Genomic DNA, 56,933 nt, shown 5'->3' with positions numbered 1-56,933 from the left:
TGGCGCGACCGAGCATGTTGAGCGTGACGTTCTCGAGCTTGATGCCGAGATCTTCCGAGATCGCCTGGCCGCCGGTCAGGATCGCGATGTCCTGCAGCATGGCCTTGCGGCGATCGCCGAAGCCCGGAGCCTTGACGGCCGCGACCTTCAGGCCGCCACGGAGGCGGTTCACGACCAGGGTCGCAAGCGCTTCACCTTCGACGTCTTCGGCGACGATCACCAGCGGCTTGCCGGTCTGCACCACGGCCTCGAGCAGCGGCAGCAGCTCGTTCAGCGAGGAGAGCTTCTTCTCGTTGATGAGGATGTAGGCATCGTCCATCTCGACGCGCATCTTGTCGGCGTTGGTGACGAAGTAGGGCGAGATGTAGCCGCGGTCGAACTGCATGCCCTCGACGACGTCGAGCTCGGTCTCGAGCGACTTGGCTTCCTCGACGGTGATGACACCCTCGTTGCCGACCTTCTTCATCGCGTCGGAGAGGAACTTGCCGATTTCGGCATCGCCGTTCGCCGAGATGGTGCCGACCTGGGCGATCTCGTCGTTCGAGGTGACCTTCTTGGAGTTCTTGACGAGGTCCGCAACGACGGCTTCGACCGCGAGGTCGATACCGCGCTTGAGGTCCATCGGGTTCATGCCGGCGGCAACCGACTTGGCGCCTTCGCGCACGATCGCCTGGGCCAGCACAGTGGCGGTGGTGGTGCCGTCGCCAGCCGCGTCAGCGGACTTGGAGGCGACTTCGCGCACCATCTGCGCGCCCATGTTCTCGAACTTGTCCTCGAGCTCGATCTCCTTGGCGACGGTGACGCCGTCCTTGGTGATGCGGGGAGCGCCGAACGACTTGTCGAGCACGACGTTGCGGCCCTTCGGACCGAGCGTGACCTTCACCGCGTTGGCGAGGATGTCGACGCCGCGCAGCATCTTGTCGCGCGCTTCAACCGAGAATTTGACTTCTTTGGCTGCCATGTGGATTTTTCCTTGAGGTATTTGATTGGAGGGAGAGAGGGGCTCTTAGGCCGCCTTCTTCTTGGAAGCGGGGACGTCCATGACGCCCATGATGTCGCTTTCCTTCATGATCAGCAGATCGACGTTGTCGATCTTGACCTCGGTACCGGACCACTTGCCGAACAGCACGCGGTCGCCGACCTTCAGGTCGATCGGGATCAGCTTGCCGGCTTCGTCGCGGCCACCCGGGCCGACGGCGACGACCTCGCCCTGCGAAGGCTTTTCCTTGGCAGTGTCGGGAATGATGATGCCGCCAGCGGTCTTCTCTTCTGCGTCGATGCGCTTGACCACGACGCGGTCGTGAAGCGGACGGAAGTTCATGCAGTCCTCCTAAGCAATTGCTCGGGTTGATGATTTCAGATTGTTAGCAGTCGCCGCCGGCGAGTGCCAGGCGGGCACTCCTGAGATAAGACAGGATTTTTGCGGGAGCAAGGGCTTCTAGCAGAAAAATAAGCACTCGATAGCGCCGTCTGCCAGAATGTCTTTACCATCGTTAACCGGATTTAGGGACCGTATTAGCACGGTGCCGCATCTGCTGCTAACGCATTGAATTTCAACAACTTGTTAAACTTTTGGGCTTGAGATGAGTTGTCAGTTTGCGTCACATTTCTCTCATGTGAGCGCATCAGTACCGGGTGGCTCGTAAGGCGCACACCGAACCAGGCCGCCCCTTGAATGCGCTCCTGCAAAGGAGGTTGGCATGGGCGTGCGGAGTGGGGGCGTTTCCGAGGATTTCCGGAAACAGATGCTGGGTTACGGGCTGACGACGGCACAAATTCTCTATCGGATGCCGGATCATCCCTCGCTGCTGCAGACCTACGTCTGGCAGAACTATGACATGTTTCCGAAATTCCCGGCGCTGAAGGACTTCCTGGCCTTCTGGCAGGAGAAGCTCGACGGCCCGCTCCATTCAGTCACCGTCGCGCATTCCAAGCTGATCAAGCCGGCCGAGCTGCGCGCCATCGACGGCGTGTTCCGGCTGCATTGAGGCAAGCAGCGCCTCGGATCTTGTAGGGTCGGCAAAGGCGCGCGCTTCGCGCCATGCCCCCGATCTTTTCCGATCGGCCACAGATGGGTGGGCACGCTCCGCCTTGCCGACGCTACGAAATCGTCGGTGGAGCTGCGGCAGAGCGAACGCGCTGTCCGCTCTATCGCTTGAGAAACAATCAGCCGCCGCTGCTGCAATAGCGCCGCCACATCGTGCGATAGGCCTCGTCCACTGCTCGCCCGTACGCGACGGGGTTGCCGGCAGCTGCGCCCCCGATCTTGTCGGGCAATTCGCGGCGCAATGTATTGAGCTCTTGAATCTCTGAGGCCCGCCGCGTTGCGATCTCGATATACGCCTCGTTGCTATCGGAGACCCAGTCCGGCAGGCCAAGCGCCGTGAGGATGGAGCCGGCAGCACGGCTGGGCAGGCTGTTGCCGAGTTTCGCGACCACCGGCACACCCATCTGCAGGGCTTCCCACGTGCTGACGCCGCCATTCTGCGGGAACGGATCGAGGCAGATATCGACGCGATTGAAAGCTGCCAGATGTTCGCTTCGCAAGGTCGCGCCGAGCAGCTCGACGCGTTCGGCCGGCACTCCGCAAGCCTCTAACCGCGTCAGCAGATTTTCGCGGACCAACTGGTCGTCCAGCGCAAGATCCTTGATCAGCAGCCGCGAGCCCGGCACCCGCTCGAGAATCCTGGACCAGACTTTCGCGGCCTCGTCCGAGATCTTGCTGATGCGGTTGAAGACGCCGAAGGTGACGAAGCCGTTCGAGATTGCCGGACTTGGCGCTCGCGCGATCCCGTCGGGCAGTGGCGTCAGTGTCACGAAGCACGGCAGGTCGACGACGGTTTCCGCAAACAGATGCCGAACGTCGTGAGGAATCGCGACGGGGTCCGAGATCAGATAATCGATCGTCGGCAGCCCGGTGCCCGTGCCGTGGCCCCAGCCATGGACCTGGATCGGCGCCGGCTTGCGCGCAAACACGCCGAGGCGGTTGCCTCTGGTGTGGCCGGACAGATCGATCAGGATGTCGATGCCGTCGGCGCGGATCTCGGCGGCGAGGCGGTCTTCGCTCCATTGCGAAGCGTCGCGCCAGCGATCGGCGATCTCCCGGAACTGGCCGGTCGTCGCATCCACCTTCGACGAGCAGGCGTAGCAGACGATCTCGAACCGGGTCCGGTCATGGTGTTGAAGAACCGGCATGAAGATCAGCGCGGCCGAATGCGCGTTGAAATCCGAAGAGACATAGCCGAGCACCAGGCGGCGATCCGGATCGCGGCTGTTGTCATGCGGTTTCGGCGCCTCTGAAGCGATTTTCGCGCCGACGCGGTCCCACCACACCTGGCGCGCCTGCTGATGCCGTTCGACGGTGGCGTCTCCTGCGAAGTCGAGCGTGAAGATCTTGTTGGAGATCGCGCTCTGCAGGTCAGGCTGGATGTCGAGGGCCCTGTCGAAACTGGCGAGGGCCTCCTCGACCCGGCCCAGTCCGGCGAGGCAGAGACCCAGCACCAAATGGGCCGGAATGGAATGAGGATCGATCGCGAGCGCCTGCTCGCAATCGTGCGATGCCTGGGCAATCTGCTGAATCTGGAGCAGCACGCCGGCCCGTGCGAGCCAGCCATTCGCGTCGTCGGGCGCGAGCGCGACGGCCCGATTGCCGTCCGCCAGGGCTTCGTCAAAGCGCTGAAGTTCCCGCAAAGCCGTGGAGCGGTTCGCGAGCGCCGCCGCATAGTCCGGCTTGATCGCCAGCGCGCGGTTCAAGCTTGCGACCGCCTCGTCATAGCTGCGCTCGCGGCAGAGCGCCCAACCCCGGCCGTTATGGGCTTCGGCAAGGTTCGGGTCGAGTGCGAGCGCCTTGTCGTAGCTATGCAGCGCCTCCTCGTGACGCTCCAGGGCCACGCTCGCGTTACCCAGATTGGAGAGGGTTACGGCGTGGTTGGGCCGCAAGGCGAGGGACTTTCGGTAGCTCGCGCAGGCCTCCTCGTGACGCCGTAAGCCGTTGAGGGCGATGCCCAGGCTCATATGAGCATCGGCAGATCGCGGATCCGCTGCGACCGCCCGGCTCAGCAGGACCTCGGCTTGATGATAGTTCTTGGCATCGGATTCCATGATGCCGAGCATGTGCAGCGCGACGATTTGGTTGGGCGCGAGCTGCAGGATTTGGCGATAAGCGGCCTGCGCCTCCGGCAAGAGCCCCATCTTGTGCAGCTGGAGTGCGTGGCCGAGCAGCGGCAACACTTCGGCTTTCTGCCGCTTCTGAAGCCGGGCATTCTGAAACGCACGCTGACCGACACTGTTGCCCATGAATCAAGTCCCCCAGAATCTCAGGGCGAGATTAATTCAGCGGGGAAACGAATACGAGATAACGGCCGCTCACCACGACAGCCTCGGACAAGCTACGATGGGTCGTCGACCGGCCAGCCTCGAGGCCTGCAATTGCTGCCGCGTCCAAGACTGGATAGTCTGCATTCGGGTCGTACCCGTCCGGCGGGGGCGGCCCGGATCAGGGAGGCAGACAATGGCCAAGCAGAAGGCATCAAGACCGGCAACGAAGACCGCGGTAAAGAAGCGGAGCGGCGCAAAGGTCGCCGCGCGCTCTCCGGCGCGCAAAGCGGTGAAAGCGAAAGTCCCCAGCGCGGCTCCGAAAAAGCCCGCGCGACCCCGGCAACGCATCGCGATCAGCCATCACCGCGAGGAAGACTTCAAGGCCGACGGCCTGCGCGCCTACGCCAAATATCGCGACCTCGGCATCGCTGCAGCGTCCCATGGTCTCGCGCAAGCGCATGTGATCCGCCTGCAAGGCCCCTGTAATCCGGCCGAGGTCTCGAAGCTGCACTTCCACGACGTCGAATTCCAGATGGTCTACGTGCTCAAGGGCTGGGTGAAGACCTACATGGACGGGCAGGGCGAGACGCTGATGAAGGAAGGCAGCGCCTGGACCCAGCCGCCGAAGATCAAGCACATGATCCTGGATTACTCCGACGACGTCGAGCTGCTGGAGGTGATCCTGCCGGCGGAGTTCAGGACGACAGAGTTGAAGGCGTAGACTCTCTCCTCGTCATTGCGAGCGGAGCGAAACAATCCAGATTATCTCCGCAGATGCATTTCTGGATTGCTTCGCTCCGCTCGCAATGACGGGGGAGGGTTTCTTCGTAGCCCGGATGGAGCGTAGCGCAATCCGGGGCCGCAGCCCGCGACGGTGCGTACTTTCCCGGACTACGCTACGCTCCATCCCGGCTACTGGCTTTTCGCGTTTGCAATGGCTTTTCGGGCGTTAATAGAACATGGTTGACATTGCACTCTCGGGCGGTCTTTTTCTGTATTATCGTCACCCGACATTTGAACTCCTTTGCACTGCGGGAGAAGCTTCTTCGGTCGACCTTTCGTTTGACGAAGCGCAAGCGCTTTTTGCGTCTATTGCATCAGCCTGTGAACGATTGGAAATTGTCCAGGTCAAACTTGACCGCTTGTCGTGGACGACAGATGCAAGACTGAATCCGAAACGCCCGGACCGCGTCATTGTAAAATTCAGCGGAGCGCTTGGCTGGGGGAATATTGGGTTGAATCGTCGCCATCTGCTTTCCGCTTGCCAGGAATTCGCAGATGCATTTGGGACGAACTGACGAGATTCAGACAGTTCGTACCTAGCTCAGCACCCCCACCACCGCCCCCATCAGACACGTCGTCAGCGTCCCCGACACGATCGACTTCAGCCCGAGCGCGTTGATCTCCTCGCGCCGCTCCGGCGCCATCACGCCCAGGCCGCCGATCATGATGCCGAGGCTGGCGAAATTGGCGAAGCCGCACATCGCATAGAGCATGATCAGGCGCGAGCGCGGATCGAGCGCGCCTTCCGGCAGCTTCGAGAAGTCGACATAGGCGATCAATTCGTTGAGCACCGTTTTGGTGCCCATCAGGCTGCCGGCCGTCACCGCCTGGTCCCACGGCAACCCCATCAGCCAGCACACCGGCGCCATCACGAGGCCGAGCAGACGCTGCAACGAGATCGCGGCGCCACCGATATGTGGCAAGAGGCCGAGCACGGCATTGACGAGATAGACCAGCGCCACCAGCACCAGCAGCATGGCAATGATGTTGATCAACAGCTCGATCCCCGCGCCGGTGCCCTTTACGATCGCATCCATCGTGCTGGACACCTCCGTCTCGGGATCCTCCAGCGCACCACCGGTGCGCCTGTCGGAGGTTTCAGGCACCATGATCAGGCTGACGAGGATCGCGGCCGGTGCGCCCAGCACGGAGGCGATCACGAAATGCGCGGCGGCGTCCGGGATGAGGGGAGCAAGGAAGGTCGCATAGAGCACCAGCACCGTGCCGGCGATGCCCGCCATGCCGCCGGTCATCACCAGGAACAACTCGCTGCGGGTCATCTGTGCGAGGTAAGGCCGCACGAACAGCGGCGCCTCGACCATGCCGAGGAAGATGTTGGCGGCGGTCGAGAGGCCCACCGCGCCACCGACACCGAGCGTGCGCTCCAGCAGCCAGGCCATGCCGCGGACAACAGGCGGCAGCACGCGCCAATAGAACAGCAGCGTCGTCAGCACGCTCATCACCAGCACGATCGGCAGCGCCTGGAACGCCAGGATGAAATCGGCGCCCGGCACCTTCAGATCGAACGGCAGGGTGCCGCCGCCGACATAGCCGAACACGAAGGCGGAGCCGGCGCGCGAGGCCGCGGAGATCGCGCCGACGGCGTCGTTGATGGCGCCGAAGGCGCGCGCGACGACCGGCAGCTTCAAGAGCACGATGGCGGTGACGAAGGTAGCGACGAGGCCGATCGCCGCCTGTCGCAGCGACACCGCGCGCCGATTCTCCGCCAGCGCGAAGGCGATCAACAGCAATGCGAAAATGCCGAGTGCCGATTGCAAGCGCAGCATGATGTCCCCAAACCCTCAATGATTATGGCCGCGGCTGCGCTGCAAAGGCAATGCCGGGGGATGGGGGACACCTCCCACTGTTGACAAGCGAGGCCGCCTCAGCCACGCGGGGGCCGTCGATATCAAAGGGGGCGGGCGGTCGAGGGTGACCCAAAAGACGATCCACGAGGCGATGCCAGAGCAGCCAATATCGGGCCAGCCGCCGGTCAGCGCCCGCGCGCTCCTCGCCCACCGCGCCTTCCTGTTCTTCCTGCTCTCGCGCAGCCTGTCGCGCTTTTCCAGCCAGATCGCGGCGGTCGCGATCGGTTGGCAGATCTACGATCTCACCGGCTCGGCCTTCGATCTCGGCATGGTCGGCCTCGTCCAGTTTTTGCCGACTGCGCTCCTGGTGTTTGTCGCCGGCCACGCCGCCGACCGCTATGAGCGCAAGCGCGTGGTCCAGCTCTGCCAGCTCGCGGAAGCGGCAACCGCGCTCTATCTCGCCACCATCACCTATTTCGGCGCCGTCGGCGAAGTTCAGATCTTCGTCGCGACCTTCGTGCTCGGCATTGCCGGCGCGTTCGAAAGCCCGACCACGGCGGCGCTGCTGCCGGCGATCGCGCCGCAGGGATCGCTGCAGCGCGCCACCGCCGTCTCCAGCGGCGCGGCGCAGGTTGCGACCATCACTGGCCCGGCGCTCGGCGGCTTCGCCTATGCGATCGCCCCGCATCTCGCCTATGCCATCATGGTGCTGTTCTGGATCTTGGGGATGATCCTGACCGGCTTCATCCGGCCGCGCCCGCAGGCCATCGCGAAGGAGGGAGCGAACTCGGACAACATCTTTGCCGGCGTTCGCTTCATCCGCAGCAATCCCGCGATCCTCGGCACCATCTCGCTCGATCTGTTCGCGGTGCTGTTCGGCGGCGTCACGGCGCTGCTGCCGATTTATGCCCGCGATATCCTGCAGACAGGGCCGACCGGGTTAGGCGTGCTGCGCGCTGCGCCCGCGGTCGGTGCATTGCTGATGACCATGGTGTTGGCGCGACACGCCATCTCCCGGCATGTGGGCCTGCGCATGTTCCAGGCCGTCATCGTGTTCGGTCTCGCCACCATCGTGTTCGCGCTGTCGTCCTGGATGTGGCTGTCGGTGCTTGCGCTCGCGATCCTTGGTGCCGCCGACACGATCAGCGTCGTGATCCGCTTCTCGCTGGTGCAGCTCGCAACGCCCGACGAGATGCGCGGCCGGGTCGGAGCGGTCAATTTCCTCTTTATCAACGCCTCGAACCAGCTCGGCCAGTTCGAAAGCGGGGTCGCCGCCGCGCTGCTCGGTGCCATGCCCGCCGCCGTGCTCGGCGGCGTCGCCACCGTCGCGGTGGCGCTGCTCTGGATGAAGCTGTTTCCAAGCCTGCGCAAGGTGGAGAGCTTGGAGTAGGGGAGACAGTCTCGTGTCCCGGACAAGCCGCAACGCATCAGCGTTGCGGCGCAGAGCCGGGACCCAGCAGGCCAAGCAACAACTCGCGGCGCTATGGGCCCCGGCTCAGCAGCGCGTCATTTCATGCCGCGCAGCGTCCGGGGCACGGCCGTGGACAGAGCATAGGTAAATCAATGAGATCCCTACTGTGCATGGGGTTGTTTTCGCAATTTTAGTTCTAGCCCCGCCCGACGAACGGCATCTTGGTTGCCATCACCGTCATCGTCAGCACGTTGGCATCGAGCGGCAGGCCGGCCATGTAGGCGACGGCATCGCCGACCGCTTTCGCGTCCATGCGCGGCTCGTGCTTGGTGGTGCCATCAGGCTGCAGCACGCCGGGGCCGTTGACCATGCGATCGGTCATCGGTGTCGCGGCATTGCCGATGTCGACTTGGCCGACAGCGATGTCATACATGCGGCCGTCGAGGTTAGAGGCCTTGGTCAGGCCGGTGATGGCGTGCTTGGTCGAGGTATAGGCTGCCGAGAACGGCCGCGGCGCATGCGCCGAGATCGAGCCGTTGTTGATGATGCGGCCGCCGCGCGGGCTCTGGTCCTTCATGATGCGGAAGGCGTGTTGGGTGCACAGGAAGGGGCCGGTGAGGTTGGTGTTCACCACCGCCTGCCACTGCTCGAGGCTGAGATCCTCGAAATTGACGGCGGGCGCGCCCATGCCAGCATTGTTGAACAGCACGTCCAGCCGGCCATAGGTCGCCTTCACCTTGTCGAACAGCGCGGCGATCGAATCCGGCTTGGTCATGTCGGCGGTGACGCAGAGGCTTTGTCCCGCGGGGCCGAGCTTTGCGGTTTCCTCGAGCATGTCGAGCCGGCGCCCGACCAGCACCACGGTGAAGCCGATGTTCATCAGCGCCAGTGATGCGGCGCGCCCGACACCGGTGCCGGCGCCCGTCACCACTGCGATCTTCTTTGCTTCACTCATCGTTTCCTGCCTTTTCTTGCTGTCAGGTTTTCGGTTCTTTTTCGTTCTTGTAGGGCGGCCGCGGAATGTTCTGATGCGCGGCGCGCAGGGCCGCCGACCAGCGCGAGCGCAGATCGTGGAAATAGGGCTCGCCCGCCTCGATGCGGTGGTTGAGATCGGCCTCGCAGGCGTCGGCGCGCACCACCAGCACGTCGATCGGCAAGCCGACGCCGAGATTGGAGCGCATGGTCGAGTCCATCGAGATCAGGCCGGTCTTCAGCGCCTCGTAGAGCTCGACGTCGTAATGCATGGCGCGGTCGAGCACCGGCTTGCCGTATTTGTGCTCGCCGATCTGCAAATAGGGCGTGTCGGTGGTGCACTCGATGAAATTGCCGGCGGTGTAGACCATGAACAGGCGCATCCGGGAGCCCTTGATCTGGCCGCCGAACAGAAAGGAGACGTCGAAGGACACATCCTCGGATCTCAGCGCCGGCCCTTCGGTCGCGTGCACCGCCCGGATCGCCCGGCCGATGCGCTGGGCGGCCTGGAACATGGTCGGCGCGTTCATCAGCGTCTCGAGTTCGCCCGTGTTGGGGTCTTCCAGGCCTTCGGTCAGCGTCGACAGTACCGACTGGCTGATGGCGAGGTTGCCCGCGCTGGCGATCGCCATGATGCGCTCGCCGGGCTTGGAGAAGATGTGCAGCTTGCGGAAGGTCGAGACGTTGTCGAGGCCAGCATTGGTGCGGGTATCGGCGATCATCACCAGACCGTCCCGAACCAGGATTCCGCAACAATAGGTCATTTCCAGTCCCCGAACGCGTTTGCGCGGAATTACTAGCCAATTTCGCCGGTCCCTCCAACCCCCGATTCCGGCCGTCATTCCGGGGCGCGACGAAGTCGCGAGCCCGGAATCCATTCATCCGCAAACTCTGCGGCCCGATGGATTCCGGGTTCGCGCTGGCGCGCGCCCCGGAATGACAACCTGAGACAGCGGCCTACTCGGCGGCATCGACCAAAAACGCCTCGTCGACCGGCACGCCGAGCGCCGTGACCAGCCGGTTGGTCTCCGCGGCCATGCCGACGATGGCGAGCATCTCGGCATATTCGGCCTCGGTCATGCCCTTGGCCCGCGCGGCCGCGGTGTGCGAGTGGATGCAATAGCTGCAGCCATGCGCGATCGACACCGCGACATAGAGCATCTCCTTGACCTTGGGATCGAGTGCGCCGGGCGCCATCACCTCCTTGATGCTCTCCCACGTCCTCCGCAGCGTCTTCGGATCATGCGCCAGCGCGCGCCAGAAGTTGTTGACGAAGTCCGATTTCCGCATCTTGCGAATATCGTCGAAGACGGCGCGCGCTTCAGGGGAGAGTTCGTTGTCCGAAAGCAGCTTGACGGTTGCCATGGGTACCTCGCGGGGGACAATCTGATCCCGCGAGTGTAGCACGGCGTTGCATTTGGGCCGTTGCGCCTAGCCCTGCCGCTGTGACTGCGATTGCCCGCCGCGGCCGGCCGGCTCGACCTTGACCGCAACCGTCAACGTCTCCGCGCCGCCGCCATAGCGGGTACCGCGCACCGGGGCCGCACCGAGATAGTCGAGCCCGATCGCGACGCGGACATGGGCGTCGGTGGCGCAGATGCTGTTGGCGGGATCGAAGCCGACCCAGCCGAGATCGGGCACGAAGGCCTCCGCCCAGGCGTGCCCGGCGTCCTGATGCGAGAGCCCGTCCGCGCGCAGGAAGTGGCCGGAGACGAAGCGCGCCGGCACGCCGCCGGCGCGGGCGCAGGCGATGAAAATGTGCGCGTAGTCCTGGCAGACCCCGCGCTTGAGCGTGAACGCCTCCGCCGCCGAGGTGCCGCTGTGGGTGGGATCCTCGTCGAACGTCATGTGATCGGCGATCTGGCCCATCAGCGTATGCAGGAAGCCGAGCGTGTCGCTCTCGGCCTCGCTGCGCAATTGGCGCGCAACCGCCATCATCGCGGGATTGACGGAGGTGAGATCGGTTGAGCGCAGGAACATGCCGGCCGGAAAGCGCTCGTCAGTCCCGCGCAGCACGCCGCCGGTGTCGTGGGTCTCGATCAGGCCCTCGGCGGTGATCTGGATGTCGCCGACCGGTCCGCAGGACAGCACATGGGTGACGTTGCCGAACGCGTCCTCGTGGGTGTCGAGCTTGGTGTCCGTGGAGACGTCGATCTGCCACTCCGCCACATATTGCCCGTCATGGCTGCCGGGCGTCATGCGCAGGATCTGGATCACGCTCGTGGCCGGCGGCTCGTAGCGATAGGTCGTGGTGTGCTGGATTCGCAGGCGCATGGTGGACCGTTGTTCTTGCGCCGTCATTCCGGGGCGGTCCGCAGGACCGAACCCGGAATCTCGAGGTTCCGGGTCTGGTCCTTTGGACCGCCCCCGGAACGACAGCAATGGGTCAGATCAAATACTGCTTCGTGATGATTTCGCCCAGCCTGGAATTGTCCGTAATGAATTCCTGAATGAATTCATGGACGCCGTGCTGGAAAATGTCGTTCATATTGCTGTGTTCCAGCCGGTTGCGGATGCCGCGGGCGTGGCGCTGGGCCGGGCCCTGGCGGCCATAGGCGACGCCGATCTGGTCGAGGTTTCGCGTGAGATTGTCGTAGCAGCTCGCAAGCGAGCGCGGCAGCGTGCCGTTGAGGATCAACAGGTCCGCGACCAGCCACGGTTTGAGCGTCTCGCGATAAACCCAGTGGTAGGCCGTCAGCGCCGACACCGAACGCAGGATCGAGCTCCATTGATAGAAGTCGAGCGGGCCGCCGACATGCTCTTCCTCGGGCAGCAGCACGTGATACTTCACGTCGAGGATGCGCGCGGTGTTGTCGGCGCGCTCCAGGTGCAGGCCGAGCCGCGAGAACCAGTAGGCGTCGTTGCGCAACATGGTCCGGTAGGCCGAGCCGTCGAAGCGGAGCGAGGTCTCCTGCACGAAGCGCAGGAATTTTGCCAGATCCTCGCGCGTCGACGTGCCCTTGCTCCAGACCTCCTGCAGCTCGATCCAGGCCGAGTTGATGGTGTCCCACATCTCGCTGGTCAGCGCGGTGCGTACCGAGCGCGAGTTCAGTCGCGCCGCCTCGATGCAGTTCCTGATCGAGGACGGGTTGTCGACCGAGAAGGAGAGATAGTCGACGACGTTGTGCTCGTTGGCTTCCTCGTATTTCTGGTAGAAGCTCGCGGCGACGCCGGCGGTCAGCAGCGCCGAGTCCCATTCGTTGGTCTTGCCGATATAGGCGGCGGGAAGCGCGGTGACGCGCAGGGTCGCATCGATGGTGCGCGCGAGATACTCGGCCCGTTCGACGTAGCGGGCGAGCCAGTAGAGGTTTTCGGCGGTGCGCGACAGCATCTGACTACTCGTCCAGGATCCAGGTGTCTTTGGTGCCGCCGCCCTGGCTGGAATTGACCACCAGGGAGCCTTCCTTCAGCGCGACGCGTGTCAGCCCGCCCGGCACGATGGTGATGCGCTTGCTGCCGGTGAGCACGAAGGGCCGCAAATCGACGTGGCGAGGCGCAAGGCCCGAGGCGGTGCAGGTCGGGCAGGTCGAGAGCGCCAGCGTCGGCTGCGCGATGAAACCCTCCGGCTCGCGCTTGAGCTTCTCGCGAAACGCCTCGATCGTCGCTTTGGTCGCGGCGGGGCCGATCAGCATACCGTAGCCGCCGGAGCCGTGAACCTCCTTGACGACGAGCTCGCTGAGATTGTCCAGCACGTAAGCGAGATCCTTCGGCTCGCGGCAGCGCCAGGTCTGCACGTTCTTCAGGATCGGCTCCTCGCCGAGATAGAATTTCACGATGTCGGGCATGTAGGAGTAGATCGCCTTGTCGTCGGCGATGCCGGTGCCGACGGCGTTGGCGAGCGTGATGTTGCCGGCCGCATAGGCCGACATCAGCCCGGGCACGCCCAGCACGGAGTCGGGGCGGAAGGTGAGGGGATCGAGGAAGTCGTCGTCGACGCGGCGATAGATCACGTCGACCCGCTTCAGCCCTTCCGTCGTCCGCATGAACACTTCGTTGTTCTTGACGATGAGGTCGCGGCCCTCGACCAGCTCGATGCCGAGCTTGTCGGCGAGGAACGAGTGCTCGTAATAGGCGGAGTTGTAGACGCCGGGGGTGAGCAGCGCGACCGTCGGCTCGCTGGAGGCGCTGAGCGGCGCGACCGAGCGGAGCGCGGCAAGCAGCTCGTCCGGATAGCGTTCGACCGGCGCCACCCTGTGGCGGGCGAACAGATCCGGAAACAGCCGCATCATGATTTCGCGGTTTTCCAGCATGTAGGACACGCCGGACGGCGTCCGCGCATTGTCCTCCAGCACGATGAAGTCGTTGGCATCGACCCGGACGATGTCGATGCCGGCGATGTGCACATAGACGTCGTGCGGCACCTGCTGGCCGTTCATCTCGGGCCGGAAGACGGGATTCTGGAAGATCAGATCGTCGGGTACGATCTCGGCGCGCAGGATGTCGCGGCCGTGATAGATGTCGCGCAGGAACATGTTGAGCGCGCGCACGCGCTGCTTCAGGCCCTTCTCCAGCAGCGCCCATTCCTTGCCCGACATGATCCGCGGGATCACGTCGAACGGGATCAGGCGCTCGGTGGACTCGGCCTCGCCATAGACCGCGAAGGTGATGCCGATCCGGCGGAACAGGAGCTCGGCTTCCTGGCGGCGATATTCGAGCGCCTCGGGAGGCGTCTCCTTGAGCCAGCGCGCCAGCTCCTGATAGGCGGGGCGAAGATCCCCACCGGGAATGTTCATTTCATCAAACGCGACTGCCATAGATCCCGACTTGTTTCCCCAGGCGTTGCGCCAATGGTCAGGCCGGAGAGGTCCTGGTGAAGACCGCAACGTCCCGTGGCCATGCGGCAAGAGTGCATGACTTCGAGGTGGTAGCAAGGGCCGGGCCAGCGCGATAAGCATGGACTGGCAGCATTTGCCGGGGATGGCCGGCGGCTTGCCTGAAAAAATGGCTGAGGACTGCTTATTTCGGCAGCAAAACCGCGTGACTTCAACGCGTTACCCCGGCAAAGTCGGCGCCACAGGTGAGGGACTTAAGGCATGAGCGAGATCGTCACGGCGGGTATTCTGGTCATTGGGGACGAAATCCTGTCCGGCCGGACCAAGGACAAGAATATCGGTTTCATCGCCGAATATCTGACCAATATCGGCATCGATCTGAAGGAGGTCCGGGTCGTCTCCGACGACGAGGCCGACATCATCGCGGCCTTGGATGCACTGCGGCATCGCTACACCTACGTCTTCACCACCGGCGGCATCGGGCCGACCCATGACGACATCACCGCCGACAGCGTCGCCAAGGCGTTCGGCGTCGGCATCGACCACCATCCGGAGGTCGTCGCCCGTTTCCGCGAGCGCTGGAGTGAGCAGGATCTCAACGAGGCCCGCCTGCGCATGGCCCGCATTCCCGACGGCGCCGAGCTGATCCAGAGCGCGACCATCCTCGCGCCCGGCTTCAAGATCGGCAATGTCATCGTCATGGCGGGCGTGCCGTCGATCATGCAGGCGATGATGGACATCGTCTCGCCCAAGCTGAAGTCGGGTGTGCGCATGCTGTCCGAATCGGTTCGCGCCAATGCGCGGGAGGGCGACATCGGCAGCCCCTTGCGGGCGATCGCCGCCGCCCATCCCGACACCATCATCGGCAGCTATCCGTTCATGGACGAGGAGCAGAAGCCCAACACCAACCTCGTGGTGCGCTCGCGCGATGCGGACAAGCTTGCAGCGGCGATGGCGGCGGTGAAGGACATGCTGGCGGGATTGAACATCACCCGCTAGCACAGACTTTGCCGGCAGACGAAGCAGGAGACGACGATGGCGGGTGAAGCACCGGAACTGAGCGCACAGGAGCGGGCGGGCAGGGCCTTTCCGGTCTCGTGGGATCAATTCCACCGGGATTGCCGGGCGCTGACCTGGCGGCTCAACGAGGTCGGTCCGTTTCATGCGGTGATCGCGATCACCCGCGGCGGCCTCGTGCCGGCGGCAATCGTGGCGCGCGAGCTCGGGGTGCGCGTGATCGATACGGTCTGTATCGCGAGCTACGATCACGACAAGCAGGGCGAGCTCCAGGTCCTCAAGGGCATTTCGGAGCAGGCCATGAAGCTTGGTGGCGGCACCGGCAAGGGCCTGTTGATCGTCGACGACCTCGTCGACACCGGCAAGACCGGCAGGCTGGTGCGCGAGATGCTGCCCGATGCGCATTTCGCCACCGTCTACGCCAAGCCGAAGGGCCGTCCGCTGGTCGACACCTTCATTACGGAAGTGTCGCAGGACACCTGGATCTTCTTCCCCTGGGACACCGCGCTGTCCTACCACCCGCCGCTGCGCGACGGCGCGGCGTGATCTTTTTTCACCTCGCCCCGCTTGCGGGGAGAGGTCGGATTGCATCGAAGATGCAATCCGGGTGAGGGGGAGCTTCCGCGAGTCCGTCTCTCATCATATCTGCGGATGCAGCCCCTCACCCCAACCCTCTCCCCGTAAGAACGGGGAGAGTGAGAAGAGCTGCACACCATGCCCCTGCAAAACCGCGTCACGCCGACCGGCGACATCGTCGCCACCCCGCATCGCGGCCTCTTCACCGGCAATCGCGGCATCATCCATGATCCCGCGACGAAGACACTGCTGAATAAGCGCTGGTCGTCGCCGGCGTGGATTACATGCCTGTGTGAATTCCGCGGCTGGCGGCGGCCCGTGATGGCGCGGCGGAGCTGGACCGAGCTGTTCTTCCTCGACGAAGCCACCGCCTTTGCCGCCGGCCATCGTCCCTGCTTCTTCTGCCGGCGCGAGGATGCCAACCGCTTTCGCGCGGCGTGGGAGACGGGGAATGGCGTGAGCAAAGCGAGTGCGAAGGCGATTGACGCCCAGCTCCACCTGGAGCGTCTGGATCATGGCCGCAAGCGCCTGCACGCGCTGCCGATGCCGATGGCAAAATTGCCCGACGGCGCGATGGTGCAGCAGGGCGAGGAGAGCCTTTTGGTGACGAAGGGACGGCTGTGGCGATGGTCGCCAGCCGGCTATGCCCGCGCCGACAACGATCTGGAGAGCCCGATGCTGCTCACGCCTCCGTCCACATTGCGGGCGCTGAGCGCCGGATATCAACCGGCACTGCATCCGACGGCTGCTCTGGACTAGCAGAGCAGCCTGCGGACCCCTGCCATTATCCCAGCTTCTCGCGCGCCAGCGCGGCGCCGGCGCCGAGCGCCATCAGTTTGGCCTCGGCGATCTCGCGCCGCATCGGCGCCATGCCGCAATTGGTGGTGGCAATGATGTTGTTCCTGGGCACGAATTTCGACACCGCGTCGATCACCTTCACGACATCCTCGGCGGTCTCAACCGTGTCGCTGGCGACGTCGATCACGCCGGCCTGCACGATCTTGTTCTTCAGGAGCGCGAGCAGGTCGAGCGGCACCTTGGAATTGCGGCACTCGATCGCGACCTGCTGGATCGGGCTGGCGTCGATCGCCGGAAAGATCTGCTCATACTGCCGCCATTGGCCGCCCAGCGTCTCCTTCCAGTCGGTGTTGGCCTTGATGCCGTAGCCGTAGCAGATGTGCACGGCGGTGGCGCAGGTCAGGCCCTGCGCGGCGCGCTCCAGCGCCTTGATGCCCCAATCGTTGACCTCGTCCATGTAGACGTTGAAGGCGGGCTCGTCGAACTGCACGAGATCGACGCCGTCGGCCTGCAAGGCCTTGGCCTCTTCGTTGAGCAGCTCGGCGAAGGCAAACGCCATCTTGACGCGATCGCCATAGTAGCGATCGGCAATGGTGTCGATGATGGTCATCGGGCCGGGCAGCGTGAACTTCAGTTTCTTCTTGGTGTGCGTGCGGGCCACCCGCGCCTCGAAGGCATGGACGCGATCCTTCAACCGCAAAGGCGCGACCACTTGCGGCACCATCGCCTTGTAGCGGTCCTTGCGGATGCCCATCTCGACCTTGTGGGCGAAGTCGATTCCCTCGATCTTCTCCAGGAAACCGTGGACGAAATGCTGGCGGGCCTGCTCGCCCTCGGTGAGGATGTCGATGCCGGCGTCCTCCTGGATCTTGAGCCAGATCAGGGTCGCGTCGCGCTTGGCGCGGAGCAGCTCGTCGCCTTGCGCCTTCCAGGGGGCCCAGAGCATGTTGGGCTCGGCGAGCCATTCCGGCTTCGGCAAGGAGCCGGCGATCGTGGTTGGAAACAGCATGGCGGCTCTCCCGGCAGGTTGTGTTGCGCCTCTTCCTGCCATGTCCTAACGTCGAGGTACAGAACAACAAAAGTCGGCCCGGAGCATGATCGGCAAAGGTTGACGCTCAGGGCCGGCACGGAGGTTTCGAAGAGGGGACCGTGCCAGCCCCCCTCGTCATTGCGAGCGCAGCGAAGCAATCCAGAATCTTTCCGCGGAGACAGTCTGGATTGCTTCGCTGCGCTCGCAATGACGGAGGAGAAGGCAGAAAAACGTAAAAAAGGGAAACGCCATGATCGAGTTCTTCTTCGACTGTTCCAGCCCCTGGACCTATCTCGCCTTCCACAATATTCAGCCGCTCGCCAGGGAGCTGGGCGCCGACATCGTGTGGCGGCCGATCCTGGTCGGCGGCATCTTCAATACGGTCAACCCGAGCGTCTATGCGCAGCGCGAGACGCCGGTGCCGCTGAAGGCCCGCTACATGAAGAAGGATCTTCAGGACTGGGCGCGCTCGGCCGGCCTTGCGATCAAGATGCCGCCGACGGTGTTCCCGGTGAACAGCGTCAAGGCGATGCGCGGCTGCATCTGGCTCGGCAAAGACATGGTGCCGTTCGCAACGGCCGTATTCGAGGCCTATTGGGGCGAGGACAAGGACATTTCGCAGGACGCGGTGCTGGCCGAGATCTGCAGGAAGGTCGGCATCGACGAGGCAAAGTTCTTCGCCGGCATTGCGGAGCAAGGCATCAAGGATCAGCTCAAGGCGAATACGGAAGAGGTGGTCGCCCGCGGCGGCTTTGGTTCGCCGACGATCTTCGTCAACAAGACCGACATGTATTTCGGCAACGACCGCCTGCCGCTGATCCGCGAGGCGCTGTTGCGCAGCAAGGCGAGCGCGGCCTGATGGTGCGCGCGATCGTCTGCCGCACGCTCGGCGAACCCGAGAGCTTGCAGCTGGAGGAGTTTCCGTCGCGCGACTTGAAGCCGGGCGAGGTGCGGGTCAAGATCCGTGCCGCCGGACTGAATTTCCCCGACGTGCTGATGGCCGCCGGACAATATCAGCTCAAGCCGGAGCTGCCGTTCACGCCCGGAATGGAAGCGGCCGGTGACGTCACCGAGATCGGCGCCGAGGCGAAAGGCGTTGCCGTCGGCGACAAGGTCATCGTCAAGATGCGCCACGGCGCTTTCACGGACGAAGTTGTGGTCACGCCGTCACAGCTCACCCCCAAGCCGTCGACGTTCGACTACGCGGAAGCTGCGACCTATCTTGCCGGCCATGGCACGGCCTATCATGCGCTGATCGATCGCGGCCGGGTCGAGCCGGGAGAAGTGCTGCTGGTGCACGGCGCCGGCGGCGGCACGGGATTGGCCGCCGTCGAGATCGGCAAGATGCTGGGCGCGACGGTGATCGCGACTGCGTCAAGCGACGAGAAGCTCGCCATCGCCAAGTCGCGCGGCGCCGATCATCTCATCCGCTACGACCGCGAGCCGTTTCGCGATGCCGTCAAGCGCATTACGGATGGCCGCGGCGCGGACGTCGTGTTCGACCCCGTCGGCGGCCAGGTCTTCGAGGACTCGATGCGCTGCATCGCCTGGGGCGCGCGGCTTTTGGTGATCGGCTTCACCGGGGGTATCGGCTCGGCGAAAACCAACCTGCTGCTGATCAAGGGCGCCAGCGTGCTCGGCGTGCGCGCCGGCGAAGCGGTACGAAAGAACCCTGCGCTCGGGCAGGTGCGCCTGAAGGCGCTGCTGCAATGGGCGGAGGAGGGCAAGCTGCGCCCCAACATCTCGCACCGCCTGCCGCTGCAGGACTATGCGAAGGCAATGCGGCTCCTGATCGACCGCAAGGCGATCGGGCGTGTGGCGCTGATGATGGACTGATCGGTGCCGACGACGTAGGGCGGGTTAGCGAAGCGTAACCCGCCGTTTTGCTTCAAGAGAAGAGGCGGGTTACGCCTTCGGCTAACCCGCCCTACGAACTTATTTGTATTCCCGTTCCGTCCACCACGGGAAATAATCCGGCATATCCGTGGACACCTTGTTCTTGAATTGCGCCGGACGCTTCTCCAGGAACGACACCACGCCTTCTTTCACGTCGTCGGAGCGGCCGCGGGCGTAGATGCCGCGGCTGTCGACCTTGTGGGCTTCCATGGGATCGTCCGCGCCCATCATGCGCCACATCATCTGCCTGATCAGCGCGACCGAGACCGGCGCGGTCTTCGCGGCAAATTCCTTGGCGAGTGCCCGGGCGGTCGGCAGCAGATCATCCGGAGGCACGACCTTGCTGACGAGGCGGCCGGCAAGGGCTTCCTGCGCCGGGAAGACGCGGCCGGAATAGCACCATTCCAGCGCCTGCGAGATGCCGACGATGCGCGGCAAAAACCAGCTCGACGCCGCCTCCGGCACGATGCCGCGCTGGGAGAACACGAAGCCGAACCGCGCGGCATCCGAGGCAATCCGGATGTCCATCGCGAGCTGCATGGTGACGCCGATGCCGACCGCAGGGCCGTTCACCGCGGCGATCACCGGCTTCAGGCATTTGAAGATGCGCAAGGTCACCTGGCCGCCGCCATCGCGCACCTGGGGATCGCTGTAATCGACCTTGCCGTCGGCAAGGCGCTTCACCGGTCCGCGCCGCGCGTCGCGATCGAACGTGTCGGCGCCAGAAGAGAGATCAGCACCCGCGCAAAAGCCGCGCCCTGCGCCGGTGACGATGATGGCGCGGACGTTGTCGTCCTTGTCGGCGGCATCGAACGCGTCGATCAGCTCTGCTTGCATCTGCGCGTTGAAGGCGTTGAGCTTGTCGGGCCGGTTCAGCGTGATGGTGAGGATCTGCTCGGCGACCTCGTATTTGATCGTCTCATACGCCATGGTGGTTTCCTTCCGCCTGTTTCTTTGTCGTTCTCTCTAGCACGTCATTCCGGGGCGCGCGAAGCGCGAGCCCGGAATCCATGTCTCCACACCAATTGTGCGGATGAATGGATTCCGGGCTTGCGCCAAGAGGGCGCACCCCGGAATGACGACAGTGCGACTATTTCGCAGGCGGCTTGGGCCAGGGCCGCTGCGGGCCGCGCAGGCCTTCAAAGGCCTTGGCCATGCCGAGCACGCCGATGTCGTCGAAGCGGCGGCCGACGATCTGGACGCCGATGGGAAATCCCTTGGGGTCGAATCCGCCGTTGATGGAGACGGCGGGGTTCTCCGACATATTCCACGGCACGGTATAGGCGATGTGCTCGAACGGCTGCATGGGATCGTTGGTCGGAGAAGCCCAGTCGGCCGGATAGTTCACGTTCGGTGCGGTCGGCGAGATCACATAATCGAGCTCGCAGAACAGCTTCGCCGCCGCCGCGCGGATCGCCATGGTCTGGTTGAAGCCGCGGATGACGTCGACGCCCGACAGCTTCGCGCCGGAGGCACCCCATTTGAAAATGTAGGGCAGCACCTTGGCCTGCTCGGCCGGCGTCAGCTTGGACAGATCGTCCCACATCCGCGCGCGCCAGAAATTGTCGAGGCCGTCGAGCATCTCGCGGGTGAGAATGCCGTCGACCTCGGTCACGACGCTGCCAGCGGATTCGAACGCCTTTGCGGCTTTCACTGCGACGTCGCGGACCGCTCGTTCTGCCGGCAGGCCGACGCCGGCATCGAGCATCAATCCGATGCGCAGTTTGCGCGGAGATTTTTCGAGACCCTTCCAGTTGAGCGGCTCGGCCGGCAGGCTCATGCCATCGCGCCGGTCGGGCTTTGCGATCACGCTCATCATCAACGCGCAATCATCAACCGTGCGGGTCATGGGACCGGCGACGCGGCCGAGATAGGTGGGATCGATCGGCACGCGGCCAAAGCTCGGCTTCAGGCCGACGAGGCCGCACCAACCGGCGGGCAGGCGGACCGATCCGCCGATATCGGTGCCGAGATGCAAGGGACCGTAACCGGCCGCCGCAGCAGCGCCGGCACCTGCACTGGAGCCGCCGGGGTTCTTGGAGAGATCCCAGGGATTGCGCGCGAGCGCATGGAAAGAGGAAAGCCCGGAGGACAGCATGCCGTAGTCGGGCATGGTGGTCTTGGCGAAGATGATGCTGCCTGCCTCGCGCAGCCGCGCGGCGGGCGGAGCGTCCTTCTCGGCCGGGACGAGCTTGACGCTGGCTGCGCCCAGCGGCACCGGCACGCCCTTGGTCGCGATGTTGTCCTTCACCGTCACGGGGACGCCATCGAGCGCACCGGACGGCTCGCCGCCGGTCCAGCGCGCGGTCGAGGCCTTCGCGGCTTCGCGCGCGCCGTCGGGGTCGAATGCATAAAGCGCCTTCAGATGCGGCTCCCACGCCGCGACATGCGCGAGCACGTCGTCCAGCACCTCGCTCGGCGAGAATTGCTTGGCGCGATAGCCCGCGATCAGATCGACCGCGGACAGATCGTGCAGCGAGGTGACCGCATCTTCGACGTTCTTTTTAGGCATTGCCACCCACCGGCATGCGGGTCTCGATGATGCGGGCGAACATGCTGGCGCCGATCGGCAGGATCTTGTCATCGAGCACGAAGCCGGGATTGTGCACCGGCACCGAGCCGTCATGGCCGACCCAGAAATAGGCGCCGGGAATGGTCTGCAGCATGTCGGCGAAATCCTCGCTGCCCATCTTGGGCTGGGCGCGGGTGATCACGTTGGCGGGGTCGACGATGGTGCGCGCGACCTCCTCGACCACCTTGGACTGCTCGACCTGGTTGACCAGCACGTCGAAAGTATCGCGGATGTCGACGTCGATCACGCATTGATAGGCGCTGGCGATGCCGGCGCAGATCGTGCGGATGCGTTCGGCGATCAGGGTGCGGACTTCCTTCGAGAAGGTGCGGATGGTGCCGCACAGATGTGCATCGCCGGGGATGACGTTGTAGGCGGAGCCGGCATGGATCTGGGTGATCGAGATGACGGCGGCCTGCAGCGGCTCGACGTTGCGGCTGACGATGGTCTGGATCGCCTGCGCCAGCGTGGTCGCGATGATCACCGCGTCCTTGGAACGCTCGGGCATCGCGCCATGCGCGCCATAGCCGGTGATGCGCAGGTCGAAGAAGTCGGCGCTGGCCATCGCCGGGCCCGGCAGGATCGCGATCTCGCCGTGGTTGAGGTCGGGCGCGTTGTGCAGGCCGTAGAGCTCGTCGCAGGGAAACTTCTCGAACAGGCCGTCCTTGATCATGGCGCGGGCGCCGCCGAGGCCTTCCTCGGCCGGCTGGAAGATCAGGTGCACGGTGCCGTCGAAATTGCGGGTCTCGGCGAGGTAGCGCGCGGTGCCGAGCAGCATGGTGGTGTGGCCGTCATGGCCGCAGCCGTGGAAGCGGCCGGGGATTTTCGAGCTCCATTTCAGATTGGTGTTCTCTTCCATCGGCAGCGCGTCCATGTCGGCGCGCAGGCCGATGCGCTTGCTGCCCGAGCCCTTGCCCTTGATCACGCCGATCACGCCGGTGCCGCCGAGACCGCGATGCACCTCGATGCCCCAGCTCTTCAGCTTGTCGGCGACGATGCCGGAGGTGCGCACTTCCTCGAAGCCGATCTCGGGATGGGCGTGGAGGTCGCGGCGGATGGCAGTGAGTTCGTCGGCATAGCCGTCGATGCGCTCGAGTGTGGGCATGTGGTCCTGTCCGGTTAGCGTGAGGAGGGCGTGAAAACGGGGCCGTTCGGCTTGATGCGGATGCCCGGGCGCAGGCGCGTCCAGGGCAGGGACGCGGTGTCGGCCGGCATCGCGCCGGGCGCGGCACAGATCATCAGGCTCGCAGCGATCGGTTCGAAATCGGCGCGGAAATGCACCGAGCTCTTGTTGACCAGGATCTTCTCCTGCGTCGGCTCGATGCCGACATAGCGGTACATCGCCTGGTCGGCGAGCTGCGCCTTGTGCGAGCTCACCACGACCCGGACATCGCCGATGCGAAGGCACGCGGAGGGGCCCATCTCCATTTCGCGGCCGCCATAATAGGGGCCGGGCGCGATGAAGCGGCCGTCGGAGAGTTTCTCGACGACGAAGGTCTCGGTGTAAGGCTCGTCACCGGGAATGCCGGACTTGCCGCCGAGCGACAGCGTCACGGTGGCGCCGACGCCAGCTGCGTGTGCTGCCTTGGCCGAGACCGGATCGTAGATCGCGCCGGTAGCCGCGCTCGCCTTGTTGCGCACCAGTGCGCGCAGCATGCCCGTGGTGTCGGAATCGCCGCCTGCGCCGGGATTGTCCTGGGTGTCGGCAATGATGATCGGCTTGCTTGCACCCTTCGCCAGTTCCATGGCGTGACGTACACCATCGTCGGGCGACCATATCCGGCCGTCGAAATCGTCCTCGTGGCTTTCGATCAGCTTGACGATCGCATCGGCCGCGCGATCGGCATCTTCCTGTGTTCTGCCATAGGCGAACACGCTCGGCCCGCAATCGCGGAAGTCGGCGGCAGGGAAACCGGGCGCGAAGGAGAGCGTCGGAACCGCATCGCTTTCCAGCGCGGCAAGCTTTTCGTAGATGCCCTTGGTGGGGAAGTCATTGGTGCATTGCCAGCTGATCGCGATCAGGAACGGCAGTTGCCGGAACGCCTTTGCGAAACGCTGCTTCGTCTTCAGCAGCAAAGCGAGGTGTCTCGCGGCAGCGCGGCCGGTGTCGGCCATGTCGACATGCGGATAGGTGCGGTAGGCGATCAGCGCGTCCGCATGTTCCATCATCTCGGGCGTGACGTTGGCGTGCAGGTCGAGGCTCGCGACCAGCGGAACATCCTTGCCGATGACGCGGCGCACGCGCGCCAGGATCTCGCCTTCACCGTCGTCGAGATGCTCGGTCACCATCGCGCCGTGCAGGTCGAGATAGACGGCGTCGAGCGGTCCGGCGGCTGCGATGCCGTCGACCATCACCTTGACGATGCGCTCGAAGGCATCCTTGGTGACGTGCGCGGAGGGGCTCGCCCCGCAGGCGATCGTCGGAACGAGTTCCCAGCCGTTGACCTCGGCGCTGTCGACGAAACCGGCCAGGCCGACATTGATGCGCCGCATCACCTTCAGCACGTCCTGGCCTTCCGTCATCGCCGGCCAGCCGCCGCCATGCTGGAAGTCGGCGAAGGTCGCCTTGGTGGGAGCGAAGGTGTTGGTCTCGTGCAGGAAGCCGCCGACGGCGATACGTGTCATCAATTCAAGTCCAGCGTTGGAGAGTGCGCGACGTTAGCCTTGGCTCCGCGCAGAGAGCAAGGCGAGAGGCCATCGCGCCGCGCATGGGGTCAGATCGTTTTGGGAATGCTGCGTCCCACACTCCGCCGTCATTCCGGGGCGCGCCACGCGGCGCGAGCCCGGAATCCATCGTGCGACGGAGTCTGCGGCCTGAGGGATTCCGGGCCCATCGCTTCGCGATACCCCGGAATGACGACGAGAGAGTGGAATTACGCGCTTGCGGCCACGGCCTCCGCCACCGGCCGGAAGTTCGCAAAGTCCCAATTGCGGCCGGGAGCCGCATCCAGCAGTGCCTTGGTGTAGGCCTGCTTCGGATGCGTCAGCACTTCGCCGGCGGGGCCCTGTTCGACCACGCGGCCGTGCTGCATGACAACGACCTCGTCGCAGATCTGCGCTGCGACGCGCAGATCGTGGGTGATGAACAGGATGGCGATGCCGAGCCGCTTCTGGATCTCGTCCAGCAGTTCCAGCACCTGCGCCTGCACGGAGACGTCGAGCGCGGAGACCGCTTCGTCCGCGACCAGAACGTCCGGATCGAGCGCGAGCGCGCGCGCGATGGCGATGCGCTGGCGCTGGCCGCCGGAGAACTGGTGCGGATAGCGTGACACGGCGTCGGCCGGCAAGCCGACCAGCTCGAGCAGCTCGCGGGCGCGCTTGATCGCATCGGCATGCGCGACGCCGTAGTTGATCGGGCCTTCCGCGATGCTCTCGCCGACGGTGACGCGCGGGTTGAGCGAGCGGTAGGGGTCCTGGAACACGATCTGGATCTTCTGCCGGTGCGGCTGCAGCAGGCGGCGCGAGATGTCGGCGATCTCGCGGCCGGCAAGACGAACGCCGCCGGAGGTCGGGTCGATCAGGCGCACGATGCAGCGCGCGACCGTCGACTTGCCCGAGCCGCTTTCGCCGACGATGCCGAGCGTGCGGCCCTTGCGCAGCGTGAGCGTCACCTTGTCGGCGGCGACGACCTCGCGGCCTTTGCCGAAGAAGGCGCGCTCCTTGTAGACCTTGCTGAGCTCGTTCGCCTCGAGCACCACGGGCTCGCGGCTCTCCTCGCGCGGCGGCCGCGGCACCAGGCTCGGCACCGACGCGAGCAGGTTGCGGGTATATTCCATGGTCGGATTGCGCAGCACGGTCTCGAGCGGCCCGGTCTCGACCAGGCGGCCCTGCCGCATCACCGCGACGCGGTCGGCGATCTCGGCGACCACGCCCATGTCATGGGTGATGAACAGCACGGCCGTGCCGTGATCGCGCTGCAGCTCGCGGATCAGGGACAGGATCTGCTTCTGCGTGGTGACGTCGAGCGCGGTGGTCGGCTCGTCCGCGATCAGCAGCTTCGGCTCCAGCACCAGGGCCATCGCGATCATGATGCGCTGGCGTTGGCCGCCGGAGAGGCGGTGCGGGTAGGAAGCGAAGATGCGTTCGACCTGGGGCAGGTGGACCTGCTCCATCATGTCGAGAATGCGCTTCCTGCGCGCCCTCGCATCGAGCTTGGTGTGCGCGCGCAGCACCTCGTCGATCTGGCGGCCGACCGGCACGACCGGATTGAGCGCGGTCATCGGCTCCTGGAAGATCATCGCCATCTGCGTGGCGCGCAGCTGGCGCAACCGGCGGTCGGTCGCGGTGAGGATCTCCTCGCCGACCAGCTTGACGCTGCCGGCGGTCGGCACCAGCGTGCCCTTCGGCAACAGGCCCATCGTGGTGAGCGAGGTCACCGACTTGCCCGAGCCGCTTTCGCCGACCAGGCACAGCGTCTCGCGCTCATGCACCTGGATCGAGATGCCGTCGATGATCTTGGGCCCGCCCGGCTTCTTGCCGACGGAGACGACGAGGTTGTTGATGTCGAGGATGGTGTTGGTCACGTCAAATCTCTCCGCCGTCATTCCGGGGCGCGCGTCGCGCGAGCCCGAAATCCATCGGGCTGCATCGTAGGTGTGAAATGGATTCCGGGCTCGCGCCAAGGGGCGCGCCCCGGAATGACAGTGCTGATCTCACTTCCCCTCCCGCTGCTTCATGCGGGGATCGAGTGCGTCGCGGGCGGCGTCGCCGATCAGATTGATGCTGAGGATGGCGATCGAGAGCAGCAGGCCCGGCCAGAAGATCAGCGACGGCTTGATCTGGAAGTACTGGCGGCCCTCGGCCATGATGTTGCCCCAGGTCGGCGTCTCCGGCGAGATGCCGGCGCCGAGGAAGGACAGGATCGCCTCGGTCAGGATCGCGGAGGCACAGACATAGGTGCCCTGGACGATCAGCGGCGCGATCGTGTTCGGCATCAGGTGCCGCCACATGATCTTCGGCAAGGACGAGCCGACCGAGATGGCGGCCTCGACATAAGGCTCCTCGCGCGCCGACAGCACGACAGAGCGTACCAGGCGCGCCACGCGCGGGATCTCCGGAATGGTGATCGCGATCAGCACGGTCCAGAGGCTGGCACCGGACAGCGACACCACGGCGATCGCGAGCAGGATGCTCGGCATCGCCATCAGGCCGTCCATGACGCGCATCAGGACGGCATCGACCAGCTTGAAGAAGCCGGAGACGAGGCCGATCGCGAGCCCGATCACGATCGACAGGATCGCCGAACCGATGCCGATCAGCAGCGAGATGCGGCCGCCATAAAGGACGCGCGAGGCCAGGTCACGGCCATAGGCGTCGGTGCCGAGCAGGAATTGCGCGGACGACGGCTTCAGCCGCTGCGACGGCGCGAGCTGGATCGGATCATGCGGGGCGATCAGCGGCGCCAGGATCGAGATCAGCACGATCAGCGTGAGCAGGACCGTCGCCGTCGCGATGATCGGCGTCGAGGTCAGGAACCCGAAACGCGGCCGCAGCGGCGCCGTGATCGGAATGGACGACTGGGGAAGGGTATCGACCGACATGTTTATCCTTGCCTCAGTACCGGATCCGGGGATCGAGCAGGGTGTAAGCGACGTCGATCAGAAGATTGACGACAACGTAAATGAGCGAGGTCAGCAGGATCATTGCCTGGATCACCGGATAGTCGCGCGCCAGCACCGCATCCACGGTGAGGCGGCCGATGCCGGGGATGTTGAACACGCTCTCGGTGACGACGACGCCGGAGATCAGCAGCGCAAAGCCGGTGCCGATCACGGTAATCACGGGCACGGCGGCATTGCGCAGCGCGTGCCGCATCATCACGGCGACCTCGTTGATGCCCTTGGCGCGCGCGGTGCGGACGTAATCCTCACCGAGCACGTCGAGCATCGCCGCGCGCGTCATGCGCGCGATCAGCGCAATGTAGATGAAGGAGAGGGCACAGGTCGGCAGGATCATGCGTTCGAAGAACGCGCCGAAGCCGGCGCTGATGCTCTTGAAGCCCTGCACCGGTACCCAGCGCAGCTCGAGCGCGAATACTTCGATCAGGACATAGCCGACCACGAATACCGGCACCGAGAAGCCGAGCACGGAAAGCCCCATCACGAAACGGTCGATCCAGGTGCCGTGCTTCCATGCCGCAATCACGCCCAGCGGCACCGCCACGATCACGGCCAGGATGATGGTGCACAGCGCGATCGAGATCGACGGCTCGACGCGCTGGCCGATCATCTTCATGACGGGCAAGTTGGAGATCAGCGAGGTGCCGAGGTCGCCGTGCAGCAGCTTGTTCACCCAGGTGATGAACTGCACGATCAGCGGCTCGTTGAGGCCGAGCGAGGCGCGGATGCGCTCCAGACGTTCGGGCGTCGCGTTATCGCCGGCGAGGATCGCCGCGGGGTCGCCAGGGGTGAGGCGGAGCAGGAGGAAGACAAACAGCGCGACGACGCCCATCACGGGCACGGCGGCGAGGGTTCGGCGAAGGAGATATCCGAGCAAGTTGGATTCCGTCAGATTAGAGTCAAATCGGCGGCAGCCGCGAGGTCTGTTCTGCCACTAGCCTAACATTTCAGCAATTCCCGTGCCATCCGGGCCACAGTTTTTGCAGTGCGGTCAGCTGATTTCCGCGCCCTTGGATTTGGCCGTCATTTCCGGGTTCGTGCTTGCGCGCCCCGGAATGAGACAGCCTGGACTACGAGACAGCCTAGACTACTCCAGCGTCGCCAACAGTCCCGCCATCAAGCGGCCGCGCTCGACCAGGCTCTCGACCTCGATGAACTCCTCCAGCGTGTGGCCGTTACCGCCGCGCACGCCGAGGCCGTCGAGCGTCGGGATGCCCATTGCGCCGGTGAAATTGCCGTCGGAGCCGCCGCCGGAGCTCGCATGCGGTAATTCCGCGCCAAGAGATTTGGCGATGCCGCGCGCCTTTTCGTACAGTGCCATCGTGCCGGCATCCGGCTCCCACACCGGACGCGTCACCCCGCGCGTCACCTTGAAGGCGACATCGTTGGTCGTGCCTGACAGCGCCAGCATCCGCTCGACGCCGCGGTCGAGATCGGCCTGCCGCTTGGCCATGGAGAGCGCTTCGCCGGTCGCGGTCGTGGCAACGCAATTGACCCATTGCCCGCCATGCACGACGCCGACCGAGAAGGTGCAATCCTCGCTCGTCATGGCGTCGATGTTGAGAATCTGCCGCGCCATCTCGCGGATCGCCGAGCGTCCCGCCGACAGCGTCGCGCCGGCGTGGCTCGGCCGTCCAGTCGCTTCGAGATTGAATCGCGCAATCGCATAACGTCCGGTGGTGACGCCGTTGTCGGCGCGGCCGGGCTCGGGCACCAGCACATATTTGTTGCGCGCGGCCTCGGCTTCGATGATGTCGCGCGTCGAGGGCGTGCCGACTTCCTCGTCCGGCGTGAACAGCACGGTGATCGGCAGCGGCGTCGTGAAGGATGCGCGCGCCAGCTGGCGGATTGCTTCCAGCGAGAGATAGTTGCCGCCCTTCATGTCGTAGATGCCGGGACCGTAGCACTTGTTGCCCTCGCGCCGCCATTTCAGCTTCTCGATGGTGCCGACCGGGTGGACGGTATCCATGTGGCCGGCGATCAGGATGCCGGGCTCGCCCTGCTTGGGGTGTGGAAAGCGCGCGCGGATCACGCCGCCGAAGCCGTTCCGGCCGGCGATGCGTTCGATCGTCGCACCCATGATCGCCATATCCCGCGCTGCGATATCGAGCATGCGGTTCACGGCACCAGCGTCCCAGGTCGGGCTTTCGCATTCGACCCAGCCGCGCAGACCTTCGAGCATTGCCTCGGAATCGAAAGGTAGATTGGCTGGATTCATCTCAATGTCTCTCAAGCTTTGAAAGGTGGAACGCGCATTGCATTGCTGCGCGGCAGGACGAGTGGAGAGTGTTGTAGAGCCAAACCGATCGTTGTGGAGCCCGTGCCCGCGCCGCCAGGGCTTGCAGCGAAACCGGATTGACGCGCTCGGCACTGTCTGCAAGTCTCGAAAGATAAAGGCATTGCATGAGGTTAGTTCGCCTAGGGAATGAACCACATGCTCAATCAATAACCTGCCTTTGAACAGTTTCACGTCAGGAGACACTTTTTATGTTGCACTTCATGCGCCGGGGGCCTCGCGCGTTCGCCTCCAAACTTGCGCTATCGGTCGTCGCGCTTTCGACGGCGCTGGCTTCGCCCGTGCTCGCAGCAGGCAAGACTATCACGGCGGTGATGCATTCCGATCTGCGCATCATCGATCCGATCTTCACCACGGCCTACATCACGCGCGACCATGGCTACATGGTCTACGACACGCTCGTTGCTCCCGATTCGAGCTTCAAGATCCAACCGCAGATGGCGGACTGGAAGATCTCCGACGACAAGCTGACCTACACCTTCACCCTGCGCGACGGCCTGAAATGGCATGACGGCGCACCGGTGACGGCGGAAGATTGCGTTGCTTCGCTGAAGCGCTGGGCCGCCGTCGACGGCATGGGCCAGAAGCTCATGGACTTCACCGCGAGCATCGAGGCGACCGACGCCAAGACCATCACGCTGAAGCTGAAGGAGCCCTACGGCCTCGTGCTGGACTCCATCGGCAAGCCGTCCTCGCGCGTCGCCTTCATGATGCCGAAGCGCCTCGCCGAGACGCCGGCGGACAAGCAGATCCCCGAGCAGATCGGCTCCGGCCCCTTCAAGTTCGTGGCCTCGGAGTTCCAGCCCGGCGTGAAGGCGGTCTACGTCAAGAACACCGACTACGTGCCGCGCAAGGAGCCGGCGAGCTGGACCTCCGGCGGTAAGGTGGCGAAGGTCGACCGCGTCGAGTGGATCACCATGCCGGACTCGCAGACCGCGGTGAACGCGTTGCAGTCGGGCGACATCGACTTCATGGAGAACCTGCCCTACGACATGCTGCCGGTGCTGGAGGCGAACAAGGAGCTCACGATCGAGGTCTCGAACAAGTTCGGCTTCCAGACCCTCGGCCGGATGAACTTCCTCTATCCGCCGTTCGATAACGTGAAGGTGCGGCGTGCTGCGCTTCTGGCCATGAACCAGAAGGACGTGCTCGACGCCCTGGTCGGCAATGCCAAGTATCAGAAGATCTGCGGTGCTTTCTTCGTGTGCGACACGCCGTTCGCGACCGATGTCGGCGCCGAGACCCTGATCAAGGGCAACGGCATGGCGGAAGCCAAGAAGGCGCTCGCCGAGTCCGGCTACGACGGCACCCCGGTCGTGATCATGGCGCCCGGCGACGTCACCACGCTGAAGGCGCAGCCGATCGTGGCGGCTCAGCTGTTGCGCGAGGCCGGCTTCAAGGTCGACCTGCAGGCGACCGATTGGCAGACGGTGGTGAGTCGCAGAGCCAGCCAGAAGCCCCCGAAGGAGGGCGGCTGGAACATGTTCTTCACCAACTGGGTCGCGGCCGACGTCTCCAATCCGATCGCCAATCTCTCGATCGGCGGCCAGGGCAAGAAGGGCGGCTGGTTCGGCTGGGCGGAAGACCCCAAGATCGAGCAGCTCAAGGACGCCTTCGTCCGCGCGCCCTCGGTCGACGAGCAGAAGAAGATCGCCGCCGACATCCAGAAGGAAGCCTATGAGCAGGTGATCTACATCCCGCTCGGGCAGTACCTGCTGCCGAGCGGCTGGCGCAAATCGCTGACCGGCGTGCTCGACGGCCCGGCAACACCGCTGTTCTGGAACATCGACAAGTCCGAGTAAGGGACAGTCCTATCGAGGAAAGGCGCACCGCGCGCCTTTCACCCCGAACGTTACGCGGCGCCGCTGTCAGCAGCGGCGCCGCGCGCCAGCCGCTCGCCAGGAGAACGTCAATGTTCCAACTCATGCGTCGGGGGCGTCGGTCGTTCGCCTCCAAGCTCGCGCTTTCGGTCGCGACACTCTCGGCACTGGCCTCGCCAGTTTTTGCCGCAGGCAAGACCATCACCGCGGTGATGCATTCGGATCTGCGGATCCTCGATCCGATCTTCACCAGCGCCTATATTTCGCGTGACCATGGCTACATGGTCTACGACACGCTCATCGCGACCGATTCGAATTTCAAGGTTCAGCCGCAGATGGCGGACTGGACGGTCTCCGACGACAAGCTGACCTACACCTTCACGCTGCGCGACGGGCTGAAGTGGCATGACGGGACGTCCGTCACCGCGGAAGATTGCGTGGCTTCGCTGAAGCGCTGGGCGGCCGTCGACGGCATGGGCCAGAAGCTCATGGACTTCACCGCGAGCATCGAGGCGACCGATTCCAAAACCATCACGCTGAAGCTGAAGGAGCCTTACGCGCTGGTGCTGGAATCGATCGGCAAGCCGTCCTCGCGGGTCGCTTTCATGATGCCGAAGCGCCTCGCCGACACGCCGGTGGACAAGCAGATTCCCGAGCAGATCGGCTCCGGCCCCTTCAAGTTCGTGGCGTCGGAATTCCAGCCCGGCGTGAAGGCGATCTATGTCAAGAACACCGATTACGTGCCGCGCAAGGAGCCGGCGAGCTGGACTGCAGGCGGCAAGGTGGTGAAGGTCGACCGCGTCGAATGGATCACGATGCCGGACGCGCAGACCGCGTTGAACGCGCTGCAGTCGGGCGACGTCGATTTCATGGAGAATCCCGCCATCGAGATGGTGCCCGCCATCGAGGCCGACAAGGGACTCAAGCTCGAGATCCTGAACAAGTTCGGATTCCAGACGGGCGCACGGATGAACTTCCTTCATCCGCCCTTCGACAACGTCAAGGTTCGCCGCGCGGCGTTTCTGGCGGTCAAGCAGAAGGACGTGCTCGATGCCCTGATCGGCGATCCCAAATATTACAAGACCTGCGCGGCCGCCTTCATCTGCGACACGCCGTTCGCGACGGAGGTTGGCGGAGAGACGCTGGCGAAGGGAGGCGACATGGCCGCGGCCCGGAAGGCGCTGGCCGAATCCGGCTATGACGGAACACCTGTCGTGCTGATGGCGCCGGGCGACGTGCTGACGCTGAAGGCGCAACCCATCGTCGTCGCGCAGCAGCTGCGCGAGGCCGGCTTCAAGGTCGACCTGCAGGCGACCGACTGGCAGACCGTGGTGAGCCGGCGCGCCAGCCAGAAGCCCCCGAAGGAGGGCGGCTGGAACATGTTCATCACCAACTGGGTCAGCGCCGACGCGGACAATCCGATCACCAACGTCGCCGTCGGCGGGCAGGGCAAGAAGGGCGGCTGGTTCGGCTGGGCGGAGGACGCCAAGATCGAGCAGCTCAAGGATGCCTTCGCTCGCGCCGCCTCGCTCGAGGAGCGAAAGAAGATCGCGACCGAGATCCAGAAGGAGGCTTACGATCAGGTGCTCTACATGCCGCTCGGCCAGTATCAGGTGCCGACTGCCTGGCGTAAATCGCTGACCGGCGTGCTCGACGGTCCCGCAACGCCGGTGTTCTGGAATATCGACAAGTCCGAGTAAGCGGAGGCAGACGGGTGCCTTTGTGTCTTTACCAGCGGCGCCGCTGCCTTCAGCGGCGCCGCTCTGTTTTGTCAGCTCTGCGTCAGCTTTGAACGGGGAAGCTTTTAACCCTTCTGATTTCCAGCCATTGCTATTTGTTTCAATCTTGAAATAGATGTGTCGTCCTTACGCATCACATCGTTTCTTAGTCCGATTCCCGTGCCAATCGATTTTGCATTCCAGGCGATGGCCAAACGGTCCGATCGCGCCCCGGCGCGTTGGCGGCTTCCTTTCCTGCGTTGGCTGGATGGCGTCGAGGCGGGTTGGGCCGTCCCCCTTCTCGTCGGCTGCTTCGTTGCGATCTGGACGCTCTATCTGGCGATCGCCTATGCCGGCGGAGGCCTGCACCCCGATACCCTCGAGGCCTGGGCATTGGGGCGGCATTTCGCCTGGGGCTATCACAAGCATCCGCCCCTGAGCGGCTGGATCGCCGCAGGCTGGACCTCAATCTTCCCGCTCAGCGACTGGTCGTTGCAGTTGATGGCGATGGCCAATGCCGGGCTTGCGCTGATCTTCGTCGATCAAATCGCGCGGCAATTCGTGACCGGGCACAAGCGCATCCTGGTGCTCTTGCTCCTGATGCTGACGCCGATCTATCAATTCCACGCCCAGCGCTTCAATGCCAATTCGGTGCTGCTCGCGGCCTGGCCGCTGGCGACCTGGTGCTTCCTGCGCGCATTCGAGACGCGGGCCCCGCTGTGGGCTGTCGCGGTCGGATGCACGACCGCGCTGGCCATGGTCGGCAAATATTACTCGATCTTTCTCGTCACGAGCTTCGCGCTTGCCGCGCTGGCACACCCGGCGCGACGCGCCTATTTCACCTCCGCCTCGCCCTGGATCTCGGTCGTCGTCGGGCTCGCCGCGCTATCACCCCACATCTATTGGCTCGGGACAACGGGCGCGTCGACTTTCACCTACGCGCTGGCGCATGCCAACGGCAGCGTTGCGACGTCGCTCGGCGAGGCGAGAAACTTTCTGCTGGGGCTGGCGGCGGCGATGAGCATGTCGGTCCTGTTCTGGGTGCTCGTCGCGGGAACGCGCTTGAAGCAGTTTCCGTCCGACTTCGCGGCGATGAGCCCGGGCCTGCGGCTTCTGTTTTACGTCGCTATCGGCACGATCGTGCTGCCGATCCTGACCTCACTCGCGATGGGGACTGATCTGCCGTCGCTGTGGGCGTTGCAGGGCCTGTTCCTGTTCACCATTCTCGTGGTCTGCGGCACGAGCTACCCGATCGAGCGCTTCTACACGGTCAACCTGACCGTGATCGTGGCCGGCGTCGGGCTCGCGGCCGTCCTGATCGCCGCGCCGATCCATGCCGTCTACCGAAACGATCGCGGTTATGAGGAGGGGCGCAATCTCTACGCTCCGGCGGCCGGAGAAGCGACGCGCGCATGGCGGGAGCTGACCGGCGTGCCGTTGAGCGCCGTGAGCGGTGATGGTTCGCTGGCCTTCGCCACCGCGTTCTACGGCGCCGATCATCCGCCTCATGCGGGCCCGTTCGAGTACGTGCCGACGCTCGGCTTGCCGCGCAGGGCGCCGCTCGAGCGCGGTTGGGCCGCGCTCTGTTTTCGCGACCAGGAGCTTTGCACCCGATGGATGGAGTGGGCGTCCTCCCGGAACGGAAACGTCGTCAGGCGTGAGTTCACCGTGCAGGCCACGTTGTGGGGCCGGCCGGGTCTGACGCGCGAGGTGGTTGTGTTGATGGTGCGCCCTGGGGACACGACCCCGAACAGCGCCGCCGACGATTTCAGCGCCAGCCGGCGCGCGACCGAATAGCGGCCCTGCTCAGCAGTGGCTGTCGCGGACCTGCTCGAGCCCCTCGCTGGCAAAAGGCGTCGTGAAGGTAGCCGGCCCAGTGCCGGGTTCGGAACGTTCCGCCCGCTGCCGCTCTACGTCGCTGTGATCTTCGCGGTGTTCCAGTTCCATTGCAGCGGCCTCTCAGAAATGCTGCAGGACAACATCGCGGCCGCCGGGAAGTTCCTCAAGCGATCGGGTGGTGATGCGGCTTGAACAGCCGGCCCTTCTCGACCACCAGCACGATCGCGAGTGCGGCAAGCGTCGACAGGAAGAAGCCGACCGAGAACGGCAGCAGCGTGCCGTCGAAGCTTTGTCCGATCGCCATGCCGACCACAATTCCGATCAGCGTCGTGATCGAGCCGTAGAGCGAGGAGGCGGTGCCGGCGATGTGGCCCTGCGGCTCCATGGCGAGCGCAGTGAAGTTCGCGACCATCATGCCGAACGAGAACATCATCAAGGCCGAGAGCGCCATGAACAGGGCGAGCGGCAGCATGTTCAGGCTTTCCGTGATGAGGAGGATCGATGCTACGACGGCATAAAGCGTCAGCGCGCCGTGGGAGATCACGCGCATGCCCAGCCGACCGACAAGTCGCGCATTGAGGAAACCGGCAATGGCGACGCCGGTCGCGATTGCGGCGAAGGCGAGAGGGAAATAATGACCGAGGTGGTAAATGCCGGTGAAGACCTGCTGCGCCGAGAACACATAGGCGAACAGCGCCCCCATGACGCTGCCTGCGGCCATCGCGTAGCCGATGGTCTGCCGATTGGTCAGGGTCTGTCGGAAGGCGGAAAGTATATCGGCAGGAGCAAGCGACCTGCGTTCAGACTCGGGCAAAGTCTCCGGCAGACGCAGCACGCTCCAGGCGAGGGCGAGCAGGCCATACAGTGCCAGCACGATGAAGATGCCCCGCCATTGCGACACCAGCAGCACCGCCTGTCCGAACGACGGCGCAACCACGGGCACCGCGATGAACACCATCATCGCAAGCGACATCACGCTCGCCATCCTGCGGCCGACATAGCAATCGCGCACGATCGAGGTCGCGATCACACGTGTCGCCGCGGTGCCAAATCCCTGCAGCGCGCGCGCCAGCAACAATGTTTCGAACGAGGGCGCGGCGATCGCCAGCACGCTCGCGATGGCATAGACCGTCATTCCGCCGAGCAGCACCGGGCGTCGCCCGAACCGGTCTGACAGCGGTCCCATGATGAACTGGCCCGCGCCGAAACCCATCAGGAAGGTCGACAGCACCAGCTGGAGATGGTTGGCGACGGGAATCTTGAAGGCTGCCCCGATATTGGGCAGAGCCGGCAGCATCATGTCCATCGCAAGCGGATTCAGCGCCATGATGGACGCGATCACGATGACAAATTCTGGAAAGTCCATGGGGCGGTGTCCAGAGGACACCCATGAATCGGCATTGACGTCGGACAAGAAGTTCACCTCTGAAATCGAGCGACTTTATCCATCGCCTATGCTGCATTGCACAACCCATGTTTCGGGATGGCTGGCAGGCGGAACAGGGGCGAACAAGAATTGGTGAGGGGGAGTCAGACCCGCCGGGCCGCCCCGAAGCGCAACCTTGCGATGGTCCGGAAACCGGTGATTCACCATTCCAGCTTAAAGCTCGGCGCCGGACGAGGCTGTTCGATCCCGCGGGATGAAACGGAAACGCATCCTGTCCACTGTGGCGGCTGATTGCCGGCGCCAATGCGGCGCCCCATCGAACCAGGCCGAAAGGTATCCGTTTGTGTCCGACGTGACCGATGCAGCACGATGGTTGGGAGTCTCGACCGACCCGGCTGCGGGGCGAAGGACCTGGCTGGCCTGCCTGATCGCGCTGACGGCGCTGTTGGTGCTCGGCAATATCGCCAATTATGCCCGGCTCGATCTGAACTATGGCTGGGATCTTCACGTCAATTGCGCGGCGGTCGATGCGCATGCCAGGGGGCTCGATCCCTATTTCGTCAAGAACCTGAAGGTCACCACGCTCTCCTATCCCTATTTGCCGGTGACGCTGGATGTCTTCCGCCCGTTCTGCACGGGTGGTCTTTTCGCCGGTCACTATATGGCCGTCTATTTCGTGCTCGCGGTGCTCTGCGGGCTGCTCTTGCCCGGTCTCGGCCGAACGCGCACGCGTGCGCGCGACGTTGCGCTCAGGGTGCTGTGCGCGCTCGGCGCTTTCGTCGGTTTCGAATGGGTGCACGTGTCCGGAAACTTCGCGATCCTGAGCGGGGTGCTGACCACGATCGCGTTGATGCTTCTGCTGCGCGCGCCGGCCGACGGAGCGTCGGCGGACCCAAGCTTTGCCTTGCGCCTCGCCGGCGCTGCGCTGCTTGGCCTTGTGACGTCGTTCAAGCTGGTGTTCTTCCCCGTGCTGGCTGCGCTCTATTTTCTGCCGCTGCCGCGTGGACGCAAGCTGGTGCTGATCGCCGTGGCGGCGTTCAGCTTCGCCGTGCCGATCCTGATCTCGCGGCTGTCGTACCCAGATCTGTTCGCGAGCTGGCTGCTTGCGATTGCGGGACAGATTCCCGGTCAGCACTCGGTCGATCTCGTGGAGGTCAATCCGTCCCTGCTGCTGCTCGCGCAGAGCCTGATGGAGCACGCCGGCATCCATGGCAGGCCCGCCGTGCTCGCAACCTATGCGCTCGCGGCACTCGCCCTCGTGCTCGTGCCGTTCGCCTTGTCCGTCCTGCGCGTGGCTGCGGACCGGCCCGTGCGGGAAGGGGGCTCGCGCCTGCTGCAGCTCGACCGTTGGCTGATGGATCATCCCCGCGCGGCCACGCGCATCACGGTGCTGGCGATGTTTGCACTCTATCTCTGCTCGCCGCGCCTCAAGGAATACGGCTTCTTCGAGCTTGCGCTCTATGCCGCGATCCTCGTCGTCGACCTGCCGGTCCGTCCGCTCGCCGCCTTTCTCGCCATGGGCCTGCTTGCTCCCTCGATGATCTCGCTGGCAGGGACCGCGATCGAGGGGACTTTCATCCTGCTCATCGCCGCGCTGATGTGCTTCTGGATCCTGCTGCAGGATTTTCGCGCGGAGCCGAAACGGCTCGACTTGGAGGGCGCACAGCCATGACTGACGTCACCGCGTCCGCGGAAGGCGGAGACCGAGGGGCCCTTGCCGCCGATGCGCGGGGCGGCAACTGGATGACCCGCTTTGTCCTGGCGCTGGCGGTGCTGGTCGCAACGCTCGTCGCCATCGATATGGGCATGGACGAGACGTTCGGCTGGGATGCGCGGGTGAACTGCGCGGCGGTCGATGCGCACGTCCAGGGGCTCGATTCCTATTACGTCAAGAACCTGAAGGACACCAAGCTCTCCTATCCCTATCTTCCGGTGACGCTCGATGCCTTCCGGCCGGCTTGCGCCGGCGGCTTTCTCGTCGCGCATTACAAGCCGATCTATCTCGTCCTCGCGCTGATCTCGGCGCTGCTGCTACCCGGTCTCGGCAAGTCGCGGCCGGGTTTGAGGGAGGTCGCGCTGCGGAGCCTGTTCGCGCTCGGTGGTTTCCTCGGCTTCGAATGGATCATCGCGACCGGCAATTTTGCAATCCTGAGCGGCCTGTTGACGGCGGCATCGCTGGCCTTGTTGCTACGTCCTGTGCAATCCGGGCGCGACGGCAGCACCAGCCTCGCACCGCAGCTCGCCGGTGCGGCCTTGCTCGGCCTCGTCACCTCGTTCAAGCTGGTGTTCTTCCCGGTTCTTGCCGCGCTCTATTTCCTGCCGCAACCGAGAGCTCGCAAGCTTGTCCTGATCGCCGTCGCAGCCGGCATGTTCGTGCTGCCGATCCTGGCTTCGCTGCTGATCTATCCGGACCTGTTCAAGAGCTGGCTGAGCGCGATCTTCGGCCAGATCCCCGGACAGCATTCGCCGGGGAACGAGGTCAATCCCTCGCTTCTCTTCCTCGCGCTGTCGCTGGCGGACCGTATCGGGCTCGCCGGCAGCAAGCCGGTCGTGGCCGCCCTCTATGGCCTGATCGCAATCGCACTCGTGCTCGCGCCATTCGCGATCTCGGTGTGGCGCATGATCGGCGCATCGCGCCCGACTCGCAAGACTTCGCTACTTCAGATGCTCGACGACTGGCTGGTCGATCATCCCGACGCCGCGATGCGCATCACTGTGCTCGCGATGTACGCGCTCTATCTCTGCGCGCCCAGATTGAAGGAATACGCCTTCTTCGAGGTGGCGCTGTACGCCGCCATTCTCGTCGTCGATCTGCCCGCGGCGTTGATGGCGGCCGTGCTGACGGTCGCGATCGCCATCCCGACCCTGGCGTCGGTCTCGGGCGTGTTCATGGACGGGTTCAGCCAGCTTGCGATCGCGCTGATCTGTTTCTGGCTGCTGCTGCCGCGCGGATCTTCGGGCAGCCCGGCATCGTGGCGCGGGCCCCAGCAGGTCTGATCTCACCGGGGGGCGGCCTCTTGCCTCGTGTAGAGGCTGACATAGGTGCCGGTGTATTCCTCTTTCCAGCCTCTCTCGCTGACCAGGAAGTGCCGCAGCGGGTCATGCGCCCTGACCCAGAGCACCGCATTGATCCCGTACTTGCCGATCACCTTGTCCCAGCTGGCCGCGTCGATGTCCCACCGAACCAGGCTGAGATAGTCGCGCAGCAATTCGTCCGGGTAGGCGGTCGCCGCCCGGCCGTCGACGAAGACGGGCACCGATCCCCGCGTCCTGAAGATCAGGAGCCCGCCGACATTCCAGTGGTTCAAGAGGTGTGCGTGCGAGGCGTGCGCCTCGAGATAGCGCGCATCGTCCTCCGAGAGCATGTCGGGCAATGCGAGAGCCGGTCTTACCTGCATGAACGTGAATGGCAGCAGCAGGATGCCGACGATTCCTGCCGCCAGCATCGCGCGCCGGACCTCGAAGCTGGACATGCGTTTCGGCAGCAGGTGGTCGATGTGAAGCGCCATCGGGACGCTCGAGAACATGAAGAAGAACGCGGTGTATCTGAACTGATAGAGGCCCAGAAACAGGAAGAGCCACGCAAGCAGGCGCGCTTCGAGCGGAACTCGCGTGGAGTTTCGGTAGCGCAGCTCCAGGACGACGAATGTCAGCGCATAGATGATGCCGGGAAGGCTTCCCGGCAGCTCCATGTTGAAGAAGTAGGACCGCCATTCGCCGATGTCGGCCTGGACGAAATGACCGAGCGTCGCCCTCACGCCCTCATAGACATGCCATCCCAGCGGATTGGCGAAGATCGCGATGAAGCACCCCACGCCTGCGAAACAGTAGTTCCGGAAATTTACCCAATCCCGCCGCAGCAAGGCGATGCCGCCGAACACGCCGAGGATCGGAAAAGCGAGCATGAAGCCGCCATGCAGATTGACCCAGGCGACCATCATCAGCGGCAACAGGAACCAATGCCGCCGCCGCAGGCATTCACCGTAGAAGACGACGGCGAACAACATGGTCGCGATGTTCGGCGATGCCGCCAGGTACATGTTCGGCGAGGCTTCGTAGCAGGGATAGAGCAGGCAGGCGGCGAACACTGCGATGCAGACCGCCACGGGCGATGCCCCGCTGCTCAGGCCGCAGAAGGCGAGGTAACCCGCGATGATCGCGCCGCTGGCGACGACCAGAAAGACGATCCCGGCAAAGCCGGCGTGCTGATACAGCGCGCTGGCCATCACGTCCCAGAGCCAGGACAGATTGTACCATCGCTTGTCGCCGAGGGTGAACGCCCACGGGTCCTGGAAGGGGACTTCGCCGCGCTGCCGGATCAGATCGCCGGCGGCGAGGTGCCAGCCCAGATCATAATGGCCGAGCAGAAGCGGTCCGTTCGACAGGTAGAACACGCAGAGGAAGGCGATCAGGAAGACGTAGACCTCGACGCCGTGCGAGTGACGTTCGGAGGCGGCTTGTGCATCGCCAATCCCGGATCGGGACCAATCCTCGCGCGCGTCCATCGGAGCTCTCACCATCGCAGCCAGCCGCTCCAGGCCCTGCATGTCCCTGGGTCTGCATTCGCTTTAGCGGGATACGCTCTAAGGTGGGGTAAAGGCTGATGGCGCGGGGCCGGTTCCGCGCGCGGCAGGCCGGCTTGGTAAACGAACCCTTGCCTCGCGAGAACGGATCGTCAGGCCTGCCGGGTGCCGCACACCGTCCAGCTATAGCCGTGACGATGATAGATCTTCACATCCGTAAATCCGCCGGCCGGGAGCAGCGCCTCCGCCTCTGCACGGGTGTAGTATTTGGCATAAGCGGGATTGAGCTGGTCGTAGATGGTCAGCCTTCGGACGCTGCGCGGAAACTTGGCAAGCACCGAACGCATGTAGGAACGCATGGGCAGCGGCGCGATCCGGCACAGCCCGATATAGGTCGTCAGCGCCCATTCCAGCACGTGGGACAGCGCCACGAGCAGGCGGTGCGGCAACAGCACCGTCACCCTGCGTAGGGGGAGCGCGAGCGACAGATAGGTCTCGTTGCCTTCGTAACCGTAGAGCCAGACGATGCATCGCCCGCCGGGACGCAAGGCCTCGAACGCCGCGCGCACCACCGGGACCGGCTCCGGGATGTGATGCAACACGCCCATCGAAACCACGTAGTCCAGTCCAAGGTCGGGCGGCAATTGGTCCCCGGGAATCTGCAGATAGTCGATGCGGTCCTTGCGCGCTTGCGTGTTGTCCTTCAGCACGTCCATGGCGGCTGACGGCTCGACCGCGACGACGCGACCGGCTCCGGCATCGAGCAGCATGTTGACGATGCGCCCCGAGCCGCTGCCGATATCGGCGATCGTCTTGTCCTTGAGCTCATCGAGCGCAACGAGGGGGCCTAGCAGGTCGGCGAGCAGGACGGCGGACCCGTAATAGCCGGGGTTGTCGCGAAACGCGCTCCATTGCTCGCCGAAATCCTTGATCGTATCTTCCTTGAGGTCTGGCATGCCCGCGTTTCCGGCCTCGTCCGTTCAGCGTGGTGCGGGGCAGGCGAGCCCCTGCAGCCAGATTCCCATGGTGAGGATCGGCCACAACGCGAATGCGTTGTCGGCTCTGCGGTCGAGATGCTCCTTCCACAGAAGCCGGATCGCATCGGGCTTCAGGAACGGTGCGAACGCGTCGGCCTCCCGGTCGAGCACGCGCTCGCAGATCGTCCGCAGCCCGCTCCGCATCAGTTGCGCAATGGGGACGTTGAAGCCTCGCTTGCGCGACCACGCCGCCTCGTGCGGCATGCCCAGGCGCTCGGCGAGCTTGCGCAGCACGTATTTCGGCGCCCCCTTCGGCCAGGGATTGAGCAGCGAGGTGTCGATGGTGCCCGCGAGGTCCATCACCCGCCGGTCAAGAATGGGAACGCGCACCTCCAGCGAATGCGCCATGCTCATCGCATCGACCTTCGCAAGGACGCTTTGCAGATGGAAGCGCTGGTCGGCGATCAAGGCGCGGTCGAGCACGTTTGCGTGCGGCTCGGCGTAATACTCGGCGTATTCGGCGAACGGATCGGCCGATGCCAGATCGGTCATCTCGCCGTCATAGATCTTTTCAGCCAGAAAGCGCGGAACGAGGCGTCGCCATTGCAAATGAGGGCTGGTGCCGGCTTCACCCAGTCCGAGCGCAAAGCGGGCGAGCTGGGCTGCCGCCGGAAGCCGCTTCTCGTTGCCGCGCACGGATGCATAGGCTGTACGGCCGATGAGGCCTGCGACGGGGCGCGGAACGACATGGCGCACGCGCTCCGCCATCATGGTCGCGGCGTAAGTTTCATAGCCGCCGAAGAATTCGTCGCCGCCGTCGCCGGACAGCACGACCGTGCAGTGCCGCCGGACCGCACCGGCCAGGTGATAGAAGCCGAGCGCGCCGGTGTCGGCGCATTGCCCGTCGAAATGGTAGGCCACGGCGCGCAGCGCGCTCTCGGCGCCTTCGCCAGCTTCTCCGTCGATGACGTGAAGCGGCAGGCCCGCGGTCGTGGCAATCTGGCGCGCCACCGCGGTCTCGTCATGGCTCTTCTCGGTGAAGCCGGCCGTGAACAAAGGCGGTTTCAATCCGAGCCGGCCGAGCGTGAGGCTGATCAGCGAACTGTCGATGCCGCCGCTCTGCAGCACGGCGAGCGGCACGTCGCTCACCATCTGGCTCTTCACCACGGTCTCGATCGTCGATTGCAGGCGGTCGACGGCGTCATCGAGGTCGCGGATCTCCGGCGCGCGCACCGGCCGCCAGAAGCGCCGCTCGGTCCGCTCCCGATCCGTGAAAGCGATCATCGTGCCGGGCGGGACCTGCTTGATGTCCTGGTACAGGCTCCGTTGCGTTCCCGGATGGCCCGCGGCGAGATAGGTGTGCAGCGATGCCGGGTCGATCCGCGCGGCGACCTCGCCGCTTGCGGTCAGTCCCTTGATCTCGCTCGCGAACAGCACGCGGCTGCCGCTTTCGGAATAATACAGCGGCTTGATGCCGATGCCGTCGCGCGCCAGGATCAGGCGGCCTTCCTTCCGATCCCACAGGCCGATCGCGAAGAAGCCCTCCAGGCGTTCGAACATCGCCTCGCCCCAGGCGAGGTAGGCATAAGGGAGGATCTCGGTGTCGCAGCTGCTGCGAAACCGGACGCCGAACGATCGTTCGAGCTCGCCGCGCAATTCGCGATCGTTGTAGATCTCCCCGTTGTAGGTGACGACGATGCGCTCCGACGCATCGAGCATCGGCTGGCGCCCGGCATCGGAGAGATCGCGGATGGCGAGCCGGCGGTGGGCGAAGCCGACCGGGCCGTCCAGCCAGCTGCCCTCGCCGTCCGGCCCGCGGTGGACCAGCGCCGCCGACATCGCCGCAACCGCGCGGGCCTCGGCGGGGCGGCCGTCACGATGAAAGATGCCCGCTATGCCGCACATCGCGTTCCCTTGCCGCGGGAGGTCATGGTCGCTGGTTCATGATCTGCTTCAGCAGCACCGCGAGCAGTCCCATGGCGACGACGAGAATGCTGAGCAGGATCGCGCCGACGCCGAGCACGAAGGCGCTGACGAGCTGCAGGATGATGCCGCCGATCAGCGAGACCAGCGCGAGCGCCATGCACATCATCGCCAGCAGCACGAAGATCTTCAGCGGATTGTAGTAGGTGCAGGCCTCGAGGACGTATTGCAGCGTCCGGATGGAGTCGCGGAACAGGTTCACCTTGGAGCGGCCGATCCGTTCCTTGTAGTCGATGTCGATGTAGTCGACGAACTTCGCGTTCATCATATAGGCGAGCGTCAGCGACGTCGTGAAGCTGAAGAGGTCGCTGACATGCTCGAAGTAGGAGATCGCGACCTGCTTGCCGAACACGCGCAGGCCGGAATTGATGTCGGGAATCTCGCGGTTGGCGGTGAATTCGACGATCGCCTTGAGGATTGCGCGGAGCGGCGACTTCAGCATCGACTCGCGATAATTGGGGCCGGTCCGGGCGCCGACGACCATGTCGAAGCCCTGGTTGAAGCGGGCGACCAGTGTCGGAATCGCCTCCATCGGATAAGACCCGTCGGCATCGCTGATGACGATCGTGTCGTAGGTCGCGGCGCGAATGCCGTCCTTCAGCGAGCGGCCATAGCCGATGTTGTGGGGATGCCGGAGCACCTTTGCTCCCGCCTGTTCGGCGAGCTCGCCGGTGCCGTCGGCCGAACCATCGTCGACGATGACGATCTCATAGGGAGTGAGCTGAGCGCCATCGAGAGCCGCCTTGGCCCGGTCAATGGTTTCGACGATGCCGTTGCGCTCGTTGAGCGCCGGAATGACGACCGAGATCATAGGCGTCGCGCAATGCAGGTGACGGATTGCCCGAAGAAGCTGCGCGAGAGCGGATCGAGCGCTCGCGACAGCGGCACGGCATATTTGTCGAACAGGGCGATCTGCCCGTTGACGGCGGCATCGTTCAACGACTGATGCCGCTTCAGGCGATTGGCGAGCCACCCAAGCCCGCCGATCGGATTGAAATAGTTCAGCCGCACCAGCTCGACCGGTTGATCGGCGAGCAGCTTGGCGAGGCGTGTCGTGGTGTAGCGGCGGCAGTGTCCCGCCAGGCGATCGAGATCGTTGTAGAGCAGCATCAGGGCGGGAACGCTGATCAGGAGGTGGCCTCCGGGCTTGAGCACCTGCACCAGATTGGCAACCGCCGTGGCGTCATCCTCGATGTGCTCGAGCACGTTGATGGTGAAGACCGCATCGACACCATCAGGAAACAGGGAACTCAGCTGATCGCGGACCAGAATGTCGCAGACGGCGAACTTGCGGTCGGGCATCGCAGCGCTGGCCCGCTCGACGCTGTCGCGGTCGTGATCCACGCCGCAATAGTCGCCGAGCTCTCCGAGCACTCTGCTGTAGAGCCCATGCCCGAACCCGACCTCGACGATCCTGCCCTTCAGATAGGGGCGGAACTGGTCGACGACCCAGTTCATGTAATTCTGTGCGTCGGCGATCGCGCTCGAATATGTATCGGCCCCGACTTTCAGGCCTTCCGTCGTGGACTGGGCGGGAAAGGAGGTTTGAGCCATGGAGCCTGCGCTTTGTTCTGGCCCGGGTTAGCAGTGAGCGCCGCATTTCTCAAGAACATGTGGGGCACGATCGCCCTAAAGTTGACGGCTCTCGCCTTCGCCTTCGATCGCGGCGACTTCCATCTCGGCGCAGGTTTCCTTTCGATGCTCGGCGTCATGCCATTCAGCACATCGAAACTGTCCGGCAGGAACACGATGGGCTCCAACGCGCATTCGAATCCGCGCCCCTCAATCCATCGGATTGATCGCGCCTCGCCGGACGCGCGGGGCGTCAAATCTCGTGGTGCGGGCAGCCGGGGTCGAACCGGCACAGCGCTTGCGCACCGAGGGATTTTAAGTCCCTTGCGTCTACCAATTCCGCCATGCCCGCTTGATCCAACGAGATCAAACACTTAAGTCCATCCCCGGGCGTCTGGAATTGGTGCTTTGCGTGGGCCGGGGACGTCCTTCCTTAAGCGAGCCGGGCGCACAAGGCAAAGCCTCAATCCGGACACGGGGTGTTGCTTTAGGCATTCTCAATCCAACGGGACTATTGATCCGGCATGGCTGCTTCGTTTGCTTCTTCCCCGCGCGGCTTTGGCGCGCTCCTCGCGCTGCTGCTGGGCGGCGCCGCGTTGTCCGGCTGCGCCAGCATGAGCGAGACGGTCGCACCGGCCTTTGCCGATCCCGCCAAATACGAATTGTACGACTGCAAGCAGCTGGAGGGTGAGCGCAAGGCGCTCGCCAAGCGCACCGCCGATCTGCAAGCGCTGATGGACAAGGCCGAGACCGGGGCAGGGGGCGCGGTGGTGTCCGAGCTCGCCTATCGCAACGATTATGTCGCGGTGCGCGGGCAGGCCCAATTGGCCGAGGACGCCTGGCGCCGCAACAGGTGCCGGGAATCGCCGCCCGAAGCGACACCGCCTGAGTCCTCGCCCGCGGCCGCCGCCAAGCCGGCATCCAAATCCGGATCCAAGTCCGGTAGAGCGGCCCGCTGACGCGCCGCGCCGGCTGCGCTTTGCCTCACGGCCGCCAGCCGTAGATCCAGTCCTGCCGCGCCAGCATGCGGTCGGGGCCGAGCGCGCGGATCGCCAGATCGCGTGCGGCCGCAAGCGGCCCACTCAGGTGATAGATGCGGCCCTGCTGCCGCGCGGTCCGCTGCACCCGCCGCACCCGCGCCTGGCGCGCGCGGCCGTATTGCGTCAGCGCCGCGGTGATGCCCGCGATGCTCTCGGCGGATTCAAGGCTCAGATGCCGCGCGAGCACGGCGGCGTCCTCGATCGCCATGCCGGCGCCTTGCGCCGCGAACGGCAGCATCGCGTGCACGGAATCGCCGAGCAGGCCGATCGGGCCCTTGCTCCAGGGGCAGCCGTCGGGCACGCCGAACAGCGCCCATTTCCGCCAGCTGTCGACCGTGGCGAGCATCATGCGCGCCGCCGGCGGCCAGCGTGGGCCGGCGAAGGCGTCCATCACCTCCAGGGGATCGCCGGCCGTGCTCCAGCCCGGCCTGTTCCAGGTGCCCGGCAGCACCGCGACCACGTTGATCTGGCGTCCGCCAGCGATCGGATAGGCGACGAGATGGGCATTCGGCCCCATCCACAGCTGCACCCGGCGCGCGGTGTAGTCCTTCGGCAGTTGCGTGGCGTCCAGCGTGCCGCGCCAGGCGATCAGCCCGGAGAAGCGTGGCTGCACCTCGGGAAACAGATGCTGGCGGACCGTCGACCAGATGCCGTCGGCGCCGATCAGCGCGCTGGCGAGATCGCTGCGGCGGATCGTGCCGCTGCGATGGACCACGGTCAGTCCCTTGGCATGAGGCGCGACGTCCTCGAAGGTCGCGCCCAGCTTCAGGTCGATGTCGGGATGATCGGCAACGGCGCCTGATAGCGCCGATTGCAAATCGGCGCGGTGCACGACCCAATAGGGCGCGCCGGCCCGCAGCGAGGCGGCTTCACCGAGCGGCATGCGCAGCAGCTCGCCGCCGGCCCGCGCACTCATGATCGAGACCGCTTCCGGGACGACGGCGCGCAGCTTGAGGCGCTCGGTCAGGCCAAGCTCGACCAGCACGCGGCTGGCATTGGGGGAGAGCTGCAGGCCGGCGCCGACTTCCTCGAGGCGCTCGGCCTTTTCCAGCACGACGATGCGGAAACCGCGGGCGGCGAGCGCCAGCGCGGCCGTCAGTCCACCGATGCCGGCACCGGCGATGACGATCGTTCGGGAGAGCGCCACCGCTGACCGGTGGACGCGGTCAGGCCACCTTGTCCTTCAGGACGCATTCCGGCGGGCGGGCTTCGCCCGCCTTCAGGTCGGCCGCGAAGCGGTACAGCGTCGAGCAATAGGGGCAGATGATCTCGTTGTCGTTGCCGAGGTCGAGGAAGACGTGCGGATGGTCGAACGGAGGGTTGGCGCCCACGCACATGAACTCTTGCGAGCCGATCTCGATGACGGGGACACCGGCATCGTTGTGGAAGTGCGGGACGACATGGTCGGACATCGTAACTCATCCTGGAGTGGCAATGGCGGCAGACACAATCAAGAACTGACGCGGCATCTTTAAGGCGCCGCGGACCATACTGGCGGGTGCAGATGATTGCTAGTCCAGCGGAACCGAAAGCTCCGCAATTGCCCCATGCTCATTTGCTCATGCAAATTCGACACAATCTTGGGGCCTTGGAGAAGCCCTTCTTTCGTCGGGGACGTTGTGTCGCAATTTTGGCATACTATCTCTCTCGGACGAGCGTGATTGCGACCAAAGACGAATCAATCGTCAACGATTTCAGGACCGTCCGGGCTTGCCGCATGAAATGGCTGCGAATCAGCACAGCGTTGACCGGTATCGCGGCGTGCAGCTTCCTGCTCGCGCAGGTCGCGCCGCACGCCCGGGAAGCCGGTGCGATCTTCGCCGCCCAGGACGATCCGGCCGCGCTCTCCGAACTGCAGCTCGATCGAGCGCTGCGGAATGATCGCCTGGTTCAGGACAACATCGAGGCCGCGCTCGCCGCCGGCGATGCCGATCTCGCCGACAGTTTCGTGGCGCTCGCGCGCGACCGGAACATCGCGTTGCCGGACGACCTCCTGAGCCGCGTCAGCGACGCGGTCAAGGACGAGACTTCCACCACGCAGTTCGCCAAGCGCTTTGCCACCGGCCTCGTCACCGGCAATGCCGACGACGTCGCCAGCCTGTCCGGGACGGTGGCCGGGGATCTCTTCGTGATCGGCGACATCAGGGACGTCGTGCGGGAGGGCAAGCACCTCGCCATGGGCGAGGACACCGATCGCCTGGTGCTCGGCCTCGCGACGGCCGGCCTTGCGGTGACGGCGATCACCTATGTCTCCGTCGGTGGCGCTGCGCCCGTGCGCGCCGGACTGACGCTGGTCAAGGATGCCCGAAAGGTGGGGCGGCTCGGTGAGGGCCTTGCGGCCTGGGCCGGACGTTCCGCGCGCGAGGTCGTCGATACTCCGATGCTGCAGAACGCGGTGCCCAAGGGCTCCGTGTTCCGCCCGGGCGAGACCGTCAGCGCGATCAGGGCCGCGTTCCGCGCCGAGAAGGCCGGCGCACTGGTCCGGCTCGGCAAGGACGTCACGCGCGTCGCCGAGAAGACCGGCACGCGCGGGGCGATGGACACGCTGCGCATCGCCGAAGGCCCGAAGGACGTCGCGCGCGCCACGCGGCTTGCGGAAGCCCAGGGCGGCAAGACGCGCGCGATCATGAAGCTGCTCGGCCGCGGCGCGCTGCTGCTGATCGGCGGCGCGTTCGATCTGGCGATGTGGCTGTTCGGCGCGATGCTGACGCTGTTCGGCCTGCTGTCGTCCATCAAGGCGACCACCGAGCGCCTGACCCAGGCCTGGTGCGATCGCAAGAGGGCGCAGGTCGCGGCCGAGGCCGCTCTGGCCAGCGCGGCCGCCACGGCCTGAAGCGCGCCGCGCTTCGGGCTATTGTTTGAGCATGATGTTGCCGGAAAACCGCTGCACTCTTTTCCGGATCGTGCTCTAAGACCAATCACTCCCCACAACGACCTGCGGAACTGCTGATGCCGAGCTTTCACAACGGCGCCGTTGAAATTGCCTATCTCGACGAAGGCGAGGGCGATCCGATCATCCTGGTGCACGGCTTTGCCTCCAGCAAGAACGTCAACTGGGTCTATCCGACCTGGGTCTCGGAGCTGCGCAAGAACGGCCGCCGCGTCATCGCGCTCGACAATCGCGGCCACGGCGAAAGCGCAAAACTCTACGAGCCCGCGCAATATTCGATTCCCGTGATGGCCGGCGACGTGCTGGCGCTGATGGATCATCTCGCCATCCCGCAGGCCGACATCATGGGCTATTCCATGGGCGGACGGATGACGGCCTGGCTCTCGCTCAACGAGCCGCAGCGCCTGCGCTCGGCGATTCTCGGCGGCATCGGCATCGGCGGCCTGATCGAGGGCACCGGTCCCGGCGAGAACGTCGCCAAGGCGCTGGAGGCGCCCTCGCTGGATGACGTCAGCGATCCAGTCGGCCGCACGTTTCGCGCGTTCGCCGACCAGACCCGCTCCGATCATCGTGCGCTCGCCGCGTGCCTGCGCGGCACGCGCGATCTCATGACCCGTGAGGAAGCCGCGCGGATCGACGTGCCCGTGCTGATCGCGGTCGGCTCGACCGACGATGTCGCAGGAAGTGCCAGCGCGCTCGGCGCCATCATCCCGGGTTCGGAAGTGCTCGACATTCCCAACCGCGACCACATGCGCGCGGTCGGCGACAAGGTCTACAAGACCGGCGTGCTCGACTTCCTCGCACGCCGCGGGTGACGGCCTATGCGTCACACCGCCTTGTCGTTGAACCCAGCGGGAAGCGTGGTGAGGAACGACATGACGCGCTGTGTGCGCAGGGGCGGGCGGCGGCCGGAGGCGCGCAGCATCCACAGGGGTTCCCCAGGTGCGCGCCAGGGCGCCAGCACTTCGACCAGTCGGCCGGCGCGAAGGTCTTCGCCAACGAGCCACGCCGGCCCCCAGCCGATCCCGAACCCGTTCGCGACCAAAGCGAGCGAAGCGTGCGCGTCGTCGCAAATGTGCTTGGGCTTGGGCGTGATGCGAATGGGGGCTTTGCCGCGCGGGTCGGCGAAGCGCCAGGTCAGGATCTGGCCGCTCGCGGGATTGCGGAAGCCGACGTGGTCATGCGCGGAAAGCTCGTAGGGCGTGGCCGGCGCGCCGCGCGCCTTCAGATAGGCAGGCGAGGCGCAAGCGATCCAGGAGAACGTGCAAAGCCGCCGCGCCTGGTGGCCGGGGGCGCGGTCGAGCGGCCCCGAGCGGATCGCGACGTCGACGCCTTCCGCCGCGAGATCGAGAATCTCGTTGCGGAATTTGACCTCGATCTCGATTTCCGGCCGTTCCCGCAGGAACGCAGGCAGTCGCGGCAGGATGCAGGCGCGCGCGAACGAGGCGGGGGCAGTCACGCGCACCCGTCCGCCATCGTCGCGCGTGACGTCGCCGAGCGCGGATTGGACACGGGCGAGGCTTTCGACCAGCGCGCGCCCCGCCGTCATCAGCCGGTCGCCCTCTTCGGTCAGCGCCAACGAATGGGTCGAGCGATGCAAGAGCCGCAACCCGTGAGCCTTTTCGAAGCGGGCGACCGCCTTGGACATTGCAGAGGTGGTCGTCCCCGCTCGCCGCGCAGCTTCGGCGAAGGAGCCCGCCTCGACGACGCGGACGAAGGCGAGGAGACGCGAGAGATCGGGAGGCAAAGTTGTTGTGGACATGCAGTCCACATAGTCATGGCTGTGCAGTCACTACAAGAGGCATTCCCGGACGGCTAGATGGGAAGCGTCAGCGCGCATTCTGCGGCGCTGGAAACGCGGGACCTCCCATGAACCTCATCGAAATCACCCTGCAAGCCCTCGACGCCGCCGAGCGGGCGATTCCACCCGGCCAGCCGTTCTACATGCTCAATCTGCTGCGCTACCGCGCGCAGGCGCATTACGAGGACGGATTCGACGCCGCACCCTGCTCGGGCCGCGAAGCCTTCAATGAACGCTACAGGCCGGCATTCCGGCGTCTCGCGGCCGGCAAGCCGCTCGTGCGGATGTTTTCCGTCCCGGTCCTGGCGAGCCTCGTCGGCTCGCCAAGCGAGCGCTGGGACGAAGCCGCAGTCAATGAATACGGCGATTTCGCCACCTTCCGCTCGATCGTCGAGACCGAGACCTACCAGCGCGAAGTCGCCCCGCATCGGCACGCGGCGCTGGAAGATTTCCGGCTGATCGCGCTCGCCAAGGCGGCGTGATCGCATTGAGTCGAGCACGCGTAGGATGGGTTGAGCCCTTGCGAAACCCATCATGCTTCGTCAGCGGCGAACGGATTGATGGGTTTCGCTGGCGCTCTACCCATCCTACGGGCTCAGGGTGAATAGACCAAGCGCAGCGCGAACATCGCGCAAAGTGGCATCTGTTATCTCACGCGCTCGCGCGGTTCCGCGTTTGACGACTTGCAGCACATAGCCGGGATCACGAGCCAGTGCGCAGCGACGGTCTCGGATTGGCGCGAGAAGCGCCTGCAGCACGTCCTCCAGGCGCTTCTTGACAATGCTGTCGCCCAAACCGCCATGGATATAGCGTGCCTTCAAATCCTCGACCGTGATGTCATCTTCGTCGAACGCATCCAAGTACGTAAAGACTACGTTGCCTTCGACGCAACCCGGATCGGACGCCTTTAGATGGTTTGGATCAGTGAACATACTCCGGACGGCCTCACGTATTTCATCGGCCGTTGCAGATAGCTGAATAGTATTGCCCTGCGACTTGCTCATTTTGGCTTTGCCGTCGATACCGGGAAGACGTCCGACGCGAGGAATAAGCGCGTGGGCTTCTGGCAACACGTCAACGCCAGCTTGGCGATTGATGCGTCGAACAACCTCATTGGTTTGCTCAATCAATGGAGCTTGATCTTGTCCAACTGGGACGACCGTCGCTTTGAAACCGGTGATGTCTGCGGCCTGCGCGACGGGATAGCAGAGAAAGCCTGCAGGAATATCTCTGCCGAAATCTCGCGCCTGAATTTCGTCCTTGATGGTTGGGTTGCGCTCAAGCCGCGCCACCGTGACAAAGTTCATGTACAGCACGGTCAAATCGGCCAATGCCGGAAGATGCGATTGGAGACAAATCGTGCTCTGGTTCGGGTCGATGCCGACAGCGAGGTAGTCTGTCGCGATCTCAAGGACGTTGTCACGCACCCGACCGGGATTGTGCGCGTTGTCGGTGAGTCCCTGGGTATCCGCCAACAGCAGGTACTGCCGGTGGGTTGTCTGTAGCGCAACGCGGTTCTTCAACGAACCGACGTAGTGCCCTAGGTGCAACGGTCCGGTTGTTCTGTCGCCGGTCAAGATAACAGGGAGGGTGGCTGACGAATCTTGCATCGCGGTTCTCCAGGTTAGGAGCCGCCGTTCGATCGGACTTTTGATGAAAGCAACCTCGCAAGCCGATGAACGGCGGCGACGGTTGGGTAATGACAAAGCCGTGCCGCTCCTAAGTGGAGCGCCACCACAAGTTCGCAAAAGTGATGATGAAGACAGTCATGTGGACGATATTGACGAAACTTCTGAGGAAAGCAAGTCGTCTTGACGTCTCAAATGGGCCAGAAGGGCCCTTAGCGAGCATCGCCGTGTAGGTCAGCTACGATGAAGGCGATCACTGCTCTTACCAATCCAAGCGCGATGACGCTTGATCCTGATCTCACCCCGCCTTGCCATCCTCCCCAAACCTCCGCCCCACCGCCATCAACACCACAAACGTCGCAACCCACACCATCCGTGCGCCGTAGCGGTCGTGCGGGCCGGAGATCACCGCGCAGATGAAGGCGTTGCCGAGCAGGGCCAGCGCCACGGTCGCCGCCAGCAATGTCAGGTCGTCGAGCCGGCGGTTCGCGAGCGCATGGCCGAGCAGTGCGAGCAGCGCCAGCATCGAGGCCAGCGCCACCGGCACGTGCAGCCAGTTGATCGCGGTGAAGTCGAGCTGCCAATTCTGTTGCCGCGCCGCGCGCATCGGCGGGACTTGCGCGGGGATATAGCGCTCGATGATGCCGCGGGTGTGCGGGATCCAGCCATTGGTGCCTTCGCCGGTCGCGACATGCAGCAATTGCTGCCCCATCGCGCGGAGCGCCGCGCCGGCCTGCCAGGCCGGATATTCCCTCAGCGACTGCACGACGATGTAACCCATCTCGTCGTTCATGCCGTCGAAGCGGCCGAGCGTGTTGAACATGCTGTTGCCCCACAGGAACTCGTCGGCGGTCGCCGGCAGCTCGTTGCGATACGGGCACAGCTTGTAGCGCTCGCGCGGGCAGTGGTCGTTCAGGTAACGCGCGACGATGCCATCCTGCATCATGCGGCCGAAGGCGACGCCGTAGCCGCCGGGCGTCCAGGCGACCTTGCCGGACAATGCATAATTCGCCGAGACCAGCATCACCGCGCCCGCAACAATAGTGAGGCTCGCCTGCGTCAGGCCAGCGAGCGGCAGGCGCTCTTTCAGGAACGGCCGCGCCATCCAGCCCGCGACGCAAAGCCCGAGCAGCACGCCGAGCGTGGCGCTGTGGGTCGCCGCGGCAAAGGCGGTGAAGACGAACAGCGCGATCTTTTCCAGCGCCGAGGTGCGGCCTGCGCCGACGACCAGCAGGAACAGCGATAGGATCGACAGCCCGGCAAAGATGTCGGTGAGCAGCATGCTGGCGAGCCAGGGCAGTGCGGTCGACAAAATCAGGCACAGGCTGATCGCGACGAAGCGGAAGGTCTGCATCATCGACAGCACGCGCAGCGTGAGCTGCAACAGCCACAGCGTCGCCAGCGACTGCACCGCGAGGTTGATCCAGAAACCAAAGCTCTCGCCATAATGCAGATAGAGGCCGAACACCGTGGAGCGGCTGGGGACGAGATAACCCTCATACCAGCGCGCCAGATAGCCGCCGGTATCCCATTGCAACAGCGGATAGCCGTTCCAGAACGCCGGCGCGATCATCAGCAGCGGCAGGGCCACCGCCGCCAGACGCAGCCAAAGCCCACCTGCGGCGCGCGCGCGCAATTGATCAGTGGTGATGCTCAAATCCGGCCCCGTCCTCGCCTGTCGACCATGCCCGCAATAACGCTCGGCAGAGAATTCACCAATAGTTTGACGCCGCCCGGCTTGAATTTGGCAAAACTCTGACCACTTTGAGCCGACCTGCCGCTTGGGGGCCTCAGAAGAAACCGTTGTGTTTCAACGTCTTGGTATGCCTTCGCGGGGCAAGATGCTGTTCACTCTCAGGCAAGCCCATCGGGACTTTGTCGCCTAGACTATGCTATAGAGCCGGTAACGCGGGCTCATTCGAAAGAGCAAATTCCAAAGAGCAGATCCATGGCAGTGCATCAGGTCAATCCGGGAGGAAAGCTCGCATCGCTCGATCCGATCTGGGATCGGATCCGGGGCGAAGCGGAGGACATCGTCCGTCGCGAGCCCGAGCTTGCGACCTTCATCTATTCGTCGGTGCTGCATCACAGCCGCCTGGAAGATTCGGTGATCCATCGCGTCGCCGAGCGGCTCGATCATTCCGCGCTGTCGGGCGATCTGGTGCGCCAGGCCTATATGGACGCGCTGCGCGACGACCCTGACATCGGCAACGCCTTCCGCGCCGATCTCGTGGCCGTCTACGACCGCGATCCCGCGACCTCGCGCTTCATCGATCCCTTGCTCTACTTCAAGGGCTTTCACGCGATCCAGACTCATCGCCTCGCGCATTGGCTTTATCTGCGCGGCCGCCAGGACTTCTCGTACTATCTGCAGAGCCGCGCCTCCGCGGTGTTCCAGACCGACATCAATCCCGCCGCGCGCATCGGCCGCGGCATCTTCCTCGATCACGCCACCGGCTTCGTCTGCGGCGAGACCGCGATCATCGAGGACGACGTCTCGATCCTGCACGGCGTCACGCTCGGCGGCACCGGCAAGGAGAACGAGGATCGTCATCCCAAGATCCGCCACGGCGTGCTGATCGGCGCCGGCGCGAAGATCCTCGGCAATATCGAGATCGGCCATTGCGCGCGCATCGCCGCCGGCTCGGTCGTGGTCAAGCCCGTGCCGCACAACGTCACGGTCGCTGGCGTCCCCGCCAAGATCGTGGGGGAAGCCGGCTGCGCCGAGCCGTCGCGCACCATGGACCAGATGATCAACGCGATGGGGCTCTGAGCTCGCGTGCAAGGGCCGGATTTTCCGGCCCTTTCGATTCCCAAATTCTTTGGCAATTCATGCTGGCGGTTCGCCGCATCTCGTCCTAAAACCCGCCGACCATTTTCGATCGGAGACTTGCCGTGGACGTCAAAGAAGTCAGAAAGCTCGACGCATATCTGAAGCGCGTATTCGGCAATCCCAAGATCCGCGTCGTGCCGCGGCCGAAGAAGGACGATTCCGCCGAAGTCTATATCGGCGAGGAGTTCATCGGCGTGCTCTTCGTCGACGACGAGGACGATGATCGCTCGTTCCAGTTCCAGATGGCGATCCTCGAGGACGATCTCGTCGATCAGGAATAGTTTCTGAGGGCTCTCGTGTCCCCGGACGCACTGCAACGCCTTTAGCGTTGCAGTGCAGAGCCGGGACCCAGAAGCTCAACGGCGCCTCTGCAACATGGGCCCGGCTCTGCAGCGCACCGTCGAAGAGACGCTGCGCTGCGTCCGGGGCACGCACCGAGATTGAGGCGCGCTCTTTCCACGCCGTCATTGCCAAACCGCTCCAAATTTCCTTCGGAAAATACGAATAGTGTCAAGCCCTTGCTACTGTGCATGGGGTTGTTTTCGCAGTTTTAGCTTTCGGAGCCAGGGCGCGCGGCCGTGTTCAGCCCTTCGGCCCGCGCAGCTGCGCGGTCAGTTTCTCCATCGCCTCCGCCACGTCACGCCATTGCGACAGCCAGCTGCGCGGAAAGCGGAAGGTGAGGTCGGCGCCGCCGACGCGGCGTTCCGACAGGCACATGCCGGGCGTCGCCGCATCGCGGGTGCAGCGCGCGGTCAGCGCGGGGCTTGCGGCGGAATAGAAATCCTCGCTGCCATAGGGCGTATCGGTGCGGAACATCCGCATGGTCAGCCCGTCCACGGGCACCGCCGCGGCCTGGTCGAGGTAGCGCGGATAGATCGTGGCGGTCCGCTGCTCGGGCGCGAGCGCATCGTGATGGGCCGCGATCGACAGGAAGATGCGGTCGATCGATTGCACCGCCGTCTCCACCGTATCGACGGTGACGTGCTTCGGCGCGCCCGGCGGCTCCAGCGAGGGATAGAGGAAGTCGAGGTCGATGCGCTCCTGCGGCCCGGAGTG

General features: G+C 64.6%; 50 protein-coding genes, 1 tRNA gene and 1 pseudogene (1 of these 52 cut by a window edge). 20 read left to right on the top strand and 32 right to left on the bottom strand.

Annotated features, from left to right (window positions below; all coding sequences use genetic code 11):
• Together groL and SE92_RS08345 are read right to left on the bottom strand one after the other, a co-directional pair.
• A protein-coding gene (gene groL, locus SE92_RS08350; RefSeq protein ID WP_063195265.1) for a chaperonin GroEL crosses the window boundary here: on the bottom strand, positions 1–961 show its 5' portion. 680 nt of this gene lie to the left of the window's left edge; 961 of the gene's 1,641 nt are visible here — the first part of the coding sequence; the start codon lies at positions 959–961; the stop codon falls past the left edge of the window.
• A gap of 45 nt (positions 962–1,006) precedes the next feature.
• Positions 1,007–1,321 carry a co-chaperone GroES gene (locus SE92_RS08345; RefSeq protein ID WP_063195264.1) on the bottom strand — a complete coding sequence of 105 codons (315 nt, stop codon included), beginning with the start codon at positions 1,319–1,321 and terminating at the stop codon, positions 1,007–1,009.
• 379 nt (positions 1,322–1,700) lie between these two features.
• On the opposite strand from SE92_RS08345, the gene SE92_RS08340 reads away from it, so the two are divergent.
• On the top strand, positions 1,701–1,988 hold the full coding sequence (locus SE92_RS08340; RefSeq protein ID WP_063195263.1) for an usg protein: 288 nt from the start codon (positions 1,701–1,703) through the stop codon (positions 1,986–1,988).
• A gap of 178 nt (positions 1,989–2,166) precedes the next feature.
• Here SE92_RS08340 and SE92_RS08335 read toward each other — a convergent pair whose 3' ends face one another.
• On the bottom strand, positions 2,167–4,296 hold the full coding sequence (locus tag SE92_RS08335; protein WP_063195262.1) for an O-linked N-acetylglucosamine transferase, SPINDLY family protein: 2,130 nt from the start codon (positions 4,294–4,296) through the stop codon (positions 2,167–2,169).
• 214 nt (positions 4,297–4,510) lie between these two features.
• Between SE92_RS08335 and SE92_RS08330 the strand changes: the two genes are divergently transcribed.
• Together SE92_RS08330 and SE92_RS35705 are read left to right on the top strand one after the other, a co-directional pair.
• Positions 4,511–5,038, top strand: coding sequence for a cupin domain-containing protein (locus SE92_RS08330; RefSeq protein WP_063195261.1), 528 nt, complete (start codon positions 4,511–4,513; stop codon positions 5,036–5,038).
• Between the two features lie 238 nt (positions 5,039–5,276).
• Complete coding sequence (locus tag SE92_RS35705) at positions 5,277–5,615, top strand: hypothetical protein (RefSeq protein WP_157095206.1); 339 nt, start codon at positions 5,277–5,279, stop codon at positions 5,613–5,615.
• 21 nt (positions 5,616–5,636) lie between these two features.
• Here SE92_RS35705 and SE92_RS08325 read toward each other — a convergent pair whose 3' ends face one another.
• The gene (locus SE92_RS08325) at positions 5,637–6,887 is read right to left on the bottom strand and encodes a NupC/NupG family nucleoside CNT transporter (protein WP_063195260.1); all 1,251 of its coding nucleotides are present in this window, start codon (positions 6,885–6,887) and stop codon (positions 5,637–5,639) included.
• A gap of 172 nt (positions 6,888–7,059) precedes the next feature.
• On the opposite strand from SE92_RS08325, the gene SE92_RS08320 reads away from it, so the two are divergent.
• Positions 7,060–8,298: an MFS transporter gene (locus SE92_RS08320; RefSeq protein ID WP_063203405.1), complete on the top strand. Its 1,239-nt coding sequence runs from the start codon at positions 7,060–7,062 to the stop codon at positions 8,296–8,298.
• Positions 8,299–8,515: 217 nt separating this feature from the next.
• Here the strand turns inward: SE92_RS08320 and SE92_RS08315 are convergent, their stop codons facing one another.
• The 6 genes from SE92_RS08315 to SE92_RS08290 form a co-directional block, all read right to left on the bottom strand.
• Complete coding sequence (locus SE92_RS08315) at positions 8,516–9,274, bottom strand: SDR family oxidoreductase (protein ID WP_063195259.1); 759 nt, start codon at positions 9,272–9,274, stop codon at positions 8,516–8,518.
• A 22-nt stretch (positions 9,275–9,296) separates the two neighbouring features.
• Entirely contained in the window at positions 9,297–10,055 is a 759-nt protein-coding gene (locus tag SE92_RS08310; protein ID WP_063195258.1) for a proteasome-type protease, read from the bottom strand.
• A gap of 193 nt (positions 10,056–10,248) precedes the next feature.
• The gene (locus SE92_RS08305) at positions 10,249–10,656 is read right to left on the bottom strand and encodes a carboxymuconolactone decarboxylase family protein (RefSeq protein ID WP_063195257.1); all 408 of its coding nucleotides are present in this window, start codon (positions 10,654–10,656) and stop codon (positions 10,249–10,251) included.
• Positions 10,657–10,722: 66 nt separating this feature from the next.
• Complete coding sequence (locus tag SE92_RS08300) at positions 10,723–11,565, bottom strand: transglutaminase family protein (RefSeq protein ID WP_063203404.1); 843 nt, start codon at positions 11,563–11,565, stop codon at positions 10,723–10,725.
• 112 nt (positions 11,566–11,677) lie between these two features.
• Positions 11,678–12,622 (bottom strand): alpha-E domain-containing protein, encoded by a 945-nt coding sequence (locus SE92_RS08295; protein WP_063195256.1) that lies wholly within the window; start codon positions 12,620–12,622, stop codon positions 11,678–11,680.
• A gap of 4 nt (positions 12,623–12,626) precedes the next feature.
• Complete coding sequence (locus SE92_RS08290) at positions 12,627–14,045, bottom strand: circularly permuted type 2 ATP-grasp protein (RefSeq protein ID WP_063195255.1); 1,419 nt, start codon at positions 14,043–14,045, stop codon at positions 12,627–12,629.
• Between the two features lie 279 nt (positions 14,046–14,324).
• Between SE92_RS08290 and SE92_RS08285 the strand changes: the two genes are divergently transcribed.
• The 3 genes from SE92_RS08285 (at position 14,325) to SE92_RS08275 (ending at position 16,415) form a co-directional block, all read left to right on the top strand.
• Positions 14,325–15,062 carry a competence/damage-inducible protein A gene (locus SE92_RS08285; RefSeq protein WP_008143148.1) on the top strand — a complete coding sequence of 246 codons (738 nt, stop codon included), beginning with the start codon at positions 14,325–14,327 and terminating at the stop codon, positions 15,060–15,062.
• A 36-nt stretch (positions 15,063–15,098) separates the two neighbouring features.
• A complete protein-coding gene (gene gpt, locus SE92_RS08280; protein WP_063195254.1) occupies positions 15,099–15,626 on the top strand; it encodes a xanthine phosphoribosyltransferase in 528 nt (175 codons plus the stop codon).
• A 168-nt stretch (positions 15,627–15,794) separates the two neighbouring features.
• A complete protein-coding gene (locus SE92_RS08275) occupies positions 15,795–16,415 on the top strand; it encodes a hypothetical protein (RefSeq protein WP_063195253.1) in 621 nt (206 codons plus the stop codon).
• A 25-nt stretch (positions 16,416–16,440) separates the two neighbouring features.
• On the opposite strand, the gene SE92_RS08270 is transcribed toward SE92_RS08275, so the two are convergent.
• Positions 16,441–17,463 carry a methionine synthase gene (locus tag SE92_RS08270; protein WP_063195252.1) on the bottom strand — a complete coding sequence of 341 codons (1,023 nt, stop codon included), beginning with the start codon at positions 17,461–17,463 and terminating at the stop codon, positions 16,441–16,443.
• Positions 17,464–17,734: 271 nt separating this feature from the next.
• On the opposite strand from SE92_RS08270, the gene SE92_RS08265 reads away from it, so the two are divergent.
• Both SE92_RS08265 and SE92_RS08260 read left to right on the top strand, forming a co-directional pair.
• The gene (locus SE92_RS08265; RefSeq protein ID WP_063195251.1) at positions 17,735–18,343 is read left to right on the top strand and encodes a 2-hydroxychromene-2-carboxylate isomerase; all 609 of its coding nucleotides are present in this window, start codon (positions 17,735–17,737) and stop codon (positions 18,341–18,343) included.
• Entirely contained in the window at positions 18,343–19,320 is a 978-nt protein-coding gene (locus tag SE92_RS08260; RefSeq protein ID WP_063195250.1) for an NADPH:quinone oxidoreductase family protein, read from the top strand. The genes SE92_RS08265 and SE92_RS08260 overlap by 1 nt, the downstream gene beginning before the upstream one ends.
• A 99-nt stretch (positions 19,321–19,419) precedes the next feature.
• Here the strand turns inward: SE92_RS08260 and SE92_RS08255 are convergent, their stop codons facing one another.
• The 8 genes from SE92_RS08255 to SE92_RS08220 all read right to left on the bottom strand — a co-directional run bounded on the left by SE92_RS08255 (position 19,420) and on the right by SE92_RS08220 (position 29,788).
• Complete coding sequence (locus SE92_RS08255) at positions 19,420–20,310, bottom strand: crotonase/enoyl-CoA hydratase family protein (protein WP_063195249.1); 891 nt, start codon at positions 20,308–20,310, stop codon at positions 19,420–19,422.
• 160 nt (positions 20,311–20,470) lie between these two features.
• Positions 20,471–21,892 carry an amidase gene (locus SE92_RS08250; protein WP_063195248.1) on the bottom strand — a complete coding sequence of 474 codons (1,422 nt, stop codon included), beginning with the start codon at positions 21,890–21,892 and terminating at the stop codon, positions 20,471–20,473.
• A complete protein-coding gene (locus SE92_RS08245) occupies positions 21,885–23,057 on the bottom strand; it encodes a M20 aminoacylase family protein (RefSeq protein WP_063195247.1) in 1,173 nt (390 codons plus the stop codon). The genes SE92_RS08250 and SE92_RS08245 overlap by 8 nt, the downstream gene beginning before the upstream one ends.
• A gap of 14 nt (positions 23,058–23,071) precedes the next feature.
• Positions 23,072–24,577, bottom strand: coding sequence for a M81 family metallopeptidase (locus SE92_RS08240; RefSeq protein ID WP_063195246.1), 1,506 nt, complete (start codon positions 24,575–24,577; stop codon positions 23,072–23,074).
• 248 nt (positions 24,578–24,825) lie between these two features.
• Complete coding sequence (locus SE92_RS08235) at positions 24,826–26,475, bottom strand: ABC transporter ATP-binding protein (protein ID WP_063203403.1); 1,650 nt, start codon at positions 26,473–26,475, stop codon at positions 24,826–24,828.
• Positions 26,476–26,604: 129 nt separating this feature from the next.
• Entirely contained in the window at positions 26,605–27,492 is an 888-nt protein-coding gene (locus SE92_RS08230; protein ID WP_063195245.1) for an ABC transporter permease, read from the bottom strand.
• Between the two features lie 13 nt (positions 27,493–27,505).
• Positions 27,506–28,447 carry an ABC transporter permease gene (locus SE92_RS08225; protein ID WP_063195244.1) on the bottom strand — a complete coding sequence of 314 codons (942 nt, stop codon included), beginning with the start codon at positions 28,445–28,447 and terminating at the stop codon, positions 27,506–27,508.
• A 210-nt stretch (positions 28,448–28,657) separates the two neighbouring features.
• A complete protein-coding gene (locus SE92_RS08220) occupies positions 28,658–29,788 on the bottom strand; it encodes a M20/M25/M40 family metallo-hydrolase (protein WP_063195243.1) in 1,131 nt (376 codons plus the stop codon).
• A 269-nt stretch (positions 29,789–30,057) separates the two neighbouring features.
• Between SE92_RS08220 and SE92_RS08215 the strand changes: the two genes are divergently transcribed.
• The 3 genes from SE92_RS08215 (at position 30,058) to SE92_RS08205 (ending at position 35,201) form a co-directional block, all read left to right on the top strand.
• Positions 30,058–31,668, top strand: coding sequence for an ABC transporter substrate-binding protein (locus tag SE92_RS08215; RefSeq protein ID WP_063195242.1), 1,611 nt, complete (start codon positions 30,058–30,060; stop codon positions 31,666–31,668).
• 110 nt (positions 31,669–31,778) lie between these two features.
• Positions 31,779–33,386 carry an ABC transporter substrate-binding protein gene (locus SE92_RS08210; protein WP_063195241.1) on the top strand — a complete coding sequence of 536 codons (1,608 nt, stop codon included), beginning with the start codon at positions 31,779–31,781 and terminating at the stop codon, positions 33,384–33,386.
• Between the two features lie 225 nt (positions 33,387–33,611).
• Entirely contained in the window at positions 33,612–35,201 is a 1,590-nt protein-coding gene (locus tag SE92_RS08205; protein ID WP_084251961.1) for a glycosyltransferase family 39 protein, read from the top strand.
• A 205-nt stretch (positions 35,202–35,406) separates the two neighbouring features.
• Here SE92_RS08205 and SE92_RS08200 read toward each other — a convergent pair whose 3' ends face one another.
• Positions 35,407–36,657, bottom strand: coding sequence for a multidrug effflux MFS transporter (locus SE92_RS08200; protein ID WP_063203402.1), 1,251 nt, complete (start codon positions 36,655–36,657; stop codon positions 35,407–35,409).
• A gap of 316 nt (positions 36,658–36,973) precedes the next feature.
• On the opposite strand from SE92_RS08200, the gene SE92_RS08195 reads away from it, so the two are divergent.
• Together SE92_RS08195 and SE92_RS08190 are read left to right on the top strand one after the other, a co-directional pair.
• Entirely contained in the window at positions 36,974–38,302 is a 1,329-nt protein-coding gene (locus SE92_RS08195; RefSeq protein WP_063195239.1) for a hypothetical protein, read from the top strand.
• A complete protein-coding gene (locus SE92_RS08190; protein ID WP_063195238.1) occupies positions 38,299–39,627 on the top strand; it encodes a glycosyltransferase 87 family protein in 1,329 nt (442 codons plus the stop codon). The genes SE92_RS08195 and SE92_RS08190 overlap by 4 nt, the downstream gene beginning before the upstream one ends.
• Before the next feature lie 2 nt (positions 39,628–39,629).
• Here SE92_RS08190 and SE92_RS08185 read toward each other — a convergent pair whose 3' ends face one another.
• From SE92_RS08185 to SE92_RS08160, 6 genes are all read right to left on the bottom strand, one after another.
• Complete coding sequence (locus SE92_RS08185; RefSeq protein ID WP_063195237.1) at positions 39,630–41,135, bottom strand: hypothetical protein; 1,506 nt, start codon at positions 41,133–41,135, stop codon at positions 39,630–39,632.
• A gap of 170 nt (positions 41,136–41,305) precedes the next feature.
• On the bottom strand, positions 41,306–42,109 hold the full coding sequence (locus SE92_RS08180) for a class I SAM-dependent methyltransferase (protein ID WP_063195236.1): 804 nt from the start codon (positions 42,107–42,109) through the stop codon (positions 41,306–41,308).
• Between the two features lie 24 nt (positions 42,110–42,133).
• Positions 42,134–44,035 (bottom strand): asparagine synthase (glutamine-hydrolyzing), encoded by a 1,902-nt coding sequence (gene asnB / locus SE92_RS08175; RefSeq protein ID WP_063195235.1) that lies wholly within the window; start codon positions 44,033–44,035, stop codon positions 42,134–42,136.
• 22 nt (positions 44,036–44,057) lie between these two features.
• On the bottom strand, positions 44,058–44,924 hold the full coding sequence (locus tag SE92_RS08170) for a glycosyltransferase family 2 protein (RefSeq protein ID WP_063195234.1): 867 nt from the start codon (positions 44,922–44,924) through the stop codon (positions 44,058–44,060).
• Positions 44,921–45,667: a class I SAM-dependent methyltransferase gene (locus SE92_RS08165; protein ID WP_063195233.1), complete on the bottom strand. Its 747-nt coding sequence runs from the start codon at positions 45,665–45,667 to the stop codon at positions 44,921–44,923. The genes SE92_RS08170 and SE92_RS08165 overlap by 4 nt, the downstream gene beginning before the upstream one ends.
• A 281-nt stretch (positions 45,668–45,948) precedes the next feature.
• Positions 45,949–46,037, bottom strand: a tRNA-Leu gene (locus SE92_RS08160).
• A 172-nt stretch (positions 46,038–46,209) separates the two neighbouring features.
• On the opposite strand from SE92_RS08160, the gene SE92_RS08155 reads away from it, so the two are divergent.
• Positions 46,210–46,644, top strand: a complete 435-nt coding sequence (locus tag SE92_RS08155) for a hypothetical protein (RefSeq protein ID WP_063195232.1) — start codon at positions 46,210–46,212, stop codon at positions 46,642–46,644.
• A 25-nt stretch (positions 46,645–46,669) separates the two neighbouring features.
• On the opposite strand, the gene SE92_RS08150 is transcribed toward SE92_RS08155, so the two are convergent.
• Entirely contained in the window at positions 46,670–47,872 is a 1,203-nt protein-coding gene (locus tag SE92_RS08150; RefSeq protein ID WP_063195231.1) for an FAD-dependent monooxygenase, read from the bottom strand.
• 19 nt (positions 47,873–47,891) lie between these two features.
• A complete protein-coding gene (locus SE92_RS08145; RefSeq protein ID WP_007602543.1) occupies positions 47,892–48,137 on the bottom strand; it encodes a zinc-finger domain-containing protein in 246 nt (81 codons plus the stop codon).
• A 305-nt stretch (positions 48,138–48,442) separates the two neighbouring features.
• Here SE92_RS08145 and SE92_RS08140 point away from each other — a divergent pair, with 305 nt between their 5' ends.
• Positions 48,443–49,558 (top strand): hypothetical protein, encoded by a 1,116-nt coding sequence (locus SE92_RS08140; protein ID WP_063203401.1) that lies wholly within the window; start codon positions 48,443–48,445, stop codon positions 49,556–49,558.
• Positions 49,559–49,674: 116 nt separating this feature from the next.
• Positions 49,675–50,430 carry an alpha/beta fold hydrolase gene (locus tag SE92_RS08135; protein WP_063195230.1) on the top strand — a complete coding sequence of 252 codons (756 nt, stop codon included), beginning with the start codon at positions 49,675–49,677 and terminating at the stop codon, positions 50,428–50,430.
• An 11-nt stretch (positions 50,431–50,441) separates the two neighbouring features.
• Here the strand turns inward: SE92_RS08135 and SE92_RS08130 are convergent, their stop codons facing one another.
• A complete protein-coding gene (locus SE92_RS08130; protein WP_063195229.1) occupies positions 50,442–51,377 on the bottom strand; it encodes a LysR family transcriptional regulator in 936 nt (311 codons plus the stop codon).
• 107 nt (positions 51,378–51,484) lie between these two features.
• On the opposite strand from SE92_RS08130, the gene SE92_RS08125 reads away from it, so the two are divergent.
• On the top strand, positions 51,485–51,898 hold the full coding sequence (locus tag SE92_RS08125) for a hypothetical protein (RefSeq protein ID WP_063195228.1): 414 nt from the start codon (positions 51,485–51,487) through the stop codon (positions 51,896–51,898).
• Positions 51,899–52,003: 105 nt separating this feature from the next.
• On the opposite strand, the gene trpS is transcribed toward SE92_RS08125, so the two are convergent.
• Together trpS and SE92_RS08115 are read right to left on the bottom strand one after the other, a co-directional pair.
• On the bottom strand, positions 52,004–53,026 hold the full coding sequence (gene trpS / locus SE92_RS08120; RefSeq protein WP_063195227.1) for a tryptophan--tRNA ligase: 1,023 nt from the start codon (positions 53,024–53,026) through the stop codon (positions 52,004–52,006).
• 316 nt (positions 53,027–53,342) lie between these two features.
• Positions 53,343–54,701 (bottom strand): hypothetical protein, encoded by a 1,359-nt coding sequence (locus SE92_RS08115; RefSeq protein WP_063195226.1) that lies wholly within the window; start codon positions 54,699–54,701, stop codon positions 53,343–53,345.
• A gap of 291 nt (positions 54,702–54,992) precedes the next feature.
• Here SE92_RS08115 and cysE point away from each other — a divergent pair, with 291 nt between their 5' ends.
• Positions 54,993–55,817 carry a serine O-acetyltransferase gene (gene cysE / locus SE92_RS08110; RefSeq protein ID WP_063195225.1) on the top strand — a complete coding sequence of 275 codons (825 nt, stop codon included), beginning with the start codon at positions 54,993–54,995 and terminating at the stop codon, positions 55,815–55,817.
• A gap of 122 nt (positions 55,818–55,939) precedes the next feature.
• Complete coding sequence (locus SE92_RS08105) at positions 55,940–56,158, top strand: DUF3126 family protein (protein WP_007602550.1); 219 nt, start codon at positions 55,940–55,942, stop codon at positions 56,156–56,158.
• A gap of 301 nt (positions 56,159–56,459) precedes the next feature.
• Here the strand turns inward: SE92_RS08105 and SE92_RS08100 are convergent.
• Positions 56,460–56,933: pseudogene (locus SE92_RS08100) on the bottom strand (hypothetical protein); the annotation flags it as partial.

Origin of the sequence: Bradyrhizobium sp. AT1 (assembly GCF_001590795.1) — a bacterium.
Classification (GTDB): Bacteria; Pseudomonadota; Alphaproteobacteria; order Rhizobiales; family Xanthobacteraceae; genus Bradyrhizobium.
Note: the sequence above shows the minus strand (reverse complement) of the source record. Positions and strands in the feature narration are given on the sequence as shown.

What these genes read in the sequence shown, in the direction of transcription:
- SE92_RS08345 (WP_063195264.1), bottom strand. Translation starts at nt 1,321, where the DNA reads ATGAACTTCCGTCCGCTTCACGACCGCGTCGTGGTCAAGCGCATCGAC.
- SE92_RS08340 (WP_063195263.1), top strand. Translation starts at nt 1,701, where the DNA reads ATGGGCGTGCGGAGTGGGGGCGTTTCCGAGGATTTCCGGAAACAGATG.
- SE92_RS08335 (WP_063195262.1), bottom strand. Translation starts at nt 4,296, where the DNA reads ATGGGCAACAGTGTCGGTCAGCGTGCGTTTCAGAATGCCCGGCTTCAG.
- SE92_RS08330 (WP_063195261.1), top strand. Translation starts at nt 4,511, where the DNA reads ATGGCCAAGCAGAAGGCATCAAGACCGGCAACGAAGACCGCGGTAAAG.
- SE92_RS35705 (WP_157095206.1), top strand. Translation starts at nt 5,277, where the DNA reads ATGGTTGACATTGCACTCTCGGGCGGTCTTTTTCTGTATTATCGTCAC.
- SE92_RS08325 (WP_063195260.1), bottom strand. Translation starts at nt 6,887, where the DNA reads ATGCTGCGCTTGCAATCGGCACTCGGCATTTTCGCATTGCTGTTGATC.
- SE92_RS08320 (WP_063203405.1), top strand. Translation starts at nt 7,060, where the DNA reads ATGCCAGAGCAGCCAATATCGGGCCAGCCGCCGGTCAGCGCCCGCGCG.
- SE92_RS08315 (WP_063195259.1), bottom strand. Translation starts at nt 9,274, where the DNA reads ATGAGTGAAGCAAAGAAGATCGCAGTGGTGACGGGCGCCGGCACCGGT.
- SE92_RS08310 (WP_063195258.1), bottom strand. Translation starts at nt 10,055, where the DNA reads ATGACCTATTGTTGCGGAATCCTGGTTCGGGACGGTCTGGTGATGATC.
- SE92_RS08305 (WP_063195257.1), bottom strand. Translation starts at nt 10,656, where the DNA reads ATGGCAACCGTCAAGCTGCTTTCGGACAACGAACTCTCCCCTGAAGCG.
- SE92_RS08300 (WP_063203404.1), bottom strand. Translation starts at nt 11,565, where the DNA reads ATGCGCCTGCGAATCCAGCACACCACGACCTATCGCTACGAGCCGCCG.
- SE92_RS08295 (WP_063195256.1), bottom strand. Translation starts at nt 12,622, where the DNA reads ATGCTGTCGCGCACCGCCGAAAACCTCTACTGGCTCGCCCGCTACGTC.
- SE92_RS08290 (WP_063195255.1), bottom strand. Translation starts at nt 14,045, where the DNA reads ATGGCAGTCGCGTTTGATGAAATGAACATTCCCGGTGGGGATCTTCGC.
- SE92_RS08285 (WP_008143148.1), top strand. Translation starts at nt 14,325, where the DNA reads ATGAGCGAGATCGTCACGGCGGGTATTCTGGTCATTGGGGACGAAATC.
- gpt (WP_063195254.1), top strand. Translation starts at nt 15,099, where the DNA reads ATGGCGGGTGAAGCACCGGAACTGAGCGCACAGGAGCGGGCGGGCAGG.
- SE92_RS08275 (WP_063195253.1), top strand. Translation starts at nt 15,795, where the DNA reads ATGCCCCTGCAAAACCGCGTCACGCCGACCGGCGACATCGTCGCCACC.
- SE92_RS08270 (WP_063195252.1), bottom strand. Translation starts at nt 17,463, where the DNA reads ATGCTGTTTCCAACCACGATCGCCGGCTCCTTGCCGAAGCCGGAATGG.
- SE92_RS08265 (WP_063195251.1), top strand. Translation starts at nt 17,735, where the DNA reads ATGATCGAGTTCTTCTTCGACTGTTCCAGCCCCTGGACCTATCTCGCC.
- SE92_RS08260 (WP_063195250.1), top strand. Translation starts at nt 18,343, where the DNA reads ATGGTGCGCGCGATCGTCTGCCGCACGCTCGGCGAACCCGAGAGCTTG.
- SE92_RS08255 (WP_063195249.1), bottom strand. Translation starts at nt 20,310, where the DNA reads ATGGCGTATGAGACGATCAAATACGAGGTCGCCGAGCAGATCCTCACC.
- SE92_RS08250 (WP_063195248.1), bottom strand. Translation starts at nt 21,892, where the DNA reads ATGCCTAAAAAGAACGTCGAAGATGCGGTCACCTCGCTGCACGATCTG.
- SE92_RS08245 (WP_063195247.1), bottom strand. Translation starts at nt 23,057, where the DNA reads ATGCCCACACTCGAGCGCATCGACGGCTATGCCGACGAACTCACTGCC.
- SE92_RS08240 (WP_063195246.1), bottom strand. Translation starts at nt 24,577, where the DNA reads ATGACACGTATCGCCGTCGGCGGCTTCCTGCACGAGACCAACACCTTC.
- SE92_RS08230 (WP_063195245.1), bottom strand. Translation starts at nt 27,492, where the DNA reads ATGTCGGTCGATACCCTTCCCCAGTCGTCCATTCCGATCACGGCGCCG.
- SE92_RS08220 (WP_063195243.1), bottom strand. Translation starts at nt 29,788, where the DNA reads ATGAATCCAGCCAATCTACCTTTCGATTCCGAGGCAATGCTCGAAGGT.
- SE92_RS08215 (WP_063195242.1), top strand. Translation starts at nt 30,058, where the DNA reads ATGTTGCACTTCATGCGCCGGGGGCCTCGCGCGTTCGCCTCCAAACTT.
- SE92_RS08210 (WP_063195241.1), top strand. Translation starts at nt 31,779, where the DNA reads ATGTTCCAACTCATGCGTCGGGGGCGTCGGTCGTTCGCCTCCAAGCTC.
- SE92_RS08205 (WP_084251961.1), top strand. Translation starts at nt 33,612, where the DNA reads ATGGCCAAACGGTCCGATCGCGCCCCGGCGCGTTGGCGGCTTCCTTTC.
- SE92_RS08190 (WP_063195238.1), top strand. Translation starts at nt 38,299, where the DNA reads ATGACTGACGTCACCGCGTCCGCGGAAGGCGGAGACCGAGGGGCCCTT.
- SE92_RS08185 (WP_063195237.1), bottom strand. Translation starts at nt 41,135, where the DNA reads ATGGACGCGCGCGAGGATTGGTCCCGATCCGGGATTGGCGATGCACAA.
- SE92_RS08180 (WP_063195236.1), bottom strand. Translation starts at nt 42,109, where the DNA reads ATGCCAGACCTCAAGGAAGATACGATCAAGGATTTCGGCGAGCAATGG.
- asnB (WP_063195235.1), bottom strand. Translation starts at nt 44,035, where the DNA reads ATGTGCGGCATAGCGGGCATCTTTCATCGTGACGGCCGCCCCGCCGAG.
- SE92_RS08170 (WP_063195234.1), bottom strand. Translation starts at nt 44,924, where the DNA reads ATGATCTCGGTCGTCATTCCGGCGCTCAACGAGCGCAACGGCATCGTC.
- SE92_RS08165 (WP_063195233.1), bottom strand. Translation starts at nt 45,667, where the DNA reads ATGGCTCAAACCTCCTTTCCCGCCCAGTCCACGACGGAAGGCCTGAAA.
- SE92_RS08155 (WP_063195232.1), top strand. Translation starts at nt 46,210, where the DNA reads ATGGCTGCTTCGTTTGCTTCTTCCCCGCGCGGCTTTGGCGCGCTCCTC.
- SE92_RS08145 (WP_007602543.1), bottom strand. Translation starts at nt 48,137, where the DNA reads ATGTCCGACCATGTCGTCCCGCACTTCCACAACGATGCCGGTGTCCCC.
- SE92_RS08140 (WP_063203401.1), top strand. Translation starts at nt 48,443, where the DNA reads ATGAAATGGCTGCGAATCAGCACAGCGTTGACCGGTATCGCGGCGTGC.
- SE92_RS08135 (WP_063195230.1), top strand. Translation starts at nt 49,675, where the DNA reads ATGCCGAGCTTTCACAACGGCGCCGTTGAAATTGCCTATCTCGACGAA.
- SE92_RS08130 (WP_063195229.1), bottom strand. Translation starts at nt 51,377, where the DNA reads ATGTCCACAACAACTTTGCCTCCCGATCTCTCGCGTCTCCTCGCCTTC.
- SE92_RS08125 (WP_063195228.1), top strand. Translation starts at nt 51,485, where the DNA reads ATGAACCTCATCGAAATCACCCTGCAAGCCCTCGACGCCGCCGAGCGG.
- trpS (WP_063195227.1), bottom strand. Translation starts at nt 53,026, where the DNA reads ATGCAAGATTCGTCAGCCACCCTCCCTGTTATCTTGACCGGCGACAGA.
- cysE (WP_063195225.1), top strand. Translation starts at nt 54,993, where the DNA reads ATGGCAGTGCATCAGGTCAATCCGGGAGGAAAGCTCGCATCGCTCGAT.